This window comes from Paenibacillus macerans (genome assembly GCF_050565405.1).
In the GTDB taxonomy this organism is placed as follows: Bacteria; Bacillota; Bacilli; order Paenibacillales; family Paenibacillaceae; genus Fontibacillus; species Fontibacillus macerans_B.
On sequence record NZ_JBNYYG010000002.1, the window covers coordinates 170,318 to 227,988 of the forward strand.

At 51.5% G+C, this 57,671-nt stretch carries 57 protein-coding genes (2 of these 57 running past the window's edge); 5 read left to right on the forward strand and 52 right to left on the reverse strand.

Annotation, left to right across the window (positions count from 1 at the left end):
- The 13 genes from spoIIIAG to ACQ4N8_RS02740 form a co-directional block, all read right to left on the reverse strand.
- Positions 1-168, reverse strand: the 5' end (the start) of a protein-coding gene (gene spoIIIAG / locus ACQ4N8_RS02680; protein WP_430702769.1) for a stage III sporulation protein AG. 480 nt of this gene lie to the left of the window's left edge; 168 of the gene's 648 nt are visible here — the first part of the coding sequence; it begins with the start codon at positions 166-168; its stop codon lies off the left edge, out of view.
- A gap of 22 nt (positions 169-190) precedes the next feature.
- Positions 191-1,021 (reverse strand): stage III sporulation protein AF, encoded by an 831-nt coding sequence (gene spoIIIAF, locus ACQ4N8_RS02685; protein WP_430702770.1) that lies wholly within the window; start codon positions 1,019-1,021, stop codon positions 191-193.
- Between the two features lie 43 nt (positions 1,022-1,064).
- Positions 1,065-2,261, reverse strand: coding sequence for a stage III sporulation protein AE (gene spoIIIAE, locus ACQ4N8_RS02690; protein WP_430702771.1), 1,197 nt, complete (start codon positions 2,259-2,261; stop codon positions 1,065-1,067).
- A gap of 29 nt (positions 2,262-2,290) precedes the next feature.
- Positions 2,291-2,680, reverse strand: a complete 390-nt coding sequence (spoIIIAD, locus tag ACQ4N8_RS02695; RefSeq protein WP_430702772.1) for a stage III sporulation protein AD — start codon at positions 2,678-2,680, stop codon at positions 2,291-2,293.
- An 11-nt stretch (positions 2,681-2,691) separates the two neighbouring features.
- Positions 2,692-2,895 (reverse strand): stage III sporulation protein AC, encoded by a 204-nt coding sequence (gene spoIIIAC / locus ACQ4N8_RS02700; RefSeq protein ID WP_009225775.1) that lies wholly within the window; start codon positions 2,893-2,895, stop codon positions 2,692-2,694.
- 60 nt (positions 2,896-2,955) lie between these two features.
- Positions 2,956-3,474 (reverse strand): stage III sporulation protein SpoIIIAB, encoded by a 519-nt coding sequence (spoIIIAB, locus tag ACQ4N8_RS02705; RefSeq protein ID WP_430702773.1) that lies wholly within the window; start codon positions 3,472-3,474, stop codon positions 2,956-2,958.
- Positions 3,467-4,465, reverse strand: a complete 999-nt coding sequence (gene spoIIIAA, locus ACQ4N8_RS02710; protein WP_430702774.1) for a stage III sporulation protein AA — start codon at positions 4,463-4,465, stop codon at positions 3,467-3,469. Before spoIIIAA ends, spoIIIAB begins: the two co-directional genes overlap by 8 nt.
- Positions 4,466-4,769: 304 nt before the next feature.
- Positions 4,770-5,036 carry a YqhV family protein gene (locus ACQ4N8_RS02715; protein WP_430702775.1) on the reverse strand — a complete coding sequence of 89 codons (267 nt, stop codon included), beginning with the start codon at positions 5,034-5,036 and terminating at the stop codon, positions 4,770-4,772.
- A gap of 201 nt (positions 5,037-5,237) precedes the next feature.
- The gene (locus tag ACQ4N8_RS02720; protein WP_430702776.1) at positions 5,238-6,491 is read right to left on the reverse strand and encodes an aspartate kinase; all 1,254 of its coding nucleotides are present in this window, start codon (positions 6,489-6,491) and stop codon (positions 5,238-5,240) included.
- Between the two features lie 217 nt (positions 6,492-6,708).
- Positions 6,709-7,266: an elongation factor P gene (efp, locus tag ACQ4N8_RS02725; RefSeq protein WP_430702777.1), complete on the reverse strand. Its 558-nt coding sequence runs from the start codon at positions 7,264-7,266 to the stop codon at positions 6,709-6,711.
- 163 nt (positions 7,267-7,429) lie between these two features.
- Positions 7,430-8,503, reverse strand: coding sequence for a M24 family metallopeptidase (locus ACQ4N8_RS02730; protein ID WP_430702778.1), 1,074 nt, complete (start codon positions 8,501-8,503; stop codon positions 7,430-7,432).
- 363 nt (positions 8,504-8,866) lie between these two features.
- Positions 8,867-9,307 (reverse strand): type II 3-dehydroquinate dehydratase, encoded by a 441-nt coding sequence (gene aroQ / locus ACQ4N8_RS02735; protein ID WP_430702779.1) that lies wholly within the window; start codon positions 9,305-9,307, stop codon positions 8,867-8,869.
- Between the two features lie 77 nt (positions 9,308-9,384).
- Complete coding sequence (locus tag ACQ4N8_RS02740; protein WP_430702780.1) at positions 9,385-9,924, reverse strand: YqhR family membrane protein; 540 nt, start codon at positions 9,922-9,924, stop codon at positions 9,385-9,387.
- A gap of 182 nt (positions 9,925-10,106) precedes the next feature.
- On the opposite strand from ACQ4N8_RS02740, the gene ACQ4N8_RS02745 reads away from it, so the two are divergent.
- Together ACQ4N8_RS02745 and ACQ4N8_RS02750 are read left to right on the forward strand one after the other, a co-directional pair.
- Positions 10,107-11,105 (forward strand): DUF1385 domain-containing protein, encoded by a 999-nt coding sequence (locus ACQ4N8_RS02745; protein WP_430702781.1) that lies wholly within the window; start codon positions 10,107-10,109, stop codon positions 11,103-11,105.
- Positions 11,106-11,112: 7 nt separating this feature from the next.
- The gene (locus ACQ4N8_RS02750; protein WP_430702782.1) at positions 11,113-11,436 is read left to right on the forward strand and encodes a hypothetical protein; all 324 of its coding nucleotides are present in this window, start codon (positions 11,113-11,115) and stop codon (positions 11,434-11,436) included.
- A 53-nt stretch (positions 11,437-11,489) separates the two neighbouring features.
- On the opposite strand, the gene ACQ4N8_RS02755 is transcribed toward ACQ4N8_RS02750, so the two are convergent.
- From ACQ4N8_RS02755 to adhE, 22 genes are all read right to left on the reverse strand, one after another.
- Entirely contained in the window at positions 11,490-12,467 is a 978-nt protein-coding gene (locus ACQ4N8_RS02755; protein WP_430702783.1) for a patatin-like phospholipase family protein, read from the reverse strand.
- Between the two features lie 88 nt (positions 12,468-12,555).
- Entirely contained in the window at positions 12,556-14,199 is a 1,644-nt protein-coding gene (locus ACQ4N8_RS02760; RefSeq protein ID WP_430702784.1) for a family 10 glycosylhydrolase, read from the reverse strand.
- A 137-nt stretch (positions 14,200-14,336) separates the two neighbouring features.
- Positions 14,337-14,762, reverse strand: coding sequence for a transcriptional regulator MntR (gene mntR / locus ACQ4N8_RS02765; protein ID WP_430702785.1), 426 nt, complete (start codon positions 14,760-14,762; stop codon positions 14,337-14,339).
- 128 nt (positions 14,763-14,890) lie between these two features.
- A complete protein-coding gene (locus ACQ4N8_RS02770; RefSeq protein WP_430702786.1) occupies positions 14,891-15,604 on the reverse strand; it encodes a cytochrome c biogenesis CcdA family protein in 714 nt (237 codons plus the stop codon).
- Between the two features lie 24 nt (positions 15,605-15,628).
- The gene (locus tag ACQ4N8_RS02775) at positions 15,629-16,432 is read right to left on the reverse strand and encodes a metal ABC transporter permease (protein WP_430702787.1); all 804 of its coding nucleotides are present in this window, start codon (positions 16,430-16,432) and stop codon (positions 15,629-15,631) included.
- Positions 16,433-16,499: 67 nt separating this feature from the next.
- On the reverse strand, positions 16,500-17,261 hold the full coding sequence (locus ACQ4N8_RS02780) for a metal ABC transporter ATP-binding protein (protein WP_430702788.1): 762 nt from the start codon (positions 17,259-17,261) through the stop codon (positions 16,500-16,502).
- A gap of 35 nt (positions 17,262-17,296) precedes the next feature.
- Positions 17,297-18,298: a metal ABC transporter solute-binding protein, Zn/Mn family gene (locus ACQ4N8_RS02785; RefSeq protein WP_430702789.1), complete on the reverse strand. Its 1,002-nt coding sequence runs from the start codon at positions 18,296-18,298 to the stop codon at positions 17,297-17,299.
- Positions 18,299-18,760: 462 nt separating this feature from the next.
- On the reverse strand, positions 18,761-20,779 hold the full coding sequence (metG, locus tag ACQ4N8_RS02790; RefSeq protein WP_430702790.1) for a methionine--tRNA ligase: 2,019 nt from the start codon (positions 20,777-20,779) through the stop codon (positions 18,761-18,763).
- Positions 20,780-21,269: 490 nt separating this feature from the next.
- Positions 21,270-21,557 carry a membrane protein insertion efficiency factor YidD gene (gene yidD, locus ACQ4N8_RS02795; protein ID WP_430702791.1) on the reverse strand — a complete coding sequence of 96 codons (288 nt, stop codon included), beginning with the start codon at positions 21,555-21,557 and terminating at the stop codon, positions 21,270-21,272.
- A gap of 1 nt (position 21,558) precedes the next feature.
- A complete protein-coding gene (locus ACQ4N8_RS02800; protein ID WP_430702792.1) occupies positions 21,559-22,023 on the reverse strand; it encodes a Fur family transcriptional regulator in 465 nt (154 codons plus the stop codon).
- 229 nt (positions 22,024-22,252) lie between these two features.
- The gene (locus ACQ4N8_RS02805) at positions 22,253-22,699 is read right to left on the reverse strand and encodes a copper amine oxidase N-terminal domain-containing protein (RefSeq protein WP_430702793.1); all 447 of its coding nucleotides are present in this window, start codon (positions 22,697-22,699) and stop codon (positions 22,253-22,255) included.
- A 136-nt stretch (positions 22,700-22,835) separates the two neighbouring features.
- Positions 22,836-23,897: a YrpD family protein gene (locus ACQ4N8_RS02810; RefSeq protein WP_430702794.1), complete on the reverse strand. Its 1,062-nt coding sequence runs from the start codon at positions 23,895-23,897 to the stop codon at positions 22,836-22,838.
- A gap of 297 nt (positions 23,898-24,194) precedes the next feature.
- Positions 24,195-26,411, reverse strand: coding sequence for a copper amine oxidase N-terminal domain-containing protein (locus tag ACQ4N8_RS02815; RefSeq protein ID WP_430702795.1), 2,217 nt, complete (start codon positions 26,409-26,411; stop codon positions 24,195-24,197).
- 233 nt (positions 26,412-26,644) lie between these two features.
- Positions 26,645-28,237, reverse strand: a complete 1,593-nt coding sequence (nagZ, locus tag ACQ4N8_RS02820) for a beta-N-acetylhexosaminidase (RefSeq protein WP_430702796.1) — start codon at positions 28,235-28,237, stop codon at positions 26,645-26,647.
- Positions 28,238-28,482: 245 nt separating this feature from the next.
- Positions 28,483-30,090: a response regulator transcription factor gene (locus ACQ4N8_RS02825; protein ID WP_430702797.1), complete on the reverse strand. Its 1,608-nt coding sequence runs from the start codon at positions 30,088-30,090 to the stop codon at positions 28,483-28,485.
- Positions 30,065-31,909 (reverse strand): cache domain-containing sensor histidine kinase, encoded by a 1,845-nt coding sequence (locus ACQ4N8_RS02830; protein ID WP_430702798.1) that lies wholly within the window; start codon positions 31,907-31,909, stop codon positions 30,065-30,067. The genes ACQ4N8_RS02825 and ACQ4N8_RS02830 overlap by 26 nt, the downstream gene beginning before the upstream one ends.
- 83 nt (positions 31,910-31,992) lie before the next feature.
- Positions 31,993-32,820 carry a carbohydrate ABC transporter permease gene (locus ACQ4N8_RS02835; protein ID WP_430702799.1) on the reverse strand — a complete coding sequence of 276 codons (828 nt, stop codon included), beginning with the start codon at positions 32,818-32,820 and terminating at the stop codon, positions 31,993-31,995.
- Positions 32,820-33,704, reverse strand: coding sequence for a carbohydrate ABC transporter permease (locus ACQ4N8_RS02840; RefSeq protein ID WP_430702800.1), 885 nt, complete (start codon positions 33,702-33,704; stop codon positions 32,820-32,822). The genes ACQ4N8_RS02835 and ACQ4N8_RS02840 overlap by 1 nt, the downstream gene beginning before the upstream one ends.
- An 89-nt stretch (positions 33,705-33,793) precedes the next feature.
- Positions 33,794-35,185 carry an ABC transporter substrate-binding protein gene (locus tag ACQ4N8_RS02845; RefSeq protein WP_430702801.1) on the reverse strand — a complete coding sequence of 464 codons (1,392 nt, stop codon included), beginning with the start codon at positions 35,183-35,185 and terminating at the stop codon, positions 33,794-33,796.
- A gap of 210 nt (positions 35,186-35,395) precedes the next feature.
- Complete coding sequence (gene pflA / locus ACQ4N8_RS02850; protein WP_430702802.1) at positions 35,396-36,136, reverse strand: pyruvate formate-lyase-activating protein; 741 nt, start codon at positions 36,134-36,136, stop codon at positions 35,396-35,398.
- Between the two features lie 121 nt (positions 36,137-36,257).
- Complete coding sequence (pflB, locus tag ACQ4N8_RS02855) at positions 36,258-38,519, reverse strand: formate C-acetyltransferase (RefSeq protein WP_430702803.1); 2,262 nt, start codon at positions 38,517-38,519, stop codon at positions 36,258-36,260.
- A 248-nt stretch (positions 38,520-38,767) separates the two neighbouring features.
- Positions 38,768-41,383: a bifunctional acetaldehyde-CoA/alcohol dehydrogenase gene (gene adhE / locus ACQ4N8_RS02860; protein WP_430702804.1), complete on the reverse strand. Its 2,616-nt coding sequence runs from the start codon at positions 41,381-41,383 to the stop codon at positions 38,768-38,770.
- A gap of 420 nt (positions 41,384-41,803) precedes the next feature.
- Here adhE and ACQ4N8_RS02865 point away from each other — a divergent pair, with 420 nt between their 5' ends.
- Entirely contained in the window at positions 41,804-42,520 is a 717-nt protein-coding gene (locus tag ACQ4N8_RS02865; protein WP_059043666.1) for a Crp/Fnr family transcriptional regulator, read from the forward strand.
- A 160-nt stretch (positions 42,521-42,680) separates the two neighbouring features.
- Here the strand turns inward: ACQ4N8_RS02865 and ACQ4N8_RS02870 are convergent, their stop codons facing one another.
- The 9 genes from ACQ4N8_RS02870 to ACQ4N8_RS02910 all read right to left on the reverse strand — a co-directional run bounded on the left by ACQ4N8_RS02870 (position 42,681) and on the right by ACQ4N8_RS02910 (position 51,190).
- Entirely contained in the window at positions 42,681-43,463 is a 783-nt protein-coding gene (locus ACQ4N8_RS02870; protein ID WP_430702805.1) for a formate/nitrite transporter family protein, read from the reverse strand.
- Positions 43,464-43,546: 83 nt separating this feature from the next.
- On the reverse strand, positions 43,547-43,894 hold the full coding sequence (gene nirD / locus ACQ4N8_RS02875; RefSeq protein WP_430702806.1) for a nitrite reductase small subunit NirD: 348 nt from the start codon (positions 43,892-43,894) through the stop codon (positions 43,547-43,549).
- A gap of 34 nt (positions 43,895-43,928) precedes the next feature.
- Entirely contained in the window at positions 43,929-46,364 is a 2,436-nt protein-coding gene (nirB, locus tag ACQ4N8_RS02880; protein WP_430702807.1) for a nitrite reductase large subunit NirB, read from the reverse strand.
- A 239-nt stretch (positions 46,365-46,603) separates the two neighbouring features.
- The gene (locus tag ACQ4N8_RS02885; protein WP_430702808.1) at positions 46,604-47,317 is read right to left on the reverse strand and encodes a DUF4430 domain-containing protein; all 714 of its coding nucleotides are present in this window, start codon (positions 47,315-47,317) and stop codon (positions 46,604-46,606) included.
- Positions 47,318-47,484: 167 nt separating this feature from the next.
- Positions 47,485-48,192 (reverse strand): iron-sulfur cluster repair di-iron protein, encoded by a 708-nt coding sequence (gene ric / locus ACQ4N8_RS02890; protein ID WP_430702809.1) that lies wholly within the window; start codon positions 48,190-48,192, stop codon positions 47,485-47,487.
- A gap of 399 nt (positions 48,193-48,591) precedes the next feature.
- Positions 48,592-48,753 carry a hypothetical protein gene (locus tag ACQ4N8_RS02895; protein WP_430702810.1) on the reverse strand — a complete coding sequence of 54 codons (162 nt, stop codon included), beginning with the start codon at positions 48,751-48,753 and terminating at the stop codon, positions 48,592-48,594.
- Between the two features lie 8 nt (positions 48,754-48,761).
- Positions 48,762-49,115 carry a YolD-like family protein gene (locus ACQ4N8_RS02900; RefSeq protein ID WP_430702811.1) on the reverse strand — a complete coding sequence of 118 codons (354 nt, stop codon included), beginning with the start codon at positions 49,113-49,115 and terminating at the stop codon, positions 48,762-48,764.
- A complete protein-coding gene (locus ACQ4N8_RS02905) occupies positions 49,112-50,383 on the reverse strand; it encodes a DNA polymerase IV (protein ID WP_430702812.1) in 1,272 nt (423 codons plus the stop codon). The genes ACQ4N8_RS02900 and ACQ4N8_RS02905 overlap by 4 nt, the downstream gene beginning before the upstream one ends.
- Before the next feature lie 240 nt (positions 50,384-50,623).
- Positions 50,624-51,190: a hypothetical protein gene (locus tag ACQ4N8_RS02910; RefSeq protein ID WP_430702813.1), complete on the reverse strand. Its 567-nt coding sequence runs from the start codon at positions 51,188-51,190 to the stop codon at positions 50,624-50,626.
- 240 nt (positions 51,191-51,430) lie between these two features.
- Here ACQ4N8_RS02910 and ACQ4N8_RS02915 point away from each other — a divergent pair, with 240 nt between their 5' ends.
- Together ACQ4N8_RS02915 and ACQ4N8_RS02920 are read left to right on the forward strand one after the other, a co-directional pair.
- Entirely contained in the window at positions 51,431-51,853 is a 423-nt protein-coding gene (locus ACQ4N8_RS02915; RefSeq protein ID WP_430702814.1) for a hypothetical protein, read from the forward strand.
- Positions 51,854-52,320: 467 nt separating this feature from the next.
- Complete coding sequence (locus tag ACQ4N8_RS02920) at positions 52,321-52,800, forward strand: hypothetical protein (RefSeq protein WP_430702916.1); 480 nt, start codon at positions 52,321-52,323, stop codon at positions 52,798-52,800.
- A gap of 97 nt (positions 52,801-52,897) precedes the next feature.
- Here the strand turns inward: ACQ4N8_RS02920 and ACQ4N8_RS02925 are convergent, their stop codons facing one another.
- From ACQ4N8_RS02925 to ACQ4N8_RS02960, 8 genes are all read right to left on the reverse strand, one after another.
- On the reverse strand, positions 52,898-53,770 hold the full coding sequence (locus ACQ4N8_RS02925) for a DUF3037 domain-containing protein (RefSeq protein ID WP_430702815.1): 873 nt from the start codon (positions 53,768-53,770) through the stop codon (positions 52,898-52,900).
- Positions 53,740-54,687 carry a HipA family kinase gene (locus ACQ4N8_RS02930; RefSeq protein ID WP_430702917.1) on the reverse strand — a complete coding sequence of 316 codons (948 nt, stop codon included), beginning with the start codon at positions 54,685-54,687 and terminating at the stop codon, positions 53,740-53,742. Before ACQ4N8_RS02930 ends, ACQ4N8_RS02925 begins: the two co-directional genes overlap by 31 nt.
- 235 nt (positions 54,688-54,922) lie before the next feature.
- Positions 54,923-55,144: a phage holin gene (locus tag ACQ4N8_RS02935; protein ID WP_430702816.1), complete on the reverse strand. Its 222-nt coding sequence runs from the start codon at positions 55,142-55,144 to the stop codon at positions 54,923-54,925.
- Between the two features lie 18 nt (positions 55,145-55,162).
- Positions 55,163-56,074, reverse strand: a complete 912-nt coding sequence (locus tag ACQ4N8_RS02940) for a peptidoglycan recognition protein family protein (RefSeq protein ID WP_430702817.1) — start codon at positions 56,072-56,074, stop codon at positions 55,163-55,165.
- 15 nt (positions 56,075-56,089) lie between these two features.
- Complete coding sequence (locus ACQ4N8_RS02945; RefSeq protein ID WP_430702818.1) at positions 56,090-56,416, reverse strand: hemolysin XhlA family protein; 327 nt, start codon at positions 56,414-56,416, stop codon at positions 56,090-56,092.
- On the reverse strand, positions 56,322-56,630 hold the full coding sequence (locus ACQ4N8_RS02950) for a hypothetical protein (protein WP_430702819.1): 309 nt from the start codon (positions 56,628-56,630) through the stop codon (positions 56,322-56,324). Before ACQ4N8_RS02950 ends, ACQ4N8_RS02945 begins: the two co-directional genes overlap by 95 nt.
- 90 nt (positions 56,631-56,720) lie before the next feature.
- Positions 56,721-57,149, reverse strand: coding sequence for a hypothetical protein (locus ACQ4N8_RS02955; RefSeq protein ID WP_430702820.1), 429 nt, complete (start codon positions 57,147-57,149; stop codon positions 56,721-56,723).
- Positions 57,150-57,155: 6 nt separating this feature from the next.
- On the reverse strand, positions 57,156-57,671 hold the 3' portion of the coding sequence (locus ACQ4N8_RS02960; protein WP_430702821.1) for a stalk domain-containing protein. 33 nt of this gene lie beyond the right edge of the window; the window shows 516 of its 549 coding nt (coding positions 34-549); its start codon lies beyond the right edge, outside the window; the stop codon is at positions 57,156-57,158.

Here is a 57,671-nt window from a genome sequence, read left to right on the forward strand (position 1 = left end):
GCCATCGCCCTCCGTGTCGACCTGCTTGACATGGACAAACGAATTGAACAGCATGATGGCGATCCCGACCAATCCGAGAATCAACAATAATCGGAACGTGTTTACGCTTTTTTTGCCCTCCGATCCTCGCCCTAACCATTGTTCAAGCTTCTTCAGCCATCCCGGCACGACCCTCACCTCCTATCTTTCGTTACCCCTGCGGGTGGACAATCGTCACCGCATCCTTGCCCACGCCCCAGTTTTGTTCGAGCAAGCCTTCGATCTGCGCGGCCAGGCGCTGCTGATTTTGCTCTTTCTCCCCCGACAACGAATCCCCGGTTTCCCCCTCAGGTACGGTTCCGGCCGACGCTTCGTCATCGGAGCCGGCCATCGCCGCGCTGGATACCGCCTGGTCATGGCCGGCTGTCTTTGCGGGCTTGCCGGAAGCTTCTTCGGCGCTCACGCTGATCTGTATTTTCTCCACCGGTGTTACCGATATCTCCGGCCCCCGTCCGGATGCACCGTGTTCAGCGCCGCCTTCCTCCGGCATGGCCTGCGCCATGACCACCTCCACCGAGGAGATGGCCGGCTCCGCTGCAAGCGGATTGGCACCGTTATTTCCGGCCTTCGATGTTGCCGGCTTGTTCACCAGTTTCACGGACACGCGTTCCACCGGTTGTCCCGTTTCCCGCTCGATTTGCTCCTTCATCTGCCTTGCCGCCTCCTCGCCCGCCCATTGCAGCGCCTCGGTTTCCTGCTTTTGGCGAAGCTCTTCGCCTTGCTGCAGTATGGCTTCCGTACTCCGGTTCACGCTCTCATCCCCCAGACCTTCAAAGCTATTCGAAAAGGCCGCTTCCAACCGCTCTTTCGCATCCGGCGAGAACAGCTTCATCACCGGGGAAAGCAGCGTCAGCAGGATCAGCAGACTGACGACGAACCTGACGTAGCGCTCCATCGCCCGATTGGGCAGCAGCAATTCGATGAATACCGCAATCAGCACGACAGCAATAATTTCCTTCAGCCATTCCGCCAGCCAGTCCACCGTTTCATCACCACCCCGTGTTTGTTCGCGAACCCGCTTCAGTTCACCTCATCATGACTGTGATGTTGCCCGCGGTCAGCATGATCGTGATCGCCAGAAAAAACATCATGCCGACCGCAGCCAGCGCGGCGAAGACGTAAATCATGCTTTTGCCGATCGTTTCCAGACAAGTCACCACCGGCGAGTCGCCCAGAGGCTGCATCACCGCGGCCGCCAGGTTAAAGATGAGCGCGAGCGTGATGATTTTGATCGCCGGGAACGCGCAGAGGAACAGCAAAATGATTACGCCGACCAGACCGATCGAGTTTTTGACGAGCAGCGAAGCGGATATGACCGTGTCCGTGGCGTCGGCGAATACTTTGCCGACCACCGGCACGAAATTGCCGGTCAGGTATTTGGCCGCCCGCAGCGTAACGCCGTCCGCCACCGAGCCGGTAATGCCTTTGACGGAAATGACGCCGAGAAAGACGGTCAGCAGAATTCCCAGCAGAGCCATGCTGACGGTGCGGAGCAGATTGGCCAGTTGCGTTAATTTATATTTGTCGGACAAGGAGCTGACGATGTGCAGGATCGCCGAGAAAAACAGCAACGGGAACACCACCATGTGCACGGCCGTACCTACCGCATGAACCATAAACACGACCAGCGGATGCGTTACGGTCACGGTCACCGCATTGCCCATGGAAGCCAGCAGCGTGAACAGCAGCGGCACCATCGCCATCATAAAGTCGATCATGCCGCTGATCGCATTCGTGGCATATTGGATCGCGACATGGAAGCTGTTGATCGCGAGTACCAGAATCACCATGTAGCAAATCGCATAGGCGACTTTACTGACTTGCTTGCGTTCAAATGCCGTCTGCAATGTTTCAAGGATCAAGCTGAAAATCGAAAGCAGCACGATGGTCACCAGGATGTGTCCGTTATACAGCACTTCATGCCACATATATCGCATCAGACCCGTTAATCCCGACTTCAAGCTGAAGCTTTGGTCCTGCTGGAGAAGCATCTCCATAAAAGAAGGGACTTTCTGATCCGGAAAAAAACCGCCGTAATCTTTCATCAGCTGCTGCCAATACGATTCTACCTGGTCGGTCGGGAGCTCTTCGGCCTGGCGCTGGATCCAGTTGTCATCCGCCCCTTCGGCGGAGGAAACCATCGGCATGTACCAGAACAGCAAAACCCCGATAAAGATCAAAACCAGCGTTTTGCCGCGCCAACGTTCGTTCGTAGCGATCATCTTCCTTCTCCCCATTCTGATGCAACCTTTTACGCCGGCAGCAGCTTGATCACGGTCTCGATGATGATGCTGATAATCGGGATGGCGAGCACCATGATGAGAATTTTCCCCGCCATTTCGATCTTGCTCGCGATGCTCTCTTGCCCGGCATCCCGCACGATTTGCGCCCCGAATTCGGCAATGTAGGCGATCCCGATAATCTTGAGGATCGTTTTGAGATAAATCATCTGAACCCCGGATTTCTCGGCCAAATCCTCCAGCACCTCGATGATGCCGCCGATTTTGCCGATCAAATAAAGGAAGATCAGGATACCCGTGCTGGCGGCGATCAGGAAGGCGAACATCGGCTTTTGCTCTTTAATGACCAGGATCAGCACTGTTGCGATCAGTCCGAGCCCTACGATTTGGATGATTTCCACTGGGAGCTCACCTACTGGAATAAGAAGATCGATTTGATTTCCTGAAACAGACTGTCAAGCAGCCGGATGACCATGAACAATACGACGACGAATCCGATCAGCGTAACCCAATGCGCCATGTCCTCTTTTCCCATCTGTTTCAGCACCGTGTGGATCATGGCGATAATGATGCCGATGCCTGCGATCTGAAAAATGGCGTTCACTTCTATGTTCATTGATTTGGCACCTCACTAACGATTTCACAGGCGACAATCAGCCGTGGAGGGAAATGATATTCAGTAGAACAAAATGACGATGAACGCTCCGCACAATAGACCCAGGCTTCGATACATTTTTTCATAGCGGGCTTGTTCTTCCCGTGCCGTGGATTCTTCGCCTTCCAGCTGCCGGACCGCCGTGGCCAGATGACCGAGCTGGTCCTTCCGGTCGCTTGTCCCGAGCGTATAGCTCAGCTGCCGGATCACTTCCTGCTCGGGCGCTTTCATGGCGGTATATTTCCACAGCTTCACTGCGGCTTGCTCCAGGCTTTCTTGGGCTGTCCATTGGTTTGCTGAACTCATATTGTCCGCAGCCGACACGAACACGGCCCGAATCGGTTCCTGGCTTTGCTCGCCGATCCGGCGCAAGGCATCCGGCAGCGGCGTAAAGCCGTACATAATTTCCGTCTCCAGCCGCTTCAAAGCAAGAATCAGCCGGCGGATCTGGTTCGGGCGGTTGGCGTATTGCCTGGCCTGCAGCCAGCCCGCCAGCGTGGCGGTTAAGAGGACGAGCGCGGCCCCGAACATTTTAAGCATGTTCTTCCCTGCCTTTCCATTCCGTGCCGGGCGACTGCATCCCCCGCCGCTTGCCGTCCCACAATTTGAAAGCCAGTCCCTTTTCCGTCCGCGCAAGCACGGCGTACATTTGGAAAAAGGAGGTCTCCGACAGCTTGGACAGCGCCGGTCGCGAAGCTAAATCGTTCACGCCGGATCCATGTGCCGTCGCGATAACCCTGACTCCGGCATGCAACGCTTCGGCGAGCGCTTCGGCGTCCTCAGGCCGGCCGATCTCATCGACAATCAGCACGTCCGGCGACATGGAACGAATCATCATCATGATCCCCTCCGCCTTCGGACAGCCGTCCATCACGTCGGTTCGCGGCCCGACATCAAAGCCCGGGACCCCGCGTTTGCTGCCGGCAATTTCCGAGCGCTCGTCGATGACCGCTACCTTGAGTCCCGGCCACATGGCTTCCGGATGCCCCCAGGTCCCGCTGCTGATCTGCCGCGCCAAGTCGCGGATCAAGGTGGTTTTTCCATGCTGCGGCGGCGAGAGGATCAGCGTGTGATACACCGTTTTGTGCTTGAAATCCAGCAGCTTCGGCAGGATCGGATCGGCGATGCCTTTGATTTCCCTTGCAATCCGTAAGTTAAAGCCGCTGATATCGCGCAGATGCTCGACTTTCCCCCCGCTCAGCAAGGCCCTGCCGGCCAGTCCGATGCGATGGCCGCCCGCAATCGTAATGAATCCTTTGCGAAGCTCTTCTTCCATCGTATACAGTGAATGATTGGTGATCAGATCCAGCAGGCGGTTGCCGTCCTGTTTGACCGGCTTGTACGCGGCGTCGGGATTCCTCGTCATGTCTCCGTCCGGCGACAGGAAGTAGTAGCGGCCGCTCGCGTTGATCTCGAGCGGACGTCCCTCGCGGATGCGAACCTCTTCCAAAACCGGAAAGATAGAAGGCGGCAGCTTAAGCAGCAAAGCCCGGATGTTGTCGGGAAATACGGTTAACCAACTCGGGTTCATAGGCGTACCCCCAAAACTCTTACTCTTAGCGGATGTTCAAAAAGTCATCTATTGATCACGAAGCGGATCAAGAAGTGGATTCGGCGTCGAATCTTGAATTCAGCCGGGCCTTCCGTTGCTCACGTAGGCTCACCTACGCTCCGCTACTCATGCCCTAGCTTCATCCAACCTTCTCGGTGCTAAATACCTGACTTTTTGAACTCTTACTCTTAGCGGATGTTACTTTTAGAGACTGTTTACCTCTTAGTGCTTTTGCTATATCACATGTGTATGCCTGTACTTTGTCTTTATGCTAGGGAATCTATCATTTCTTCAAAATCCCGATTAAGAGGCACGCTACCCCGCACCCGATCCAAACCATCTTTCCCCAGGACAGTTTGTCGGCCATGCCGGCAAGCCCGATGGATGTCGTCACCAATAATACGGTCGGTCCGACAAATGCCAGCGCGGAATTAACGGCCAGCGCTTTGTCGACCCTGCCCAGTTTGAGCATAAGCAGCGCCGCCAAGATCTCTATCGTTCCCGAGAAGATTCGTAAGCTTGCCATGCCGGTTACAAATTTATCGAGCATAATAACCTCCTTCTTGTCCCCATCCACTCTCTTAACGATATGCCTGAATATCTCTTTTTATTAAAAAAGAAGGTTTGTTTTCTCTTAAAACGTTGAAATCAACTTGAGGCTGACGTGAGACGACACGTTTGCACGACAAAAAAATCCCCCCAAGCTCTCGCTTGAGGGGATTTCCGTGATGACAATAGGCTGCCGCCGGGTTTATCGGCGATCTTTGGGACCGCCGACGAAGGCTTGGCTTTCCGTATCCAGGCCATAGGCGGTATGCAGCGCCGTGACGACCTCGTTCAATTTGCTGCCGTCGATGACGCAGGATACTTTGATTTCCGAAGTGCTGACCATTTTGATGTTCACGCCTTCCTTGGAAATCACGTCGAACATTTGCGCGGCTACGCCCGGATGGCTGACCATGCCGGCCCCTACGATCGATACCTTAACCAGGCCTTCCTCCGAGGTCACCTCTTCATAAGGCAGTTCGCCGCGAATATCCTGCAGGACCCTAAGCGCTTTATCGCAGTCGGACAAAGCTACGGTAAAGGAAAAATCCGCCTTGCCATCCTGTACGCCGCTTTGCACGATGATGTCGACGTCGATTTTCTCGTTGGCCAACGAGCCGAATACCTTCGCCAGTACGCCAGGGATGTGCGATGCGCCCAAGATGCTGATACGGGCCACGTTTTTATCATAAGCAATACCGCTGACTACCACACCTTGTTCCATTTTAGCTTCCTCCTTCACAACCGTACCTTCATTATAGTTAAAGCTGGAGCGGACAACGAGCCGAACTTGATGATGCTTCGCGTATTCCACCGCGCGGGGATGGAGCACCGCGGCCCCCAGGTTGGCCAGTTCCAGCATTTCGTCGTAGGAGATTTCATCCAGCTTGCGCGCGTTTTTGACGATTCGCGGGTCGGTGGAGTATATGCCGTCGACGTCCGTGTAAATCTCGCAATAATCGGCCGAAGTCGCTGCGGCCAAAGCCACTGCCGTCGTATCCGAGCCGCCGCGGCCGAACGTCGTGATTTCGCCGTCCTCGGTCATGCCCTGGAACCCGGCGACCACCACGATGCAGCCTTCTTCCAGCGATTTCAGCACCCGCTCGGGACGGATATCGGTAATCCGCGCTTTCCCGTGTACGGCTTCCGTACGGAAGCCGGCCTGCCAACCCGTATAAGAAACGGCTTTTGCCCCCAGCGCATCGATGGCAATCGCCAACAGCGCGATGGAGATTTGCTCGCCGGTCGTCATCAGCATATCCATTTCCCGCAAAGGCGGTTCTTTGCCGAGCAGTTTTGCCTGGTCGATGAGGTCATCCGTGGTGTCTCCCATCGCGGAGACGACTACCATGACCTGGTGCCCTTCCTTCTGCTTCTCCACAACGCGCCGTGCAACGCGCTGCATCCGCTCCGTATCGCCCACGGAACTGCCACCAAATTTCATCACGTATAAAGCCAAGTCAGACCCTCCCTAATGGTGCTCCATCGTCGGAGCATTCAACCGTTTGAACCAGTAACGCTTTAAACCAGTATAATACGAAAGACCCGAATGTCGTCAATGCTTTTGCCGACATTAATAAAAATTCCTCCACCCGGATGAGGTGGAGGAGGCTGCCGTTATGCCAGGAACCCCGCACCAGACGGAGTCTATGGCCGCTAAAACCTTGCGGCGGCGCTTATGCCCGCGAAATGTACTTGCCTTCGCGCGTATCGATCAACAGGACGTCATCTTCATTAATAAACAGCGGGACTTGAACGTTAAGGCCTGTCTCAACCTTGGCGTTTTTGGTAGCGCCGGTTGCCGTATTGCCTTTGATGCCCGGCTCGGTTTCGATGACTTTCAGCTCAACGCTGTTCGGCAGGTTGATCCCTAGAATTTCGCCTTGATAACTAACGATCTTCACGTTCATGTTTTCTCTCAGGAAGTTCAGTTCCCATTTCAACTGATCCGACGTCAACGTGAATTGGTCGTAAGTTTCGTTGTCCATGAACGTATGCTCCTGGCCGCTGGCATACAAATATTGCACGTCGCGGTTTTCGATCAAGGCACGTCCGATCGTTTCGCCGGCACGGAACGTTTTCTCCACTGTGTTGCCGTTGCGCAAATTTTTCAGCTTGGAGCGGACAAATGCCGCGCCTTTGCCCGGTTTAACGTGCTGGAAATCCAACACGGTGTAAATATCGCCGTCTACCTCGACGGTCAAGCCTGTTTTAAAATCGTTTACTGAAATCACGAAAGTACCTCCTCAAGTGGGTTAACACCATTTATTAAAATTGTGAATGAAAAATACCCGAAATTCAAGTTGCCTGCGTCAGCTGCTGTTACCCCGCACTCAGGGAGCACTGCCAAAATACGTAAAATCAGGCTTCCCGCCTTCGGCCGAAGCCGCCGGCAATTTAACCGAGGGATATGAAGTCCTTCGTCGACTCGGTCAATCGGCGCATGCCGGTCTCCGTGATGACGACGTCGTCCTCGATGCGAACGCCCCCGATGCCCGGCAAATAAATGCCCGGCTCCACGGTAACGACCATCCCCGGTTTAAGGATCGTGTCGCTGGCCTTCGATACGCGGGGAGCTTCGTGAACCTCCATGCCAAGGCCATGCCCGGTGCTGTGCCCGAACTGGTCGCCGTAGCCGTAGCGCGTGATTACGTCGCGGGCCAAGGCATCCGCTTCGCGTCCGGTCATGCCCGGGCGGAGAAACTCCAGCGCGTGCAATTGGGCTTCCAGCACGATATCGTAAATTTCCCGCAGCTTGGCGCTTGGCGTACCCAGGGCAACCGTCCGCGTGATGTCGGAGCAGTACCCGTTCATGAGCGCGCCGAAATCCATCGTCACCAGTTCGCCCGTTTGCATGATCCGTTCGCTTGCCCGGCCATGCGGCAAAGCCGAACGTTCTCCGGAAGCCATGATCGTATCGAACGAGGTTCCCGTGGCACCGTTCTTGCGCATGAAGGTTTCCAGCTCAAGCGCGGCATCCCATTCGCTCACGCCCGGTTTAAGCACATCCAGCATATGTACGAAGGTCCGGTCGGCCAAATCCGCAGCTTCTTTCATAAAAGCCAGCTCTGCGTCGTCCTTGAACATCCGCAGTTCTTCCACCAGCCCGCTCAACGGCACCATCGTCACCGGGCTTAACTCGCTTTCGTAAGTACGGTACGCGGCATACACGAGATTGTCTTCCTCGAAGCCCAGCCGTTTGAGTTGTTCCTGATCCAGCAAGGACTTGATCGTCCCCGTCACCGATGCCCCGTGATCGACGATCTCAAAATCCGGGGCTTGCTCGGCCGCTTGCGTTAAATAACGGAAGTCCGTTAAAAGCCAGGCCTTTTGCAAAGTAACCAAAACGTAGCCGGAACTGCCCGTAAAGCCCGTCAAATAGCGGCGGTTCACTTCTCCGGTAGTCAGCACGGCTTCGATGTTTCGCGCATTCATCGCTTCGCGAAGCCGGGTAACACGAGTGCTCGCCATAATTAACTCTCCCTTTGTAGAGTAGTTCAAAAAGTCATCTTTTGATCACGAAGCTTTTACATGGTAGTGGACTCGACGTCGAATCTTGAATTCAGCCGGGCCTTCCGTTGCTCACGTAGATCTGTCTACGCTCCGCTACTCCGTCCCTAGCTTCATCCCACCTTCTCGGTGCTCCAAACCTGACTTTTTGAACTTTCATTGGAACGGTAGTTCAAAAAGTCATCTTTGGATCACAAAGTTTATCATGAAGCTTAATCGACATCGAATCTTGAATTCAACCTTTTTGGTGCTGAAAACCTGACTTTTTGAACACGCACTTGAAATTAAGTTTTAGCGTCTGATCCGTAACCCGTCCGAAAGCCACTACGCACGATCCAAATGGCGTATCAGCGCCAACAGTCCCAAATCATAGCCGTACGGCCCGAAACCGGCCAGCTGTCCCACCGCGATCGGCGCGATCACCGAGGTATGCCGAAAAGCTTCCCGGGCGTGAATGTTGGACAAATGCACCTCCACGACAGGGATATTGACCGATGTCAGGGCGTCCTTAAGGGCGTAGCTGTAGTGCGTCAATGCGCCCGGATTGAGCAGAATGCCGTCCGTATTCCCATACGCGGCATGAATCCGGTCGATCAGTTCGCCTTCATGGTTCGATTGAAAAAACGAAAGCTCCAGCCCGTTGGCCGCGGCCAGCTGCTCCAGATGCTGTTCAATGTCGCTAAGTTTCTCGGATCCGTAAACGCCGGGCTCGCGAACGCCGAGCAGATTCAAATTCGGTCCGTTCATCACCAGGATGCGGTACATTGCTGCTCCCCCTTCCTGAAAAATAACCAAAAGTAATTTTAACATAGAAGAGAGTCGCTTGAGAAGCTTTTTTGTCCTTACTGAAGCGCGTTATTCGGGGTTTTCTTCGGCTCGCGCTGCCGCTCGTCCGTATATTCCTCCGCCGCGGTATAGCCGATAAACAGGCCCCACAGCAAATATAAGCAAAACTCGCTGATCACCGTGATCGGTCTGAGCTCCGGCAGTGGACGGGTCATTTGAAACAACGGCCCCAGCACGGCAAAGATCAGAAACCACCATACCATCCCGTACAGGATGCCCGGTCCCGGCCCCTTCAGCTTCCGGAACACCACCGTATACAGCATGGTTGCCAAGATCGAAAAGACGATGAAGGACAACCATCCGACGTAATAACCGAACCGGCTGTGCAGGAACGAGTTTTTGAAGAAGGGTTCCACCAAGTAGCCCGGCAGTATCGTCGTAAACCGCATGTAATAAAACAGGCCCTTGACTCCTCCCCATATCAGCCCCGCAAATAACCCGATTTCCAAAGAAAACAGCCAAATATTAGTATGTTCGCGGCGCTGCTGCCGCCAAGGCTGGGCAAAAACGTTGGATCTCCGCGCTTTTTGCTTCATACGTTCCCTTCCTTCCATAGAAATATTTTCTTTTGATTTTTGAAGGTTAGTATGCGCATTTCCAAAAAGACTAAACCAACTAGAATTTGCCCGTAAAGTCCGTTACAATGGAATCATTACTAAATATGATGTCCGCCGCTTCAGTCACACAAAACTTATATCATTGTAGGAAGGTGAAATTTTTGCCTGAGCAATCTGCACCCGCGATTTACGGCGGTCAAGCCGTTATTGAAGGCGTTATGTTCGGCGGAAAACATGTCAATGTGACAGCCGTTCGCCGCAAAACCGGAGAAATTACTTTTTTGGAGGTGCCGAAGCAGGACAAGGATTGGGTCAAACGGCTGCGCAAAATTCCGCTGATCCGCGGACTTGTCAGCATTATCGATTCCAGCGCCAAAGGCTCCAAGCACCTGAATTATTCCGCGGAAGCGATGGCGGATGACGAAATGGAACCGGAAGAACGCGCCAAACAAAAGGAAAAAGAAGAGTCCGGCTTCTCGCTCACGATGCTGGTGGGCGTGGCCATCGCCGGGGTCCTTTCTTTTATAGTAGGCAAACTTATTTTTACGTTGGTTCCCGCGCTGCTTGAACAATATTTGTTCCAGCATGCTTTTGCCAATCAGACGCTGCATACCCTGATCGAAGGCGTTATCAAAATCGTCCTTCTGCTCACTTATTTATGGATTTTCTCGCAAACGCCGGTCATCAAACGCCTGTTCCAGTACCATGGCGCGGAGCATAAAGTGATATCCGCTTATGAAGCCGGCGAGGAACTGACCCCGGCCAACGTACAGAAGTACAGCCGCCTTCATTACCGTTGCGGCAGCAGCTTCATTATTCTGACCGTGATCGTGGGCGTCGTCATTTATTCGCTGCCGATATTTAGCTGGGATAACGTTTGGGAACGGATGTACATCCGCGTCCTGTTGCTTCCGCTGGTCATCGGCATCTCGTTCGAGCTGCTGCGGTTTACCAACGCCGTACGCGACATTCCGCTGCTGCGCTTCCTGGGGTACCCGGGGCTTTGGCTGCAGCTGCTGACGACGAAGGAGCCGAACGACGAACAAGTCGAGGTTTCAATCGCTTCGTTTAACCGGATGCGCGAGCTGGATGCCCGCCTGGAAGAAGTCAATGTGATGGAGACGCCGGTTAGTTCCGCTTTGGATCCCTTGAAAGGATGATGAATGCATGAAAAAACAAGGCATCATGTTCTGGGTCATCGTTTTCTTGGTTGCTTTCGGCATCGTTGACGGGCTGTTTATCCGGCACACGATCGCTTGGGGCGGCGTCATTGTTCCCGTTGCCGTTGTCGGCATCGTATTCCTGCTGTATAAGTTTCCCCCGCGGAAGTACCGGAAACCGCAGCCCAAAATCAAGCCTTCCGCCCGCACAATGGCCAAAGTGAACGCGGAACGCCGTCCGGCGGCAGGCGAGAAACGCAAGGCTTATCCTTTTCAGGTCATTGAAGGCCAGAAGGGCAAAAACGACGACGATTTGCCGAAATATCATTAATCCGGTAGGCAAAAAGGACGGAGTCCGGGATTTCCCGACTCCGTCCTTTTTGCTTATTTTTGTGCGGCGGCATGCGCCTGCTGGTATTTTTTGAACTGCTCCTCGTAGTACTGCGCATTCCAACTTCCGAAGAACCGATCCCCGGCCAGAAATCCCGACTCGAACAAAAGCAGGCTTTCCTCCTGGCTGATGTCGAATTGGGTCGTTCCGATGCCCAGCGTCGGGATCTTGACCGTCCGGTAACGGTTCGACTGCTCGATATACCGCTCGTCATGGGCGGATAACATCGTTTCAACGATCGCCTGCAGCATCGAGAACGGGCCATAAATGCCGTGCGGCTTATTGCCGTTCTTCCCCACCATTTGAAAGCCGACGGTCGGAATCCGCTTCTCTCCTCCCCTTGGCTCTTCCCGGTCAAACAGCCACAAGGGGAAATTGCTGAGCAGCCCGCCATCGACGATATGCAGGAACTGATCGGGAAAAGGCTTCCCTTTCGCCAGCTTGGGCGGCAAACGCAGCAGCACCGGATCGAAGAAATAAGGAATGCTGCAGCTCATCCGGACGGCCCTGGCGACCTCAAACGCTCCGGGACTGATGCCGATTTTCTCCAAATCGTCCGGCAGCACCAAAATTTTGCCGCTTGTAATGTCCGAAGCGATAATGGTCAACTTGCCTTGTTCCAGATCGCTAAACGTCCGAACGCCCTTCGCCAGCAAAATCTGCCTGATCCAGTCCTCCAGCGCCTCGCCGGCATACAATCCCTTCTTCAGCAGCACCCGGAGTGCCGGACCGATCAGCGCCATATTGAAGATCGGCGCCCGCTTGAGAAATTGGGTAAACGACGTGGAAATAATAATATCCTTCATTTCATCCGCGTTATATCCCGCGGCGACCATCGAAGCTACGATCGAACCTGACGAGGTTCCGGCCACGCGGTGGAACTTGCCGCCATACTTCTCGGCTGCCCTCACCGCGCCGGCCAAGGAAATCCCCTTCACCCCGCCGCCTTCAAATACTCCGTTCATCAGCATCAGGCGCGTTCACCCCATCCCTGCAGCATACATAGGCCTACTGCTTATGTATGTCGGCAAGGGCTGTTCGTATGACTAAGACCAATGCTTATAGCCCGTAATAGGATTGCAGCAATGGAATCAGGCCAAGCGGATTCTTGCGCAGGTCCTTCGCGCTGAAGAAAATGCTCCCGCCGATCTCGGGAACTTGCCGGTTATATTCCAGTTGATCGATGATCTCCTGGGCGGTGGACCAACCGATCTCCGGTGTTCCCAGCTTATACGGCGCGTGGCCGATATACAGCTTAACGTCCGTCCCTCTGACTTCGCCGGCCCACCAATCGGCCAGCAGGTCATACCGCACTTCTTTTCGCGTCATGCTCCAGTAGATTTGCGGGGCTACATAATCGACCCATTCGTTTTTGATCCAGGCGCGAACGTCGGCATAGGTGCTGTCATAAGCCGTGACGCTAGCCCTCGTATCGGAACCGGTCAGATCGGTCGCCTTGTTCCGCCAAACTCCGTAAGGGCTGATGCCGAAGGAAACCTCAGGCTTAACCTGATCGATGTTGTGCCCCAAGGTCTGCACGAACTGGTTGATGTTATCGCGTCGCCAGTCCCCTTTGCTCGCGATGTTCTTGGCATTGTAGGCTTTGTAGGTCGCATCGTCGCCGAATTTCTTGCTTGACGTTTCTCCCGTCGGATAAAAATAATCATCCAGATGAACGCCATCGATATCGTAGCCGTCAACGACTTCCATAATGGCGTTGATCACGTGCTCGCGGGCCTCCGGAATCCCCGGATTGATATACAGCTTGCCGTCGAATTTCACGATCCACTCCGGATGTTGACCCGCGACATGGTTTGCCGGAAGCTTGCTCGCGTCTCCCCCCGTGCTGGCGCGGAAGGGATTAAACCAGGCGTGAAATTCCATGCCCCGACGGTGCGTTTCCTCGATCAGGAATTGAAGCGGATCGTACCCCGGATCTTTGCCGGCGGTCCCCGTCAAATATGAGGACCACGGCACCAGATTGGAAGGATAAATCGCGTCTGCCGAAGGGCGCACCTGGACGAACACCGCGTTCATCCCCATCGCCTGCACTTCATCGAGGAGTTTCACGTATTCCGCTTTTTGCGCTTCGGCTTGGCCGTAGGAGCTTTTGCTCGGCCAATCCAGATTGGATACGGTGGACACCCAGACCCCGCGCAAGTCGTTGTCGGTGCCGCCTGAGGCCGGCGGCTGCTGCGGCACGCCGCTTTGCGGATCGTCCGCGCCCGAACCCGGCTCGCCCGGCGTCTCTGCGGACCCGCCTTGGCCGGAAGTCAGCGTAATCGTCCGGGCTTGTTGGTTCCAGTCGACGCCGATGCCCAGCTGTTCGCTGACGAACCGCAGCGGCACCATCGTGCGCCCCTTGCTGTTTTCCACGGAAGCGTCCAGGTTGATCAAGCTCCCGTTGACTTCTGCCGTGGGCGACCCTATTTTCAAGACCAGTGTGTTGCCGTCCTTTTGAATCGTTGCCGACTTATCGGCTTGCGACCAGGCCACCTGTGCCCCCAAGCCTTCGCTGATGACGCGAAGCGGAACCATGGTGACGTTCACTTTCGGTTTGATGTAAGGAGAGGTATCGGTAGACAAAACCGACCCGTCGAGAATAATTTGAATGTCGGACGCGGCTGCCGCCTGCGCTTTGCCGACGTTCGGCCATAACAGCACCAGAATCAACAGAGGAATAAACCAAGTGCGAAATTTCATCAGTAACCTCCAAACGATAATATGTACGGACAAACCGCTTGCTTCTATTTTAACGTTCCGGGTCACGCAAGAGTTGCGCTCCGATCCCTAAAAACAGAAAAAAAGCATCTGCCTTGGCCGAAAGACAGATGCTTCTTCTATGATTCGTTCAACAGTTCCTGATGCACACCTTCCAAATCGCGGATGCGGGAGCTGTCGCGTTTGAAATATTCCACGAGCGTGGCAATGCGGGTAATGGAGTCCCAGCTTAAATGGTGTTCGATGCCTTCGACATCTTTATAGATGTTCTCGTGCTCGACCCCGATCATGCCGAGAAACTCCTCCAGCAGCTGATGCCGGTCCACAAGCCGTTTGCCGATTTTTTTTCCTTTACTGGTCAGGACAAGGCCCCGGTATTTCTCATAAATCAAATATTCATCCTTGTCCAATTTTTGAATCATTTTCGTTACGGAGGAAGGATGAACCTCCAAACCTTCCGCGATATCGGATACGCGGGCGTATCCCTTCTCGTCGATCAGCTTGTAAATACGCTCCAAATAATCCTCCATACTGGGCGTTGGCATCTGATGATTCCCTCTTTTCCATGAGTTGACGCGAACATCAATGTACGCAGGTAACATTACTCTGTTAATGATACATGTTATGATTGTCCGTTGGCAAGTGCACGTCCGCACACTTTCTTTCGCCCCTCCTAGAACTTCAGCCACTCGGGCGTGATCTGTTGCAGCCAGATCGTAATTTGCGCCATCCGGTTGGTGAACAGCAGCACGCCCATCAACAGCATGAGCGCTCCGCCGATTTTCATGATCGCCGCAGAGTACTTGAGAATCCATTTCGTCGATCCGATAAAAAACGCCAGAATGAAAAACGGCAGCGCGAATCCAAGCGTATATGCGGTAATCAGCCCGATCCAGGTTCCCGGTTCTGTAACGGCCATGGCGATGATCGCCGCCAGGATCGGACCGACGCAGGGCGACCAGCCCGCCGAGAAGCCGATGCCGAAAATAAACGAGCCGACGTACCCGGCCGGCTTGAATTTCAAGTTCATCTTCCGTTCTTTGAGCAAAAACCGCGGCTGGAAAATGCCCATCAGGAACAACCCCATCAGGATGATTAAAATCGCCGATAATTGCCGGATCAAACCGCGGTATTGATTAAAAAATTCCCCGAACAAGCCGGCCCCGAACCCCAGCGTGTAGAATACGACGGAAAAGCCGAGAATGAACGCCAGCGTATGCGTCATTGTCCGGAAGCGTACGTCACGGTTGCTTTGCTCCGTCTTAAGCTGCTGTACGGACATCCCCGTGATATACGATAAATAAGAAGGATATAAAGGCAGGCAGCATGGCGATATAAAGGAAGCCACGCCCGCGCCGAATGCAATCCCGAGATGGATATCGGCCATCTGAACCTCCTATGTACATTCCCGCTAGGCGGAAAAGCCGCGCTTGCCCAGCAGGGTTAAAATCAACATGCAGATCAGCAGCAGAACGATCGTGGCGCTAGGCGCTAAATTCCAAATCCCAGCGGTCATAAGGCCTATCACAACAGCTATTTCCGCAATAGTAACGGATAAGATAACCGAGTTTTTGAAGCTTCTGGCTATCAGCAGACTACATGCGACCGGAATTGTCAGAAGCGCGGAAATCAACAACGCGCCTACGAATTTAATAGCAGTACTGATTACCAAAGCCGTCAATACCGTCAGCAACAGATTCAGCAGCTTGACCGGTAACCCGCTGACGGCGGCGGCATCCTCCTCAAATGTCAAAAGGAAAAACTCCTTAAACAACAAAAACACGACTAAAGCGACGGCAACGGTTACGGATAGCGCCACATACAAATCCTTTGGTTCGAGCGTGAATATGCTGCCGAATAGATAACTGGTTACATCCGTATTGTATCCCATGCCCATCGTAAAAAACAGGGAAGCCAGCGCCACGCCTCCGGACATAATGATGGCTATCGATAGCTCGGCGTAGCCTTTATAAGCCTTCCGCAGTTTTTCGATGGCAAATGAGGCCACAACCGCAAACGCTAAACCAACGCCAACCGGATAAACACCTAGCAAAAAACCTAAAGCCACTCCGGCAATCGTTACGTGGGCCAACGTATCCCCAATCATGGACAGGCGGCGCAGCACCAAAAAGATCCCGATCAGCGGCGTGGTTATGCCGATCATCAGGCCACCGGCCAGCGCTCGTTGAAAAAAATCAGCGGTAAATATTTCCAAGGTTCACAACTCCTAAAACATTTTGCAAAGCCAAGCTTGCTTCGAAAGCCTGCGCATGCTTGGCTTATTAAACGAGCGAATGCTGCAGGTCCGGGATCGCACAGTCCTGCTCATGCGAATGGCGCACATAAAACTTGATCGCCCCGCAACGATCGCGGGGTTCGCTGCCCAATTGCCCTTCGATCATCCCGATATCATGCGACACCATAAGGAACGTCATATGGTGATGAGCATGCATATGGAATATCAATTCGAAAAAGTCGGCCTGCGTTTGCGCATCGATGCCGACGGTCGGTTCGTCCAAGATCAGCAAATCCGGCTTGTTGACCAAAGCCCTGGCCAGGAAAACGCGCTGCTGCTGGCCTCCCGACAGCTGGCCGATCCGTTTGTCCTGGATGTCGCCGATCCGCATAACCTCCAGCGCGTCGTCGCATTTGCGCTGCTCCTCGCGGCCGATCCGGCGAAACAGCTTTTTGTTGTTGTACAAGCCGGAAAGCACCACCTCGCGAACCGTCGCCGGAAAAAGCGGGTTGAAGGCGTTTTTCTGCGGGACGTAGCCAATGCGCTCCCAATCGCGGAAACGGCGGATCGGCTCGCCGAACAAGCGGATTTGCCCCTCCGTCGGCGCAAGCAAGCCGACCATCATCCGCAGCAACGTCGTTTTCCCCGCCCCGTTGGAGCCGATCACCCCGACGAAGTCGCGCTCCCGGATCACGAAGCTGAAATCGGAGATCACTTTTTGCTCCTGATAAGCGAAAGAGACCCGGTCCAGCTCGATGATATTGTCATGACAAACGGCCGCAGGGGCCGTAATAAGGTCGGATTTCATAAATTAGCGTCCTTCCGGTACGAGTAGTCTTCTTCCTATTGTAGAGCCAGAATCAGATTTTGCAAATTTTTCTCCATCAAAGTGAAGTAATTATCCCCGGCTTTCGCCTGGGCCTCCGTCAGCCCTTCCACCGGATTCAGGACAAGCGTCTCCACGCTGGCTTCGGAAGCGAGCGTCTTGGCCAGTTTATCGGATACCAGCTCTTCGAAGAAAATATAGCGGATCCCCTCATCCTTCACCACTTGGGATAACGCGACCAGATCCTGGGCCCGCGGTTCCGCTTCCGGCGAGAGCCCCATAATCGCATGTTGGGTCAGGCCGTAGTCTCGGCACAAATACCCAAAAGCCTGGTGCGACACGACGATCTCTTTGTTCGGCAAGGCCGCCAGCTCCTCGGTAAATTTGGCATCCAGCGCTTGCAGTTGGCCGATCAGCGTTTCAAAACGCGCTTCATAATCCGCTTGATGCTCCGGGTCCACCTCGATGTAGCTGTTTTTGATATTTTCCGCCATCACCATGGCCGATTTCGGGCTTACCCAGGTATGCGGGTCAAGATGATGGTCATCGGCGGACTCGGCGTTACCCTCGGCATGAGCCTCTTCATTGGCCTCCGCCCCCTCGCCATGCCCGTGGCCGTCGTCGCCTTCGGCTTCGATCAGCGATATGCCTTGGCTGACCTCCACGGTTTTGACGGCAGCTCCGTCCCCCAAACCCTTCAAAAAGTTCGGAACCCATCCTTCCAAGCCGGCCCCGTTATACAGAAAGAGCTGCGCCTTGGACGTATTCAGAATATCCTGGCTGCGCGGCGTCCAATCATGCGGCTCCACGCCGGTCGGCAGCAGGTTGATGACATTGGCGTCCTCGCCGCCGATCGCCTTGGAAAATTCATATATCGGATAAAAGCTGGTCACGACGTTCACTTTGCCCTCCACGATGTTCCCGCCCGCGCTTTTGCCACATCCCGGCAAAAGAAGCAGCAGGATCGTAAGCAGCAGAGCCCCGGTCATGATTCCCCGTCGTTTTCTAAGAAGATGCATCTATTTTCTCCCTCTCTTAATCGTAATGATTACCAAAAGGATTATAGGTCCTTCCCCAACGGTTGTCAACCTCTAAATCACAACCGGTCTCGTTATCTCTGTAATAGGGCAAGAAGCAATACCCTTGCCAACAGACTGGGGAGTGCGTAACGGACCGTATAGACGTTAATCGGCCATTTCCCGGCTATTTCCCGCTGTAGCGGACACCGGCGACGTTATTATGCCTCAATTGAGGCTATAGGGGCTAATTTGCGGGAAATAAGGTCTGTCCAGTCCGTTACAATTTTCCGCTCCCTTTTTTCGGGCAATTAACGCCTCTGAAGTCCATTAGCGTTCGGAAGCAACGGAGCTTCTAAATGCTATGTACTATCCGCTTGGGGACGCCAAGCAACAAAACCGCCGGGAGCGAATGAACGCTCCCGGCGGTTGAATCGCGGCCAATAGCCGCAGTCTGTTCGAATGCTATTTCACGATCGCGCCGTTCGGCATCGAATCCGGCACGGTGGCCAGCGTCAGCTGGTCGCCGTGCGAGGCGGCCAGAATCATGCCCTGGGACATCTCGCCGCGCAGCTTCACCGGCTTGAGGTTGGTCACGCAAATCACTTTGCGGCCGACCAGTTCCTCCGGCTTGTAAAACTTGGCAATGCCGGACACGACCTGGCGCTGCTCAAAGCCGAGATCCAGCTGCAGCTTCAGCAGCTTGTCGGCTTTCTCTACCTGCTCGCACGCCAGCACCTGCGCCACGCGCAGCTCCACCTTGGCGAAATCGTCGATGCCGATTTCGTCCTTCAGCTCCGGCTGCTCTACGGCGGCCGAAGCCGTCGAAGCCGCGGCGGCCGGGGCCGCTACCTCTGCCGCCGGCGCCCCGCCCGTCATCGAGTTCGCGATGAACTCGATTTCCTGCTCCGCGTCGAGCCGCGGGAAGATCGGCTCGCCTTTGACGAGCTTCGTTCCGGCCGGAATCAGGCCGAACGTCTTCGAGCTCTCCCAGCTCGTCAGCTCGCCGGGTGCCAGCCCAAGCTGCGCCCAAATCTTCGCCGGCGCCTGCGTCAGGAACGGCTGCAGCAGGATCGAGGCGATGCGCAGCGACTCGTCCAAATGCACCATGACCGAAGCGAGCTCGCCTTGCTTCGCTTCGTCCTTCGCCAGCACCCATGGCTGCGTCTCGTCGATGTATTTGTTCGTGCGGCTAATGAATGCTCCGATATGGGTCAGCGCCACGGAGAACTCCATCTTCTCCATCACTTCTTCAACCTTGCGCACGGTTTCTTCCGCCGTTTTCACCAGCTCCGCATCGTACGTGGTGACGTTCGGTTGATACGTCGGTACCTTGCCGCCGAAGTATTTGTCGACCATCGCTACCGTGCGGTTCAACAAGTTGCCGAGATCGTTGGCCAGGTCGGAATTGACCCGCTGCACGAAGCTTTCCGGCGTAAACGAACCGTCCGAGCCGAACGGCACCTCGCGCAGCAAATAATAGCGGGTCGCGTCGAGGCCGTACCGGTCGATCAACACGTTCGGGTCTACCACGTTGCCTTTCGATTTGGACATTTTGCCGCCCTTCATCAACAGCCATCCGTGACCGAACACCTTTTTCGGCAGCGGAAGCCCCAGCGCCATCAGCATGATCGGCCAGTAAATCGTATGGAACCGTACGATCTCTTTGCCGACCAAATGCACGTCCGCCGGCCAATACCGTTCATACAGCTCCTGATTATCCGTGCCGTAGCCCAGCGCGGTAATGTAGTTGGACAAGGCATCGATCCACACGTACACAACGTGCTTCGGATCGCCTTTCACCTTAACCCCCCAGTCGAACGTCGTCCGCGACACGGCCAGATCCTCCAGCCCCGGCTTGATGAAGTTGTTGATCATCTCGTTTTTGCGCGATTCGGGCTGAATGAACTCGGGGTTCTCCTCATAATACTTGAGCAGGCGATCCACATAATGGCTCATCCGGAAGAAATAGCAGTCTTCTTTCACCAGTTCTACGGCATGGCCGCTTTCCGGGCTTTTGCCGCCGATGACCTCGCCCTTATCGTTGCGGACAACGTCAACGAGCTGCGATTCGGTGTAGTATGTCTCGTCGGGAATGCTGTACCAGCCTTCGTATTCGCCTTTGTAAATGTCGCCTTGCTTCAGCAAGCGGTCGAAGATCTCCTCCACGACCTGCTTGTGCCGCGGTTCCGTCGTGCGGATAAAATCATCGTAGGAAATGTCCAGCTTCTCCCACAGCTGTTTGATCCCCGCCACGATCCCGTCCACGAACTGCTGCGGGGTTTGGCCCTTCTCCCGGGCTTTTTGCTCGATCTTCTGCCCATGCTCATCCGTCCCGGTCAAGTAACGGACGTCGAAGCCGCGCAGGCGCTTATAACGGGCCATCGCATCCCCGGCTACCGTCGTATAGGCATGCCCGATATGCAGCTTGTCGCTGGGATAATAAATCGGCGTCGTAAGATAAAACGTTGGTTTTCCTGACATGATACATCCATCTCCTTTAAGAGGTAGTTCAAAAGTCATCATTAATAAAATGACAACAAAAAAACTCCCGCCCCAATGGGACGAGAGAGTTCTCACGTGTTACCACCCAAATTCCCCGCGCCTTTGCAGACGACGGGCTCCGTTGGTCGATGACGACCTTCCGTTAACGCCGGACTACACGCCGCCCCCTTACTTCAAACGCATGTCCCGCAGCGTTTCAAGCTCGAAAGCGGTTCCTCCCGGACCATATTCCAAAGACGCTCCAGACCGGTTTGCAGCTGCCCCGGCTCTCTGTGGCTGGAATGTTCCTTGTACTCATCCGTTCGCTGGAAGTATATAAGAGGTTGTTCAAAAAGTCGTCTTTTGATCACGAAGTAAACCTATGAAGCATACTCGACATCGAAAACCCGACTTTTTGAACTCTCACTATAAGTTTCTTTTATATTAAAAAAAGTTGCATGCCATGTCAAGCCGCTCAGCCCAGGGCGTGCTATTGTCCGGCCTGTCCCCCGCTTAAAGGAGGCGTGCCGGGTTCTCCACCGCGTTTCTTCTCCGCTTTGGGCGGTACAAGGTCAATGCCTCCGGGATGAAACGGATGGCATTTTACGATCCGTTTGGCCGCCAGCCACGAGCCCTTGACCGGACCATGCACCTCGATGGCCTCCAGGGCATAAGCCGAGCAAGTCGGATAAAACCGGCAGGTAGGCGGTTTGAGCGGCGAAATGAATTTGCGGTATACATGAATCGGCGCTTGAAACGTTTTGCGTACCACGCCCATCTCAGGACACTCCGTTCTGCTCCGGTAACGGCTGCGTCTGCGCTTTGCCGTCCGGACGGCAGTTTTTACAATACCCGAAAACCTCGAATTTATGTTTCACGACCTGAAACTGCTCCGGCGCGTCGGTTAACGGCATCGGGCAAAAATGAATCGGGTACGTCTTCTCGCATTGCAGGCAAATCATATGATGATGGTGATGGCCTTCGCTGCTGCAGCCGGCTCTGAACTTCAGCCCGTCCTCGAACATGACCTGTTCCAGTACGCCCAGCTCCTCCATGACCCGAAGATTCCGGTACACGGTATCGAAGCTAAGTCCGCTATACTGTTTGCCCATATAGTCATAGACATCCTTCGGGGTCAAATAACCGTCCCGCTCGGCGAACAGCTTGGCCAAGCTTTTTCGCTGGTCGGTAATCCGCAGCCCCCGGCTGGACATCACCTTGATAATTTCCTCCGTCGACAGCATGTGACATTCCTCCCGTCTGAACCTTACCTCCATGCGTCTTCTCTAATAATGCCCCAAATCGTATGCTCCGTCAATGCGGCGGGGGATTTTATAACATCACAATTGGGCATATAAAAACTCCAAATCATCTCAATGAGCAACCAAACGAAGGAAAAGAAAAAAGCGGACAGAAATCCGCTTCTTACGATACTATTGACTATATTGATCATGAATTTCGAATCCTATCTGTTCAAGCTTCGGTATCGATAGTAGCCACCTTGTTAATATTATCCCAACTTACAGTGGCTCCTGCAGCTTCACTTATAAATCTAAGATTTACGTAAAATATACCTTCCGGGGTAACAAAAGGAGTCTGAGTAAGTGTATATTCTTTATCGTTGACACTTGCTTTAAAGTTGTCAGGAGTCATCTTAATTGCAAGATCAGCTTTTGTAGCTGTGACTGTTTTAGTTTCATTGTTCCATTCAACACCCATTCCCATTGCCTCAAATATTTGACGAAAAGGAACCATGGTATTTCCGTTCAACACAATCGGCTTTGCTTCAAAGTTAAGTGTTTCTCCATTTACAACAACTGAGCCATATACAGGCGTTACTGCTGCATTTACATTCGATATCGAAGACAATGCGACCAAAACCAAAAGAGCAGCACTGATAAATAATGTTTTAATTTTCAAATTGTATCCCTCCTGTGATAATGATGTCTATTAATATTGACGTTCATTTTATTATTTTGTTGCATGTTTTTCCAAAATTAATTAATAAATACAGTTTAAAGGCTACCCACTTGGATAGCCCTTTTTTTCACTAATCTTAGAGAGGATATTTTGATGAATCCACATCAATTGTAACAGTATTGCTGCTATCTCGAGTTATATAAGCATGATCTTGTTGTGGTGTTCCAAATGAACTACTAGGGACAGCAGTACCATTAATTTTGATATTGCTAAAAATAGCTTTATTTTTTCCGGTGTTGTTACTAGATACAACTGTGGATAAAAGTTTCCAATTTGAAATAGAGCTTAATCCGCTTGAACCAATTACTCCCGATTCAAATACCGAAGTAAGAGAGGTATTTGCAGAATTAGTACAAGCATTATCTGCACAGGTGGCCGTTCCATCAACCTTAAGTCGAGCCTTTCCACTATAATTATACCAAGTATACAAAACTACAGTTGAATTAGAAAGATAAGCATTTTTATTCCACATTTGATTATATGGAGAAACAGGGTTCATTGTTACTTTACTTCCGTTGATTTTGAGGGTAACAGCAACTCTCCATCCCTTTTCAGTAGAATTCGGGCCAGCAGTAGTTACATATACTGTTCCAAAATCAGATTCAACGTTAGAAGCAGTAAACCCAATATAGTTATAGGCTGCAGTATTAGGGATAACTTCGCTATCAGCTGGTAATTTTAAAGATGTGCTCAAATATGAGCTTGAAGACCCTGAAGGAGTTATATATATTCTTCCTCCAACACCATCAGATATAAAATCTGTCTGATCCGTCGGTAGTGAATTTGGGGTATAAGAGTCAGTTCCAATATTTGAATCCAAAAGCGTTAACTGAGGAGCTCCGCCTAAAGGTTCCTCATAAACATAACTAATTTCGCTTGGATCTGTAGGAAGATAAATATACTGGTATGATCGGTCAATGCTTTGCAAAGACAATGTATTTTCCGATTTTACTTCATTCAAGACTTCTTTAGCATGTTCAATCATATTCTGTAATTGATCGTCAGGTAAAAACGAACTGCTTAAATTAGATATTTGTATTTCTTTTCGGGTATCCGTCGTATCTTGATAAGTTGGAGGCGAAGCCGAAACACTTGAAACAGACATAAGTAACACTGTGGTTAATAGCAACCCTGTCACAGTTTTTTTTCATTTCACACTCTCCTTTGGTATTTTAACTAATAGTTTTTTTTAACAGAAAATTCTATATATTTTCCCTATTGATTAAATAAATTTATTTTTCTTTAATTAAATCTTCTGGTTATCTATTTGAGCAGCCTGCTCCCTTACGGGTAGAAGCACTATACCATGCTGGCCATGATTGCCCTCTTTGGGATCGTTTTATCTGCATGAATTTACTTAGAGCGTGGAATCACCGCGGCAATTATTCCGAATAAAAAAGGCACGGCGAACAGTCGCCGTGCCTTTTTTATTCGCTTAGTTTCTCTTCTCCGGCATCTGCTGGAACAGCAGGTTCACGGACAAGTTGCTGCCCGGGGCCGCTGTGAACAGCAGCTCCACGGTTTGCTCGCGCTCGCCGGTACGGAACAGGACGGCGTTCTCGTTTGGTGCGCCTAGTCCTCCGTTGTTCGGCAAATACACGATATTGCCGTTAACCATGACCGCTCCCGAGTAATTCCCGCCGCGCGGATTAAACGTAATCAACGTATTCGGCGCGACGCGGTACAGCTTGATCCGGTACAGCACGCCGAAGTTGCCGGCGTTCATGCGGTAGTCTCCTTTAATGCCATCCGCACCGATCAGGAACGGGTCGCTGGAGTTATCGCCGATCAGCAGCCGGGACGGCGTATTGCCGATCAGGTCGGTATATTCGATGTTGCGGTTCGCTTCCATATACGTGCCGCGGTTATGAATGTCAGGTTCAAGAGCACTCAGGTAAGGAAGGGTTTTGAACGGATCCTGCTCCTGATCGACCATGATGACCGTGTAATTCAACGTATGATCGCTGTATAAGTCCGCAAACAACGAGATCACGTCGCCTTGTTTCATCGCCGTGGCGCTCAGCTCGTTCAGGATGATCTTGCTTTCCCCCGGAGCAAACCACGTATCTTTGTATTTGCTGCCGGTTTGCATCGATTCGTAATAACGCTGCACCGAAGCTTTGCCCGCCGCAGTTGCGTACGCACTTGGCCCCCCGAAGCCCAGGTTGCTTTGGGATAGGCGCGTCGTTTCGGAGTTGTTGTTCGTCGCGATCACATACATTTTCACGGTTTTCCCCGTAGAGTTGGCGTGGTGGATCATGAACCGCGTGTTCCCGATCGCCGATTCCTTATATAAAATCCCTTTGGAATATACGGTTTCCGGGCTGTTGCTGCGAATCAGCGTCACCGCTTCGGATTGGAACGCATATTTCAGCCGTTCCCAGCTTGGAACCTGCGTCCCGTCGAACGTGTATTTTTCCCCGACCGGCATGAATAACTTGTTGAACTCATCTTGCGTATACAACGTTTCGTTCGTGATCGTAATCGTCTTTTCGACCGTCGAGTACAGGCCGAATTTATTCACGACCTTGAGTCGGATCGTCATCGTTCCCGGCGTAAAGAACGCCAATTGTTTGTTTTCCCAAATGCGCTCCGTAATGCCGACCTCGTCCGTACTAAGATCGGTATACGTAATCAGCTCACCCATTTTATAGGTGTCTTTATCCGTCGTAAAATTCGCTACCGGCGGCGTGTGCGGCTTGACGACGTTGATCGTCAGCGTATACGGATTGCTCCATTGGCCACTCGAATCCTGCACCCGGTATGTAACGGTATAGCTGCCCGGCGTCATGAAGACGTCCTGCCGTCCGATCCATTCCTCGTTGACGATATCCAGCCCGATCGGAGAGGAAGCGCTGGTAATATACTGGACCTGAGTTTCCCCGGCCACGACTTCCTTGTTGCCGATCGTAAACGAAGCTTCCGGCAAGGTGGACAAATTGACGATCACCCGCTTGCCTACGGCATCATAGGAATAAGTTATGTTTAAGGCCTTGGTGATTGCCGTTAACGGCACCATAAAGTTGTTATTCACGGAGTAAGATTTGCCCCGCATCGTTTGGGTAACCCCGTTGACTTTGTACGAGGTCGTATTCATTTTAAAGCGAAGCTCGTCGTTGCCTCGTTTAATGATCGTCTCTTTGGTACTGTTGTCAAAAGAGAGCTGAAAACCGGCCCGTTCTACAATGGCGCGAATCGATACGTACGAAACCCCGTCCTTGACCTCCATCGGATGTGCCGCGAGGTATTCATTGCCGTTTTGGTACATCTTCTTGCTGTTCGTCATCAGGATCAACTGGCCCGAGTTCGAGGCATTCTGGATCCCTTGGTTGACCGGAGGCGTAACCGGATTGACCGGCGGAACCTGCTCCTCCCCGTTCTCACGGCCTTCCTGCCCCTCCTCGCCCGTTACCGCTCCCCCATCGGTCCCGTCCGTTCCCTGCTCCACGCTCGAATCGTCAGGCTGAATTGTGCCGGCATTCCCGTCCTGCGTCACAGTGGAATCGGGCGTTGTCTCCGAGTTCGCCGACTGGTCCGTTACGATCGTCGTATCCGGGTTTCCTGGCACAAGTTCCTCGGCGCTCGCCGGAAGAACCATGGCGATTTGCGATGCCGCCAAAATCGTGGTGATCAACATTCTCTTAAAATTCATGCCTTAACTCCCTTTACTCTCCCATTTTGTTTAACTCTCTCATTATCTCACATTTTATTAAACGCAGGTAAAGTCGAAAAGTTGCTGGTCGTGGCGACAACAAATTGGCATAAGCGGGAGACGGCTTCCGCATCTCTTCGTAGTTTCTGCCGTCCAGCCGCAAAAAAACGCCCGGAAATCGCTTCCGGGCTTCTTGAAAAATTTATTTCTTCCGTTTCCGGCCACGCCGTCGATCACGGAAGCAGGTTGACCGGCAGCGCGCCCCGCGCCCGCAACCTTCCGGTTAACGCCTTGGCCAGCGCATCCAGTGCGAACTGACGATTTTCATATAGGCATAAATACGTACCGATCTCCGGAAAAGCCCGCAGATCGTAAGGATTGCGGGTGGAGACGACGATCAGCCGATTGCCTTCGATTTGCTGCAAGCGCTGCACCAATCGTTTCTGGCCTTCGGGAATTTCCCCCTCCGCCGTATAGGTAGCCACGACGATCTGGCCGAACCGTTCGCTTTGCGCAGTCACCGCCGAGATCTCTTCCTCGGTTGGCCGCGTGCCGATAACCGAAACCGTAACTTGATCGTGCAGCGGTTCCAAAGCATCCGCCAGCGTATACTGATGCACCGCCGGCTCATCCACCTCGGTACGATGGCGCAGCTCCGGCCAGACGACCAGCACCGGCTGGTCCGTCTGCAGCGGCAGATTGCCGGTGTCGCGCACCAGCGTGACGCTGGCTTCGGCCGCTCGCCGCAGCAGCGCTTCGCTCACCGCCACAGGCGTTAGCGGATTCGACGCGTTCGACGCTCCCGCCGCATCTCCCATCCGCTTCGCTTTCATCGCCAGAATGCGCCGGACCGAGCCGTCGATCCGCGCCTCGCTAATCCGGCCGCTCCGTACCGCTTCGCACACCCGCTCGATCGCGGCAATCTGATCCGCTAACGTGTGGCTCACGAGCACGAGATCCGTGCCAGCTTCGATCGCGCGAACCGCCCCCTCGGCGATGCCGTAGTGGTTGGCGATAGCCTGCATCTCCAGGCAATCGGTCACGATCAGCCCCCGGTACCCCAGTTCGTCTCGAAGCAAATCGGTTAACACCCGGCGCGATAAGGTAGCCGGAATTTCCTCCGGTTCGAATGCCGGAAAAATCACGTGCGCAGTCATAATCGCATCTACATCCGCGGCAATAGCTTGGCGGAACGGGAGCAGTTCCACCTGTTGCAGGCGTTCCTTACCGTGCGGTACGCTGGCCAAACCCAGGTGGGAATCGACCGCCGTATCGCCATGCCCCGGAAAATGCTTGGCCGTTGCGATCACACCCTGGCTCTGGTAGCCCCGGATCGCTGCGGCCCCGTGAACGGCGACCTGCTGCGGATTCTCCCCGAAAGACCGCACGCCGATCACCGGGTTGGACGGATTGTTGTTCACGTCCACGCACGGCGCGAAATTAAAGTTGATGCCGAGCTGAAGCATTTCCCGCGCGGCGAGGACCGCTACCTCTTCCGTCAAGGCCGGATCGCCGGCCGCCCCTAACGCCATATTTCCCGGAATGCGGCTCATCCCTTCATGATCCAGCCTGGCGACCATGCCGCCTTCCTGGTCGATCGAGATGAACAACGGAACCTCCGGACGGCTGCGAGACAGCGCCTGCAAGCCTCGCGACAAAGCCGCCAACTGCTCGATCGATCCGATATTGCGCCGGAAATAAACCACCCCGCCGACATGATAGCGCTGCGTCAACGTTTGAATCTGCTCGTCGACCGTCAGGCTGTGAAAGCCGCAAATAAACAGCTGCCCGATCTTTTCCTCTAAAGTCCATGCCGCCAAGTCCACTTGCCGTCCCCCTCTTCTTTAAATAGGAAGTTCAAAAAGTCATCTTTTAATCACGAAGCTGGTCAAGAAGCTCAATCGACGTCGAATCTTGAATTCAGCCGGGCCTTCCGTTGCTCACGTAGATCCATCTACGCTCCGCCCGCTACTCATGCCCTAGCTTCATCCAACCTTCTCGGTGCTTAAAACCTGTCTTTTTGAACCTTTATTGAAACGGTCGTTCAAAAAGTCATCTTTTGATCGCTCTATTACGATACGTTCGATTCCTTCAGCCGAAAATCCGACGGAGTCATCCCGGTGTATTTCTGAAACACCTTGGTAAAATAGCGCCGCTCTTGATAGCCGATGGAAGTGCCGATTTGGGCGATGGAGCGCTCGCTGCTGCGCAGCAGGCATTTCGCCATTTCCATGCGTTGCTTGGTAAGATACTCCACGAACGTTTCGCCGAAATGATTTTTGAAGAGCAAACAGAAATAGCTGCTGCTTATGCCGAGATAATCGGCGATGTCCTCGATCCCGAAATCGCGCCCAAGATGATTCTGGATATAATTCTGCGCGGACATCATCAACAGCTCCGAGGATTTCTTCGCCGACAGGCAGCTCCGCGACTGCTCGATCATGGAAACGATCAGGGACAACAGCTCCTTGATGCTCATCGACTGCCGCAGCTTATGCCATAAAGCCTCTTCCTGTTCCCTCGGCAGCATTTGCAGCTCGCGCATTTCGCGCAGCAAATGAATCAAAAGATAGTGCAGTAGCTTCTCCGTAGCGCCTATCCGGTTCTCATCCAAATGCCCGATATACGCTTTCAGCTCCGCGACAATATGCTCCAGAGTCTCCTGGCTGCCGTTGCGCAAGCCGGTTCCGAGCTGCTCGATCCAGCCCCACTGCAGTTCCATGCCGTCCGGATCCGATCCTGAGAAATGCGCAGGCGCCGCGTCCGCCTCCGCGAACCATTCCTGCGTCGAGTTCAAGATCAGTCTATGCTGCAGGCGATGGTACAAGATCGCCAGTTCCTGCAAGCGATGCGGCTGCTGATCCAAACACATCCGGACCGGCAGCTCCTCCTTGCTCTGGATTAATTGCCGGAGACGTTCAAAACCCGGAAGCAGCGCTTCTTCGGCCACAGGCTTATCGGCAGCCGGGGCCGGAAACACGAGGCACCATTCGCCCTCGCGGATCTGCAGTACCGTCAGACCGGCCAATGTCTCGGCGAACATGTCTTTCAGCGCATGTTTGATATGCAAATTCCAGGCCTTTCGTTCATGGACGGTCCACACGATAGAGCGGTGGGAATACCCTTCCAAATCGAGCAGCAGCATGGCGTATCGGCGTTCCTCCGCCGTCCCCTCCTCCTCGTCCCAGAGCAGCCCTTCCTGCTCCGTCTCCTGTCCGAGCAGAGAGTGCAGCAGGAAGTTCTCGTTCGCCAAATCGACCACCTGATTCAGCCGCCGCTCTTTGTTGAGGCTTTTTCGCTTATCGCGGATTTGTCTTGCGATGCCCCGGACGGTCTCCTCAAGCTCGACGTAATTGATCGGCTTGCAGATGTAATCCTTCACGCCGTAACGGATTGCCGTTCTGGCGTATTCGAACTCCTGATATCCGGTCAGCAGCAGGATTTCGCAAGGGATCTCCCGCTCCCGGAGGTGTTGCAGCAGCATGATGCCGTCCATTACCGGCATGCGGATATCGCTCAAGATCAAATCGGGACGATGCTCGGAAGCCGCTTCCAGCGCATCCTTGCCGTTCCTCGCCAAACCAACGATTTCAAACCCCATCTCTTCCCAAGGCAGCACCTTGGATAAGTTCGTGAGGATATGAATCTCATCGTCAACCAGCAGCGCTTTTAATCTCATCGTTACCACCCGCCCCATAGTTAGGTATCACGCACTGAATCGTCGTTCCGCGTCCGGGCTGCGAACAGATAAACAGCCCGTATTTGCCCCCGTATTGAAACCTCAGCCGGTCATAAACGCTGCGAAGCCCCAACCCCCGGCGTTCATGATTCGGATAAGGCGCCGGCGACCGGTAAGCCGGATCTTCCAAATCGGCATATTGGACCTTCGCCAGCTGCTCGTTCGTCATCCCGATTCCGTTATCCTCGATCCGCAGCAGAATCCGGTCTTTTTCCAATCTCCCCGTGACCGAGATTCTGCCTTTGTAGGAGATCCCCTCAAAACCGTGCTGTATGCAGTTCTCCACCAACGGTTGAAGGGTCAATTTCAGCAGCAGGCAATTCATCATTTCGTCCGGTATGGCGATGTCATAATCAAACAGATCGTCGAACCGGAACTTCTGTATCTCCAAATAGCTGCGCAAATGCTCGATTTCCAGGTTCAGCTTGATCTCTTCCTTGTCCTGGATGCTGATGCGCAGGATGCTGGCAAGGCGGAGCACCATTTCGCTCACTTTCCGTCCTTCGTTCTGAACGGCCAGCACGTTGATCGATTCCAAGGTATTGAACAGGAAATGCGGCTTGATTTGCGCCTGCAGCACCCGCAGCTCGGCGTTGGCTTTCTGCAGCTGCTCGCGTTTGACTTGCTCGAACAACTCGTTGATTTTATCCATCTGGTTGTTGAAGCCCTTTTGCAGCAGCAACAGCTCGTCGTCGCCCTTCTCGTCTACCCGGGCGTTCAAGTCGCCGCTTTCCACCTTGCGCATGAACCGCACGATTACCCCGATCGTGCCGGTGATCCGGTTCATGAAGATCAGGTTGAACAACATCGCGGTCAGCACGCAAACGCAAATGATCGCTACGAACCATTTGGCGAACGTCGTTACCTCCTGCGACAAATAACTCCAGGACGTCACCGAGACGAGGCTCCAGGGATAATCCTGCAGCTTGTAGATGGAAACCACGCTTTCTTCGCCGTCGAACTTGCCCTTAAAACTCTGATAGCCTTCGCCGAACCGCCATTCCTTCGGAAGATACGCCCCGATGCTCTGACCGTCCAGCTCCGCCTGATAATCGTACAAAATCAAGCCTTTGTCATTGACCAGCATGAACCGGGTATCCCGCATATTGCTGCCTAATTTCAGGTTCTGGAATATCTTCTCGAACTCCCAGTTTTTGATCTGCACGACCAGCACCCCGACCCGCTTCAGATCGCTGAGCTCCTTAATCAGGCGAATTTGCGTGAACACGTTGTCCGATCCGGTCAATTCCGGATACTCGTGCGGAGCGATCCATTTAGGCTGGCCGTTTAGGGCCATCACTTCGTCGTATAAGGGATGCTCCTTGAATTTTTCGTAGGGCAACGTCTCGAAATTCTCCTTGTTAAAGATGGGAATGACGTTCGAGTCCCTGCCCCCGTGGATATTGTACAAAAAAGCGTAGTCGATCGCCGGATGGCTGTACAAAAGCGAGCGGAAATTCCGCTGATTGGCATTGAGCTCCAGCTGGGTCGTGGCGGTCAAATCCTGCGAATTCGGATCCTTGGCCGACAACGCGGACTGAAACACCCCTTTGGCAATACCATTGTCGGTGACATTGTCCATTTCCTGAAAAGCGCTCTTAATGCTATAGCCTATCGCTTTCAGCGAGTATTCCGCCTGCTGGCTGTATTTCTTCTCGATAGAATTAAACGTAACCAAAAACGTAATGATGCCGAGTACAAACAAAGGGATGATGACAAGCCCCAAAAAAGCGGTGAACAGTTTAATGCGCAGGTTCATCGGCGGCAGCTCCCAATAGGTAAACTAGGTAGTCATGATTTGGAACGATCGGTTAAGATATCCCCATTTTACCACGATGCCGCCTATCCTTTAACGCTGCCGGCCGTAACGCCTTCAATAATTTTTTCCTGCAGCACCGCATAGATGATCATGACCGGCAATACGCTGAACACGATGCCGGCCGACATTTGCGCATAGTTCGTATTGTAGGCGTCTCGGAATCCGACCATGCCCACCGGCAGCGTGCGCAGTTCGTCGCTGGACAAGAAATAATTGGCCAGCAAAAACTCGTTCCAGTTGCCCAGGAAATTGATGATAAACACCGTGACGATCGCCGGCACCGTCAGCGGGATCATGATTTTGACGAACATACGCGCAGAGCCAAGCCCATCCATGACCGCGGCTTCTTCGATTTCACCGGGAATGGAGCGCATGAACGCCGCCAGGATAATGACCGAAAACGGAATCGCGTTGGCTACGTAAGGCAATATCAGCGCCATATGCGTGTCGAGCACGTCAAGCTTGCGCATGATCCCGTAGATCGGCAGCAGCAGGGAGTTGTTCGGAATCAGCATCCCCAGCAGGATGAGCTGGAACACGATGGCGCTGATCCGGCCATAGCGCATCCGCGTGACCGCAAACGCCAGCATGGCGGCAAACAAAATGGATAAGCAAGCCGACAATACGCCGATATATAAGCTGTTAAAAAAATAAGTGCTGATTTTGGCGTTCACCCACGCGTTCACGTAGTTATCGAAAATGACCGACGACGGCAAGCCGAACGGATTGGACGCGATCGCCTGATTGTCCGTTTTCACCGAGGAGAACAATACGAACAGAAAAGGATACAGAATGACGAGCAGATAAGCCATCAGGAAAATATGCGGGATCGTCTTTTTCAGTACTCTCATCAGTATTCAATCCTTTCTGTGCGTCTGGCCACGAGCAGCTGATACAGGGCGGTGATGATGATCGTGAAGACGAAGATGAGCACCGCGATGGAATTGCCGAAGCCATGGCGGAAGCTGGTGATGGCGTACCTTATCATGTACGTCGCCATGACATCCGTCGAACCGGCCGGTCCGCCTTTGGTCATGACCAGCACGATATCCGCCGCCTTCATCGCCCCGGCGACCGACAGCATCACCACGACCGAAATGATCGGCATGATCAGCGGGATCGTGATTTTGAAGGCACGCTGGATGCCGTTGGCTCCGTCGATCGCCGCCGCTTCGTCGAGCTCCCGCGGAATCGAAAGGATGGCGGCCAGCACCATGACGATATAGAAACCGGTCCATTGCCAGGCATTCGTAATCAGGATGGCGATCATCGCCCAGCTTTTATCGGATAGCCAGTACACCGGAGGAACGCCGAACACGCCCAGCAATTCGTTCATCAAGCCAAAGTCGGGGTTGTAAATGAACCCCCACAAAATGCCGATGACGGCGGTGGACATGATGGACGGCATAAAGACGGCCGTCTTGTACAAGCCCTTTAGCTTTTTGACGTTGGCGATCAGCAGCGAGAAGATGATGATGATCGGCACCTGGATCAGGCAGGAGAACACAATGAAATAAACGTTGTTGCGCACCGATTTCCAGAAAGCCTGATCCTCGAATGCCATCACGTAGTTATCCAGGCCGATGTAGGCCATGTTTTTGGAGATGCCGTTCCAGCTGGTAAAGCTGTTGTTGATGGCCGTAAAAATCGGATAGATAAAAAAAGCGAGAAATAAAATGAATGCAGGGAGTACAAACAAACCATAGATCAGAGGGTTTCTGAGCGCTTTGTTCATGCCTATAACCTCCGTAGTTGGAAGCAAGGGCGTCCCCGCGTCGTATGAGGCGGGTGACGCCCTTGCTTCGAATCATCGTAAAAGTTGCATTATTCCGCTGCCGCGTTGGCTGCGTCTTGCGCCGCCTGCACGTTCTCCAGCATCTTCGCCGCCTCGATTTCGCCGCCGATGATTTGCTGGATGCCCATGCTGAGCGCCGTGTTGACTTCGGCCTGCACCAGTGCGTCAAACGCCGGGAAGGAGGTGCCGATTTCGCTGACGCCTTTGAAAATATCCTGCATGAGCGGGTCGTCTGACGCCGTCTTCATTTGCTCCAGGTCCATTTTCATGGCCGGCAGCACGCCGTCTTCCTTCAGGCCGCGCAGCTGCATTTCCTCCGTCCACATATTCTTGATGAACTCTTTGACCGCCTGCAACTTCCGCGGATCTTCCGCCACGGCGCTGGAGAAGCCGTAGCCGTTATTGGCGTCCTGCATCACGACTACGGAATCGCCTTCGTTCACCGGCGGCATGTTGAAATAGCCGATTTTGCCGACCATGTCGCCAGCTTGGGCCGGATCGCGGAAGACCGAGTTGGCCCAGGATCCGTCCATCATCATGATCGCTTCGCCCGTAATGATCTGGTTTCTCATGTCGGCGTATTCGAAACCGAGCTCGCCTTTTTTGTAATATCCTTTTTGCACCCATTCCTGATGTTTGGCGACGGCCTTAACCATGCTCTCGTCGGTCCACTTCGTTGCGCCCGTTTTGAAGCCGTACGTAATTTCCGATCCGGCATAATACGACCACAGGTTGTTCGTCGTCATCAACGGAATCCAGGCATCCTTGGACGATTGGGCAAACGGGATTTTGCCGTCGGCCTTGATTGTCTCGGCGATTTGTTCCAGCTCGCCCAGCGTTTTCGGCACGGTCAACCCTTTTTGCTCGAAATATTCTTTATTGTAGAAGAAGCCTTCGATCGATCCGCCGATCGGGAGGCCGTACACTTTACCGTCAAGCGTAAACGGATCGAGGGTCGTAAATTTATCCTTGATCCCCAGCTCTTCAATGATTGGGGTCAAATCGAGCATCAAACCTTCTTTGGCGTAAAGCGCGGCGTCCGGACTACCAAAGACGTCGAACACTTCCGGCGGTTTCCCCGCGGCCATTTCGCCCCGCAGCTTTTCCTTCCGGTTCACTTCGGAATCCACCGCGTCCAGCTTGATGGTTAAGCCGGGTACGGCCGCTTGCGTTTGCTTCACGACATCTTCCAGCATCGCCAAACGGAACTTCTTGGATTCGCCGACTTGCGTATGCCGGATCGTGATTTCGAACGGATCGTCGTTCGTCTTCGTTTCGGTCGCAGCCCCGCTATTGGTCGTTGTTCCTTGACCTTCGTTCGCAGGAGCGTTATTCCCGTTGTTTCCGGAATTGCCGCAGCCCGCCAATAGGGCGGACGCCATGAAAACGAGAGATACCAGCAGCACCAAACTTTTCCTCATGTTTTATAGACCCTCCTCAAAAACGGTATATTGTGATACACCCTCATTATAGAAAGCGCCACCACCTTTGATAAGGAGGACATTTTTCTATTATGGGGATAATATCATCTAAAATGCAAAATGAAAACGGTTAAACCTGACATGAGAATGTAGGTTTAACCGTTTTCGTCATTGAAATGCCTTATTGTGTTATTTTTTCTAACATGATATTCACTTATTGGCGACTACCTGCTGCTCTCCTTCATGAATGAGACGGTAAGCCCGTTCGATTTCTTCATCCGTCGGGGAAGGTACCCCTTCAAGCGGATAATCCCATCCAAGTTCCTGCCATTTGTAAATGCCCATCTGGTGATACGGCAGGATTTCGAACTTCTCGACGCCCTGCAAGCTGCCGATGAACCGGCCAAGCTCCAGCAAATCATGTTCGTCGTCATGGATGCCGGGTACGTATACGTGACGAATCCACATTTTTCGGTCATGGTCGGACAACCAGCGGGCGATCCGCAGCATCCGGTCGTTCGGTTTGCCGGTCAGCTTGATGTGCTTCTCGTTGTCGATATGCTTCAAATCCAGCAGCACCAGATCGGTCACGTCCAGCAAATCGCGAATTTTATCCCCGTCATTGTAGCCGTTCGTATCCAGCGTTGTATGCAGGTTCCAGCGTTTCTTCGCTTCCCGGAACAATTCGGTTACAAACGGGGCTTGAAGCGTAGCTTCCCCGCCGGATACCGTAAGCCCCCCGCCTGACGTACGGTAGTAGCTCAAGTACGGCTCGATTTCGGCCAGCACTTCTTCTACGGTCATTTCCTTGCCTTCCGTCAGGCTCCAGGTGTCCGGGTTATGGCAATATTGGCACTGCAGCAGGCAGCCCTGCATAAAGAGTACGAAACGAATTCCCGGTCCATCTACCGTTCCGAAAGTCTCCAAAGAATGTATGCGACCTTTTAGCATCTTCCGTCACCCTTTCCATAGTAGGCCAAGCGATAAAGGAATGAGGAGAAAGGCGGTTAGGCCTTAACTCCCCATTCGTTCGTTCAGCTTCAATTGTTGCTGCCTGTTTGCAGGTAGGTTATTACATTTTGCCGTGGAATGTCCGGTTAATGACATCCAGCTGTTGTTCGCGGGTCAACTTGATGAAGTTAACCGCATAGCCCGATACGCGGATCGTCAGCTGCGGATAGTTCTCCGGATGTTCCATCGCGTCCAGCAGTTGTTCGCGGTCGAATACGTTGACGTTCAGGTGATGCGCATGGCTGCCGAAGTATCCGCCCATCATCGATACAAGGTTCGATTTCCGGGTTTCTTCGTCTTTACCGAGCGCCTTAGGCACGATCGAGAAGGTGTTGGAAATGCCGTCCAAGCTATGTTCGTACGGCAGTTTCGCTACTGAACTCAGGGAAGCAAGGGCACCTTTCTTATCACGGCCGTGCATCGGGTTCGCACCAGGAGCAAACGGTTCGCCCGCTTTACGTCCGTCCGGCGTAGTCCCTGTTTTCTTACCATATACAACGTTCGAGGTGATTGTCAAGATCGATTGCGTTGGCAATGCGTTCCGGTACGTTTGGTGTTTGCGAATCATGCCCATGAACTGTTCTACCAAGCTAACGGCGATTTGGTCAACGCGGTCATCGTTGTTACCGTAGCAAGGGTATTCGCCTTCCGTTACAAAGTCAACGGCAATGCCGTTTTCGTTACGGATCGGTTTCACTTTAGCATATTTAATTGCGCTCAGGGAATCGGCTACGACCGACAGACCGGCGATGCCGCAAGCCATCGTACGCAGGATGTCACGGTCATGAAGCGCCATTTCGATCCGTTCGTAAGCGTATTTGTCATGCATGAAGTGGATGACGTTCAGTGTATTCACATACAATTTAGCCAGCCATTCCATCATTGGAACGAAACGTTTCATGACTTCTTCGTAATCCAGGTATTCGGAAGTGATAGCCGGATATTCCGGAGCTACTTGCGAGCCGTATCTTTCGTCTTTACCGCCATTGATCGCGTACAGCAAGCATTTTGCCAGGTTGGCGCGAGCGCCGAAGAATTGCATTTGTTTCCCGATTCTCATCGCGGATACGCAGCAGGCGATGCCGTAGTCGTCGCCGTAGATCGGACGCATCAGATCGTCGTTTTCGTATTGGATCGAACTGGTTTCGATCGATACTTTTGCGCAGTATTTCTTGAAGGCTTCTGGCAGTTGTTCCGACCAGAGCACGGTCAAGTTCGGTTCCGGAGCTGCGCCCAGGTTGTGGAGCGTATGCAGGAAGCGGAAGCTGTTCTTCGTAACGCGCGTTACGCCTTGTACGGACATCCCGCCGATCGATTCGGTTACCCAGGTAGGGTCGCCGCTGTACAGTTCGTTATATTCCGGTGTTCTCAGGAACTTCACGATCCGCAGCTTCATAACGAAATGGTCAACCAGCTCTTGCGCGGTTTCTTCGTTCAAAGTGCCTTCAGCCAGGTCGCGTTCGATGTAAGCATCCAGGAACGAAGATACACGTCCGAGGGACATTGCTGCGCCGTCTTGTTCTTTAACGGCGGCCAAATATCCGAAATACAGCCATTGGAAGGCTTCTTTCGCATTGTTTGCCGGTCTTGCGATATCGAAGCCGTACATTTGGCCCAGTTGCTTCAACTCGCCCAATGCGCGGATTTGTTCGGACAATTCTTCGCGAAGGCGAATGATATCTTCGCTCATCACATCCACATCAAGCTCGTTCAGCTCTTGTTTCTTTTGGTTGATCAGGAAGTCCACGCCGTACAAAGCTACGCGGCGGTAGTCTCCGATGATGCGGCCGCGGCCGTATGCGTCGGGCAAGCCTGTGATGATCCCGGTATGGCGGGCGTTTCTCATATCTGCTGTATAGGCATCAAATACGCCTTGGTTATGTGTTTTGCGAACATTGGTATAGAGATCCACGATATCTTCCGGAAGCTCGAAGCCGTAAGCTTTACATGCGGTAATGACCATCCGGATGCCGCCGTTAGGACGGATCGTGCGTTGGAAAGGCGCGGAGCCTTGTACGCCAACGATTTGTTCTTTGTCTTTGTCAAGGTATCCAGGAGCATGGGAAGTAATGGTCGAAGGCGTGTTTACGTCTACATCCAATACGCCGCCAGCATCTCTTTCTTTCTTGGACAAGCTCGATACGATCTCCCACAACGCTTTGGTGTTAGCCGTTGCGCCTTTCAGGAAAGATTCGTTACCATGATACGGGTTGATGTTCGTATCGATGAAATCCTTGGTGTTAACCTCATTCATCCACTTGCCAGCTTTGAAGCCTCTCCATGCGGTTTGCACTTCTTGCACTTCTTTTTCAATCACCGACATCTTTATTCCCTCCATTTATATAGTGGTCGCGGTTTGAAGGATTTATCCCGCGCCTCATGATCCCTTAAAATTTGTGATACTTTTCACAACTTAGACAACAATTGTGCCCGGCTATCATTCCGGGTCCACTCCATCATAAATCTATGAGGGATCATTTATACTGTAATCATAGCTTAACCCATATAAAAAGATTGTGACAAATATCACACAAGGTGATATTTGTCACGTTTTCATGGAGCGTTGTTCACTTATTCTTCAAATCTTCCGTAGAAAGCGTCGCGGTATACGTCAGCCAGCTCGGTTACGAGCGGCAGCTTCGGATTCGCGGTCGTGCATTGGTCTTCGAAAGCGCGGTCCGCCAAGTAGTCGACGCGCGATTCAAAGTCCTTCGCATCGAAACCAAGCTCTTGGAACGTTTCCGGAATGCCCAGCTTTTTGTTCAGCTCGCGGATCGCTTTGATCAAGCTCTTCACGCCTTCTTCCGTCGTGCGGGCAGGCAGACCCAGAATGCGGGCGATTTCCGCGTAACGCTCGTCGGCTACGAAGTTCGTATATTTCGGCCATGCGGCGAATTTCGTCGGTTTCTTCGCATTGTAGCGGATGACGTGCGGCATCAGGATCGCATTGGTGCGTCCATGGGCCGTATGGTATTGGCCGCCCCATTTATGCGCCAAACTGTGGTTGATGCCGAGGAACGCATTGGCGAACGCCATACCGGCAAGCGTCGAAGCATTGTGCATTTTTTCGCGGGCCAGCTTGTCGCCGGTCAACGCGGATTTCTCCAGCCATTCAAATACCAGTTGAATCGCTTTGATCGCCAGGCCGTCGGTGAAGTCGTTAGCCATAACCGATACGTAAGCTTCGATCGCATGGGTCAACACGTCCATGCCGGTATCGGCTACAGCAACTTTCGGCAAGCTGTAGACGAATTCAGGGTCGATGATCGCGACGTCCGGAGTCAACTCGTAATCCGCCAAAGGATATTTCGTGTTGCCGTTGACTTTGTCGGTAATGACTGCAAACGAAGTAACTTCGGAACCGGTACCCGACGTCGTCGGAATCGCCACGAATTTCGCTTTTTGGCCCAGGCGCGGATATTTGTAGATCCGTTTGCGGATATCCATGAATTTTTGCTTCAGGTTATGGAAATCGGTATCCGGATATTCGTAGAACAGCCACATGCCTTTCGCGGCATCCATCGGCGATCCGCCGCCAAGGGCGATGATGCAGTCCGGCTGGAATTTGGCCATCAGTTCGGTACCGCGTTCTACGGTCGTCGTCGATGGATCCGGCTCAACATCCGAGAACACTTCGATTGCTACAGGCGTTTGGCGTTGGCGCAGATAGTGCTCGACTCTTTCCACATAACCGAGCTTCACCATCATCGGGTCGGTGACGATCAGCACGCGGGAGATGTCCGGCATCTTGGCCAAGTATTGCGTCGAGTTTTTCTCGAAGTAGATTTTATTAGGCACTTTAAACCATTGCATATTCACGGTACGACGATTCACCCTTTTCACGTTGATCAGATTGACGGCCGTCACGTTCGACGAAGTCGAGTTGCGTCCGTACGATCCGCAGCCGAGCGTCAGCGATGGCAGGTTCGTGTTGTAAATGTCGCCGATGCCGCCTTGCGAAGAAGGCTGATTCACCAGAATCCGGCAGGTCGGCATCCGGTCGGAGAAGCTTTGGATGACTTCCTCGTTGTTCGAGTGGATGACCGAAGAGTGGCCCATGCCGCCGAATTGCACGACTTCCAGAGCGCGTTCGATGCCTTGTTCCGCATTCTTCACTTTGTAGCAAGCGAGCACGGGGCTCAGTTTTTCCGCGGACAGCGGGAATTTAGGTCCTACGCCTTCGATCTCGGCTACGAGGATTTTCGTTCCGGCCGGCACGTCGATACCGCACATTTCCGCGATCTTCACGGCAGGTTGGCCGACGATCGAAGGATTTACCGCGCATTTATCGGCGATGATGGCGCCGGCGGTCAATTTTGCCGCTTCGTCTTTATTGACGAAATAGCAGCCGTTGGCGATCATTTTTTTCTTCACTTGGTCGAACACCGGTTCTTCGATGATGACGGCTTGTTCGGAAGCGCAGATCATGCCGTTGTCGAAGGTTTTGGAAAGAATCAGGTCGTTCACCGCTTGGTCCAAATCGGCGCTTTTCTCGATGAAGCAAGGCACGTTACCAGGGCCTACGCCGAGAGCCGGTTTGCCGCAGCTATATGCAGCCTTAACCATTGCGGAACCGCCGGTTGCCAGGATGCAGGCGATGTCGGGGTGGTTCATCAGCGCATTCGTGCGATCCATGGACGGATTTTCGATCCATTGGATGCAGTCGGCTGGCGCGCCGTGTTTTACAGCGGCTTCAAGCAATATTTTTGCGGCTTCCGTACTGCAGGCTTGAGCGGATGGATGGAAGCCGAAAATAATCGGGTTACGGGTTTTGATGGCGATCAGAGATTTGAAGATGGTGGTCGACGTCGGATTCGTTACCGGAGTGATCCCCATGATGATCCCGACCGGCTCGGCGATTTTTTGGAAGTTGTCATAAGAGCTGTCTTCGATCACGCCTACCGTCTTGTCGTACTTGATGCTGTGGTAAATGTACTCGGTCGCAAACATGTTCTTGATGATTTTGTCTTCGTACACACCGCGGCCCGTTTCTTCGATCGCCAGCTTCGCGAGATGCATGTGTTTGTCGAGCCCCGCCAACGCCATGGCTTGCACGATGTTGTCGATCTGCTCCTGATCCATGCTCATGAAAGCTTCGGAAGCTTTTTTCGCTTTGTCGATCAAAGTTTGGGTGTAGTCCTGTGCAGTAGGCTGCGCTTTTGGTGCCACTTCGTTTTTAACGGCCATCTCTCTCATCCTCCTAAGTTTGGGTAAAGGATCCGCCTGCAGTTACGGTCGATATTGTATCGTGAAATATTTCACTTGCAGGTTTTCCCTTACGAAGCTTGTGTGCTTCTCTTTATGATTTGATCATAGCACAGGAGGTTTGGATTGTATAGTGAATTTTTTCACATACTTTAAAAAAGTTGAAAGTTTTTCACTTGTCATGATTTTATTTTCATATATACTTTACATAGTGAGAAAGAATTACGAGGGATTCGCCCCCTTTTTAATAGCTCATTTTTATCGCCTGATAAAGTGAATTTTCTCACAATGTTGAAATTTCGACACTTTTTCGGGCTTTACGAGCCCCAAAAACGAAAAAAAACGTTATATAATTAATTTAAAATTTTCAGAAAAATTTGGAGTACAAAGGGGAAATCAATGATGAGTGAAATCGTAAATGCCACCCTGCCCCGCGGCAACACCAGCTGTTTTACAGAGCAAAACTTCAACCGCCTTCTCGTTACGATGAAAGATAAAGCTTATCCCGAGGGGACGCATTTGTTCTGGGAAGGTGATTTTTCCGATAAACTGTTCTACATCAAACGCGGTCGCGTGAAATTGACCAAATCAACCGATGAAGGCAAGGAATTGATCCTGTACATGTATGGGCGCGGCGACATGGTTGGTCAGGCCGACCCGTTCTTCAGCTCCAAGCACAGCTTCACCGCCGAAGTCATCGAGGATTGCGAAATCGGCGTGATCGAGCAAAAGGATCTGGAAATCATGATCTGCCAGCACTGCGACTTTGCCATTGACTTCATGAAATGGATGGGCATTCACCACCGCCTGACGCAGACCAAATTCCGCGATTTGATGATGTACGGCAAGCCGGGCGCCCTCTGCTCGACGTTGATCCGTCTCAGCAATACGTACGGCGAACAGCATGGGGATACGATTTTGATCAATAAGAAAATCACCCACACCGACTTGTCCAACATGATCGGAGCAACCCGCGAAAGCGTCAACCGCATGCTGAGCGACCTGCGCAAAAAAGATGCGCTCGAATACGAAAACGGCATGATCGTCATCAAGGACTTGGTGATGCTTCAAGATATTTGTCACTGCGAATTGTGCCCGAACGAGATTTGCCGCATCTGACCCCGGATCGATCCGTCATCTTTGCGGCTTTATCTCTATTCAAACCGTCCCCTTGTATGTTGGGCGGTTTTTTTGCTTTTTTCGCCATTGGAGGCCAAAAAAAATCCCCCCCAAGCCCAACCTCCGCCGGAGGGACTTGAAGGGATTTATCGCGCACCCGCTACGCTTTTTTGCGTACGGGAGATATAAACCAGTATGCCATGCCCACGAACACGACACCGCCAACCATATTGCCGAGCGTGACCGGCACCATGTTGTGCAGCCAGCCGGCCAGCGTGACCGTATCCGGGTGGTTCGGCAGCAGCAGCGACAAGCTCAACAGCGTCATATTCGCCACGCTATGCTCGTATCCGCTCGCAATAAACGCATAGAGGCACCACCAGATCAGCACCAGCTTGGCGATATCCTCCTTGGCCCGGTTCGCCATCCATAGCGCCAGACATACGAGCCAATTACATAATATGCCGCGAAAAAACAGCTCCATCACCGGGGCGCCCATTTTTTTGGCGGAAGCCGCAAAGATCAAATGCTCCGGCGCCGCGGTCTTGAACAGGCCGCTGCCCACGATGAGCAAGCAAAGCACGAGCGCCCCCGCCAGATTACCCAGGAAGACGAGGCTCCAGTTTTTTGCCGTATCTCCTACGGTCGTCCGCTTTGCCAGCGTACTGGCCGTAAAAAACATGTTGTTGCCGGTAAAAAGCTCCGAGCCGGCGAATACGACCAGCGTCAGCGCCAGGCCGAAGGACATCCCCATCAGCATGGTTTGATACGGCGATTTTGCCGCCGCCAGCGGTGCTCCGATGCTAAAAATCAGAATAATGCCCAATCCGACGTAAGCGCCGGCCATCATCGCCGAAACGAAATATCTCGGCAGGCTCTCATTCATTTTCTCCTTTTTCTTGACTGCGGCTTCCACAAGCGCCTCTACATTTGGCGTAAACATCGTCGTTCCTCCCCCATTTTCCTCTGCCTATTTTTAAGAAAAGCGCGGCGACCTTCCGATCGCCGCGCTTCAATTGATCTCCCCTATGCCTGCTGCAGCGTGGCTGCGGCAATCCAAACCTGCCCATCCTCCACCTTGACGGGGAACATCGACACCTGTCCGGTATCCGGGGCTTGAACGAGCCCCGTGGTCAGGTCGATTTTCCAGTCGTACAGCGGGTCGTACAGATAATGCCCCGACACGATGCCCTCAGCCAGCGGGCCGCCTTTCGGATGCGGATTCCGGTTCAGAGCGGCAAAGACGCGGCCGTCGGACGTCCGGAACACGGCGACCTGCCGCCCGTCCAGCTCTATCACGCGCCCGATCTGCGGCAGGAAATCCGCCAGGGCGCCGACAGGGTAAAAATGTTCGCTGCTCATATCCTTATTCATGCTAGAAGTCCCCTTTCGCCTTTTGCTTTGGCCATTACAGCTGATTGCTCATTTCCAGGCTGTGAAACAGCTTGCCGCGATTCTCATCGTCGTTCAGCATTTTCTTCCACGGATCCGTTACCTGCTTCAAGGCAAACTCGATCCGATCCATTAGCGCCTTGCGATTCTCCACGTCGTCAACGACGACGGCCCGAATATGCTCAAGGCCCATCCGTTCCACCCATTCCGACGTTCTCTCCAGATAATTGCCGGTTTCGCGATAGTACTGCATAATGGCGCCGCACAGCTCGATCAGCTCTTCGTCGGTCTTCACTTTGCACAGCGAATCCGCAAGCCGCGCTTTGATCCCGCCGTTGCCGCCGATAAAGATTTCCCAGCCGCCGTCGTTGCCGACGATGCCGATGTCCTTCGTACACGATTCCGCGCAGTTCCTCGGGCAGCCGTTGACGGCCATTTTGAATTTGGCCGGGAAATCGAGGCGCTCGAATTTACGTTCAAGCAATGCGCCCATGCCCATCGAATCTTGCGTGCCGAACCGGCAGAATTGCGAACCGACGCAGGTCTTGACCGTCCGCAGCGATTTGGCGTAGGCATAACCGGACGGCATATCCAGCTCCTCCCAAACCTTCGGTACGTCTTCTTTTTTCACGCCGATCAAATCCAGGCGCTGCCCGCCGGTGACTTTGACGACCTTCACGTCATATTTCAGCGAGACGTCGGCGATCTTCTTCAGATCTTCCGGCGTCGTCACGCCGCCATACATCCGCGGAACGACCGTATACGTACCGTCCTTTTGAATGTTGGCGCTCATCCGTTCGTTGACGAAACGCGATGCCTTTTCGTCCTCGTGCGTATCCGGGTAAATCATCCCCAGGTAGTAGTTGATGGCCGGACGGCATTTCGAGCAGCCCTCCGGCTGGGTCCAGCCCAGCACGTTCATGACTTCCTTGGTCGTCTGCAGCCCCTTCTCCTTAATTTCCGCGACGATCTCGTCACGGCTCAGCGTGGTACATCCGCAGATGCCTTGCTTGGCCGACTGCGTAAATCCGTCGCCCAGCACGTATTGCAGAATTTGCTCCACGACCGGTTTGCAGCCGCCGCACGAACGGGTGGCCCCGGTGCAGGCTTTGATCTCATCCACCGTCGTCAAGCCTTGATTCGTAATGACGTCAACGATCGTGCCTTTGGTGACCCCGTTGCAACCGCAGACGATTTCATCGTTTGCCATCGTCTCGACCGAGGCGGTTTTCTTGCCTCCCTCGCCGCAGCAACCGGTTCCCATCAGCGACGCGTACAGTTCGTCGGTCATTTCCGCACCCTGCTTGATGAGCTTTTGAAGCTCGGCCGAATCCGAAATATCGCCGAAGAGCACCGCGCCCGCCAACTTGCCCTCCTTCAGCAGGATTTTCTTGTACGTGCGCTTCCAGTCGTCCTTGTTGGCAATGACCGTATGTTCCGGTCCATCGATGAATTCGCCGGTCGAGAAAACGTCGACACCGGAAATTTTCAGCTTGGTCGATACGACCGATCCGGCATACGGTGCGGTTTCCACGCCGCTGATATGCTTGGCCATAACGATCCCCTGTTCGAATAGCGGAGCGACCAGACCGTAGCAAATGCCCCGGTGCTCGGTACATTCGCCGACCGAGTATACGCCTTCCAGCGAGGTTTGCATGAAATCGTCGACCACGATCCCGCGGTTGACTTCCAAGCCGCTCGCTTTGGCGACGGCAACGTTGGGTTTGATCCCTACGGCCATCACGACGAACTCCGCCTCCAGCTCCGTTCCGTCGGCAAAACGCAGTCCGGCTACGCGGTTGCCTCCGACCAACTCGGTCGTTTGCGCGCCCATCTTAAATTTGATGCCCTGACGCTCCAGCTCCGCTTTGAGCATGCTTGCCGCCTGGTGATCGAGCTGGCGCTCCATCAGATCCTCCATCAAATGCACGACCGTCACATCCATGCCCAGTTGCACGAGCCCTTTGGCCGCCTCTAAACCTAGCAGACCGCCACCGATTACGGCCGCCTTCTTGCAGGTTTTTGCCGCCTGCAGCATTTGCTCGCAGTCCGCTATGTCGCGGAAGCCGACCACGCCTTCTTTATCGCTGCCCGGAATCGGCAAAATGAACGAAGTCGAACCGGTAGCGATCAGTACCTTATCGTAAGGCAAGCGCTGCCCGCTTTCGGCTACAACCTCTTTCGCATCCCCATCGATCCGGGCCACCGTCGTCCCCATATGAAGCGAAATCCCGTTGTCCTTGTACCAGTTCAGATCGTTCAGGACGATGTCGTCCATCGTTTTGCTGCCTTCCAATACGTACGAGAGCATAATCCGGTTATAGTTGGGATGCGGTTCGCTCCCGAAAACCGTGATATCGAATTTCGAAGTTAATTTTAATATTTGCTCCACGGCGCTGATGCCCGCCATTCCGTTGCCGATCACGACCAGTTTCTCTCTGTCTGTACCCATGATTGATTTGCCTCCTCCAGATAGGACTGATTATTCCAGTAACGCTTTCCTGAATATCGAAATGGAACCTATGATGGAAGTATATATTTAAAATTGCAAGTAACTTGTGATTGCATTCACATTAATTGTGAATCCTATCACAATCAATTGTCATAATTTTTTTTGCCTTCCTATTGAAAAAATCCGCAAACCCGTGTATACACACGGGAATGCGGATTCTCGCAACCTGCCCCATCGGCCTATTTATGCGTCAGGATGATTTCCACGCTGTCCTGCGGTTTCAGCCTCATATCGAGCCCGGTATCCAGCAGTCTCTTGCCGTTCACCTTCAGTACCCAAAGTTCATTCTCCTGGGGCGTGTAGCCGCCGACGGATACAACATATTTGTTATTGGCATTGAATTGCACGATGCCGCTGCGCTTCAACAAATCCCTGACGGTAGTGTTTTCGTCGTATTTGTTCACGAAATACTTCTTCTGGCTGCCTCCGTCGACGGTCAGCAAAAGCGAGGCTTGCTCCGGAATCGTGGAGTAGCTGCCCACCGTCTTGACGTAAACGAGAATCCTGTCTCCGATCTGAAGCTCTATGTCCCAGCCCGTGGAAGGCAGCTCCTTCTCATTCAGCTGCACGCCCCATTCCAACGTAGAGTCCAGCGAGACCTCGCCGACTGATTGAATCACCGACTGATCCTCCGTAAACCGGACGATTCCGCTGCTTTCCAAGGCATGCCGCACGGTAAGCCCCTCCATGTAGTCGAAGTGAAGGCTGCGCGTTACGTCGGGAATAAACGTGCTGCCGTCGATATTTAACGTAATGTCGTGCGGTTGCTCCTTCTCGGCCTTCATCGTTTCCGGAGGAGCCGGTTTTTCGATCGTCCGGCCATCGGCGCAAGCCGCTGCGATGAACGCCAACCCAGCCATTAATCCAATCAGCCATCCTATCCTCATCCGCATTGCTGCCCCCGCCTTTCTCTACTCATTGTCCCTTACCCGGCTTGGGAATATTCCGTATCTTTAGCATACCGGACAATCTTCGAGTTCTCAAATCGGGCCGGAAAGGAAGGACGGTCGGATTGAAGCAAATCGGCTTCCCCCAGGGAAGCCGATCCGATGATTAAGAGCTACAGCGCATATCGTGGAAACAAGATGTTGTTCTCGAGGTGCACATGCGTAAAGGTCATGCCTTCGAGCTCCTCGAGCCGCGAATAAGTTAACCGGTACGTAGTGCAGGCATGGGCCGGAGGCGCGAAATCGCTGGTCAGTTCGCGCAGCCGCTTCAGAATCTGCCCTGCCCCGTCATGCTCGGATTCCAGTTCGGCTATATTCGTTTGCAATTTCCCGAGCACCTCGGACTCGCGGCCGCTTTCCCAATTCAACATTTTCGGAAATACTTCCGCTTCCTCTTTATCGGTATGCTCCAGCAGCTCGCGGCGAAGTTCGCCGAACAAGCGGGCCACCTCCAGCAAATGAGGATCGTGTTCCCCATGCACGCGCGACACCTTCGTCACGTATTTCTGGATTTCCGGCAGCTCGTCGCGCAAATAACGATGGTGTTTGCCTACGATATGTTCAATCAGGTCGGCGGATTCCGCATTTGGCCAATGCTGCTCTTCCCCCGTTTGCGGATGCTCGGCCATCATGCAGTTCAGCTCGGCCAGCAGCTCTTCCGCCGAAACGCCGCTTTCGTCTGCCGCCTCCGTGATCGGACGGTTCCCTCCGCAGCAAAAATCGATTTTCCGGCTGCGGAAGTAATCCGCGGATTTGGGAAAACGGAGTACGATATCTCTAACTTTATCTGTCATTTGAAAAGGATCTTGGATCGAATTCATCATCAATAGCCTCCCGAAAAATGGTCTCTGCCTTACGCCTTAACCTTACTTTACGGGCCGGTCACGGTTTGTGATTGCGCTCACTTCGCCGCATTCTCTTTCTTGGCGCCAAAATATAAAGAGGCCTCCGCCATGCGGGAGACCTCCATAAAACGTATCATAATTCAACGTTTTCGTTGTTACTTAAGTACGTCATGATCCACGTAAAATAACATCTGTTCTATGTGACATTTAGACGAACACTAGTGCGTAAAATCGCTATTTTCGCGGGAACTTCTGTTCTATTTTTGAATTGGTTGAACCTCTTTTCACAGCATTGCGTTACCCATTTGTTACCCCCCCCAAGAATATGGAACCCAATAAAAGATCACAGAGTTTTCATTCCTCTGTGATCTTTCCTCAGTCAAAATCAAGGGGGTTCTTTTGTTTCTTTTCTTTTGCCTCAAGTTCCATTTGTTTTTCCTCTTCCTGCTGCCTCTCCTCAATTAGTATTCTCATCCCTTTTGCTATCAATGTTAAAAATTGACGCTCATACGGTTCGCGTTTAGGTAAATCGTCCATTGTTACACTCACCTTTCTCGTTTCTGAACCACACTTGCCGATAAAATATCTTCAATCTTAATCCACTGCCATTCACCCTTGCCTGTCGTTAGCTTAATCTCACGCCGATACGTCTGGACAGTCGCCACTCCGCCAGATAGTTCCGTGTCCTCGTACTCTCCCCAAATACGGAGCGTTAAAAGTTTGTGTTCCCGGAAAGCTTCCGCTATGGCTCGCTCAATCTGCTCGATCTCCTGGGCGTCCAGGATCGGCCGCACCTTCCGATTCTCCTCGAGCTGCCGACGGATGATCGTCTCCTTATGCTCCGGGAGCATCATTCGGCTTGACTCCCACAAGCCGTTACCCTCCAGCTTTTTTGTCATTTAAGATGACCTCCAATCAGTTGCGATCTTCGCCGCGCTTGGCCCGCCGTCGTAAGCGAAGATGCCCGCAGTATCGCCGAGTCTCCGAAACGACGCTTAATATCGTCGGTGGCTCTTTCAAGAGCCTGGTATTTCGGCCGATCGTCGAATAATGTGATCTGGTACTCTTCGGCCCCCACCAATCCAGAAAGAGAGACGCCAACCTTACGGACCGGCTCGCCGTTCCAGTGGCGGCGGAACAACGTCATAACCCCGTCGAAAACCTGCTTAGTAACGTTGGTTAGGTCCGGCATCTTCATCTGCCGGGAGAAGCCGGTGGGACGGTCGAAATCTGCTCCCATGCAACCAACGTTAACGACCCCACCCATAAAACCTAGCTCGCGGCATCGCATGCAAACAAGCTCAGTTAGCTCAAGCAGGACCACTTTGACCTCGTCCAGCTTGTAGTAGTCGCGTGGTAAGGTCATCATGTGTCCTACTGACTTTGGAGGGACTTGGTGCGTCCCCGGCTTTACAGGGCTGTCATCAATTCCGTTCGCGATTCGCCAGTACAACTCCGCTTGAATGTCGGAGTTTTTACCAAACTTCCGCCGCATCATTTGTTTTAGCTTGCCAAGAGGCGTCTGAGCAACGTCACCAATCGTGTGCAGCCCCATTGACATAAAGTGACGGTGCATCCGGCTCCCGACCATAAACATGTCGTTGACAGGTCGCGTCCATAGGGTTTCGGGTAACATTTCTTTGGTCAGGGTGTATATGCCGGACGGATTTTTCTTGGCGTAATTATCACAGGCCGTCTTCGCGAGAATCTTGGTTTCAGCAATCCCGAACCGGGCATAGACGCCGGTCGCCAATTGAACATGGTTTTGAATTATGCGGGCAAGCTCTTCCGGTGTTTCCGAAAATAGATGCATTGACCCAGTAACATCAATAAATTGCTCGTCGATGCTGTACGGCTCGACCAGATCCGTATACGACTTATAGATATCCGTGATCTGCATTGAGACATTTATATACGTCTGCATCCGTGGCTTAATAACGACAAGATCTGGACATTTAGCCAATGCTGTTCCCAGCGTCTCCGCCGTCGTGACCCCATATGATTTAGCCAGCGGGCAGGCGGCCAAGATAATCCCAGATCGGCGCTCTGGATCACCAGCCACGACCAGCGGGCGATCCCGATATTGTGGGTTCTCTGCCTTCTCCACACTGGCATAAAATGATTGGCAATCCCCGAGCATGATAATACGTTTAGCCGATTTAACCATTATTCCACCCCATTGAATGCGAACGTTTGTTTGTATTATATGCGAATGTATGTTTGGTATGCAACATAAAAAAAGACCACTGAGGCTTAAACCTAAATGGTCGTGATTTTTTAGAGGAAGTCAATGGTTATCTCTTACCGATTGCATTTATTCCTAAAGAAATTTATTAATATTAACAATTCAGTTTTATTTAAAAAATGAATGCCCTGCTGATCAAAGTGTTCAGCAAGGCATTCAAATTTATATAGTTACATCCGCCGAATATAAAGTAACAACATGACCTCCGGAGCCATCTTCATCAATAAATCTAATTTGACCAGTTAAGTGTAATCTATAATGCCCTTCCCCTTCAGATGGAGTCCATGTATGCTGATTGTTTTCATGATCTGATAAACTTCCTGAGTACCAAAAAGAATATGAGTCCACGTCATCCCAAGTCAAATTATACCAATGTTTTTTGTACTGAAGCGTCATTTTTAATTCTACATCAGTAACAATTTTTCCTGGAGATTTATAGGACCAGTTGCCTTCAAGATTACCACTCCCAAGCACATCAATCCATAAGTCAAATGGATTTGTTGCTTGTATATTGATCGACTCATCAGTAGTTGATGTTTCTGTAGTCGGAGATGTAGTAGAAGCATCAATACTTCTACTTTCTATAGAATCACGAAACTCATAAACTGATGATTCCTGACTTGCCGTTGTCTGTCCTCCCAAATCTTGGGCATTAACTTTAGATCCAGTGAAAGAAACCATGGATACTAATAAAGTTAGTGCTAGTAGTATAGTACCAAGCCTTTTCATTCTATCAATCTCCTCTTCTGTTATATATTTCCTTTAGATATCAAATAGTACTATTGGATATGTATTTATTCAATGGGTATATTTGACTATTTATCCTTTCTTTATGGATACGAACTGCTAAGTATGTCGACAACAATAAATTTGATGACTTTGACTTTATAGTTTTTGTTCTGTAATATGAAAGTTATATATATTATGTAAAAAGTTTACACAAAGTAAAGTCAGGGAGGACTTACAAAAGTGGATCTGATTAAGATTTACAAACAAATGCGTGCTTGGGAAGAGGTTCGAGAAAGAGAGAAGAAAATGCTAAATGGAGTTATTGAATTAGACCCCCGTATTCTTAAAATATGCAAAGAGCAACAAGAAACTATAAAGGAGAAATTACTTCAATTTGATGTGGATGTAGAGTATATTTTAACAAGTATTTTTCCGTATTTAAAAAAGGAAGCTTGGATACTCGATCACGGAATTAAATTAAATAAAATTGAAAATGGTTGTTACGAATACGAATTGTATAAAGCACCGTTAAATGGAGATGCGAAGCCGCTTAAATTATTTTCCACACTAGAAGAAGCTGTAACTGAAATTCTTTCATATTATCCTGAAATAGCACGTATTAAAACAGTAGAGCAAGTTATTTCTGAATTAGAGTTCAAATAACTACGCCAAAGTAATCAATAAGAACCATCCAAATGCAGGAGGAGACTTTATACCGGCGCTACCGGATTGCACAACGTTATCATATTAGAACTCGAATCCAAACAATTACCGCCTCTATTCCGAGGTACCAACAAGTATAATCGGGATAAAGGTTTTCTATGTTTATATCCCGATATTAACAACCCTCCCGGTCCATTCAGCGACTCGCACTACATATTCGAACCAAAAGTCGACGGCCACCTCTATATATTTTCGAAGCAGGACAGCACCGTCCACTTGTATACGCGCCACAATAACGACTGCACCTGGCAATACCCGGAACTGCAGCTGCCGTTTGGTTATGACGTGATCCTGGACGGCGAGGTCGCATGATGCGTAGATCCAGTGGCCGGCGTTTTCGACTTTGAAGCGGTCATGTCGCGGTTCAAGCACGTCGGGCGGATAAGATCACGCAGCTAACCGGGGAACTGCCAGCCTATTTTGCCATATTTGACATCCAAATGCATAATGGTCGGGACCTCCGCCGTTTGCCCCTCACGGAGCGTAAGGAGATCCTCGCGACCCTGCAACTACCGAACTCCAATTTTGGAATCGTGCCGCACATCGTCGGCGCCGGTGAAGATCTTTTTGAGGAGATCAAAGCTCGCGGGATGGAAGGGGTTGTGGGAAAGCGCGGAGACAGCGTTTATGAGACAGGCCGCCGCTCCGACAACTGGCGGAAGGTGATCAACTGGACGCATGCCGACGTCTATATCACCGGGTACAGAAAGGCTGAATTCGGCTGGCAGGTGTTGAGGATGAACGCGGGAGAGTGCGCCCGGCGGGCATTAACGAGTTTGGCGCTGGGCCTACCGAACGAAAGACGTTTTACGGGGTTACTCAGCAGCTTATCACTGGGGAGGATCGGGACTTTGTATTCGTGGAGCCACGGATACCAGCGCGTGTGAAAATGAGGAATTGGACAAAATCTGGGTTGTTAAAAAATTTATTTTCGAATAAACATAGAAAAAATACCATCCCGCTAGTAAACGGAATGGTATTTTTTCAACAAATGGTTTCTAACAAGTGAGCTTCTTTCTCAATTTTATCACACAAAATCAATACATTTCTTGAATCGTCCATATCCATCCCAACTACACGTTCATTTGAATATCCAAAGTAATTAATCAAATTAATTGTTTCAGTTTTTTCATGAAGTACCGACTTCCTGTAAAGTAAATAAACCTTTGCTTCCTCTTCCTTAATAGAATCAATTAGGAATTTTGTTTTGGCGAACCATTCTGTACCCTTAGTTGTATTTTTTATACTTGGTGTAGTTTGAAGATAATTCCAAACACCATTTTTAAAACCGAAATCTACATTTAATTTAATCGGTAGATTCGGCAATGGCTCTATAGCTATATCTTGCTTAACTTTAATGTTCAAGAAGTTCTTATCTTCAAAAACTTTTCTGACTAAGTTTTTGACGTTCTGTTCTTTGTCAATGCCATGTGGGTAATATTTTAATCCTACGTAAGATGAAAAAAGACTCTTGAATAACCCCTCGGTATCCCTGCTTAATGAAAAGGTTGGCTCTGAAAGATACATCTTTTTGTCTTTAAAGAATTCTTGTAAAGCCATTAGATAATGCTCATTATGAATAGAAGATATCCCAATTTCACCAACCAAACCGGTCAAACTTTTATTGCTTTCAACCAAGTAATACTCAATTATATCCTTATATGATTTATAGGTGCTCTCCTCAATTTTCGAACTTAAAATATTTTTTATTTTAGGAGAGGATTCATCTAAGATATAAAATCTTGAAACAATTTCAGACTGAACAGAATGCAATATGATGCCTACATTAATGATTTCTCCCGAAATTTCATCTGGAGAGTAACGGACTACACTGTACCAGTATGCTTTTCTATCCATTCTAATTCTCCTCCCCTAAAATTTGAGAAAGCTCCTCGATTTGCCATAGCCTGAATTAGATATCTTACCATATCCTTTTGTTGCAATAAATACTGTTTATAATATCCGATTTGATTCTTTTTGTCTTTAAACCAGACATCCGGAACTTCTGAAAACCATTCATCAACTATGGGTTCATTAATAGATTCTATATTATGGACAATCATTTGAAAAGAATGATTGGTAATTTTGTCAAGTTCAATATTTCTTTCTATAGCCCTAAATACTTCTCCAAGTCCTCCCATATAACCTGCTTTTGGTGAAAGCATCAGGTAATTATTCACATATAAATCGTAATATTCATCATTCAATCCTACAGATCTTAGGTTTCCCACTTTTACAGTATTCCAAACGGGTCCAAAGAATGCATGTCCATGATCTATTGTAACAACTTTCCGTTTTCCAAAATCGTTGTGTATAAGTAGATTTCCTGAATTGTTATATCTATCAAAATTTGCGATGAATAGATCAAAAGCAATTATTTTGGCAACGTCTTGTGGGTTGCTAATGTCTTCAAAAAACTTATTCCAGGATCTAGTTATGTACGGCTTTTTCATCTGCATGAGAATAGCGTAGTTTTCTTCAAGATTAGCTTCAACATTAGGTACCTCTTTTGAAGCAAAATGAACTCCATCAGTAAACTTATGAACGAATCGAAGGGATGGACCATTTTCAAGAATTCTTTTATCCAGTTCTGCTATAGCAAATTCTGGAGTTGGAACTCCAAGGTGTAGTGCAATTTGTCCAGAAATAAATTCATTTAAAAACATGCAGTCATATTCTTCCTGCGGTGAAACTTTCTGATTTTTCAATATATACCTTTCATTATCATCACCAAGGATAAGAAGAGGTTCGGATCGGAAGTACCTAATCCTAATTTTTTCAGGAAAGTACTCACTTGGATTCTCTTAACCATCATGGCCCCTCCAAGCATGTTAGATGGTATAATCTTATTCCATATTATTGAAATAATCAATCTCACATATGCAAAAAGTCCTAATAAATATAGTATCCCATCAACTCTTCGTCGATGGGATACTATATACCGGTTCTACCGGATTACATATCTTTAAAGGAATATGCTTAATACATTATATACCATAAATTAGGAGATTACAAGTTATACCCACCACTATCCGGCTTGGTTGGATTACTGATAATCCCTAACGTAGCCAGCAACCCAAGCGCAACATCAACGACCGTCAGGATGTCTTGTTTCATTACATCGGTCAAAGCAAACGCACCCGTCAAGTGCCCAATGAGCTGCACGAGCAGCAAACCTTGCGATACGATACTAATCCACAATGCGTAGTTCCGCCATCTTTTCTTATTCATCTTGCATTCTCTCCTTTCTTATTCCGTTGGGATGCCAGCGGCGCACCGCAGGTAATTGGCCAAATTGTTGAAGTGCGTCATCGCTGTCTTATCCCCGTCCACCTTGGCTTTAAACCATGCCGGAGAGAGCCAGCGGAAGATGATCTCCTGGGCGTTGCTCTTTGGCAGCTTTGTCAGTGGCGCGGCGGCCTCCCCGGGAGTCAGCGGTATACCAGAAGCGAGGCGTAGGTTGTTCGCCAAGTTGTGGAAGTGCATCATGCCGATCTGGTCTCCCTCCTTTTGCTCAGCAAACCATGCAGGCGAAATGTAATTATCGATCAGTGCCTGAGCCACGCCAGCTGGGATCGGGGTGAAGTCCGGAGGAATGACCGGCGAAGTCAGCTCGGCGGCGACGTCGTTGATCAGATCCTTCAGGGTCTTTCCGCCTGCCTTCAGCGCCTGCTCACAATCGGCTTTGCGGGCCGGGTCCAGCTGCTTGTGGCTGGCAATATGCGTCGATGGATTCTTGCTCCACTTGTCGCAGCAGTAGGCGAGATACCAAACGAAACGCTTGTACGCCTCCGAGAAGGTGATCCGGCCGCCGTAGCACAATTCGATACCCAGGGCCGCATCGTTCGCATCATAGCCGAATTGATCATTGTCGGTCGTCACATTGTAGAGCACGTGCCATGCCTTTTCCGCCGGGTCCGTCCCGGTGCCGGTCGGGATGATCTCCAGGATCTTCGTGTCGTCGATAAAGACATGGGCCGAGGCAGATCGGTCCGTAAGGTTGTTAAAATACGTGTAATGATTGTCCGCCGTCGCTCCTGGATTGCCGGTATCATGGGCAACAAAAAAGGCCGGCGTCCCGGTTTTGAGCCGGGTGCCTGGCCGCGTATTGCTGCGCTTTGCGATGTAGCGCCGTTCAATCGAGTATTTTGTTTTGTCCAAGCCATTCCCCTCCATTTATGATCCGATTAACTTCCAGATAAGAGCGATTCCGCCGCCTATAACACCCGTTATGATAGCCCCGATGACCGCTCTCCAAAGCCAAGTAATATCACCTTTCACTTCCGATACTTCTTTCTTAACTTCGTCAATTCGGTGGTGCGCTGATCTAGCTCGTTGTTCTGCCTCGCGGGCGATATCATCGGATTTATCCATTTTTTCGATGAGTCGATTTATATTCGTAGCCATATCACCGATCGCTCTGGTGCTTGCTTCCTGCGCTCCCTCCAGCTTCCCGATTTGATTGTTTATCTTCGCCAGCATCTCCATTTCCGGATTGTTCAACTTCGCCGCCTCCCTTCCCCGGCAATGGGCTTTCTTCGTTTTCCTGTTTCAATCGTTGTGCGAGAGCATCCCCGATCCGGTTATCCAGCTCCATCAGGATCTCAACCTCTTTCTGAGGATGGTTATTCAGTACTGCAACAATTACCAGAACAAGTTCATCTACCGGTTTAGTGAGATCAAGTTGTATTCCAAGCATAGGTTTGATTTCAGCCAAGCGCTTCTCCTCCATTCTTTGACAACAAAAAGAACACCCCTAACGAGATGTTCTTTGTCAGTTATATTGTAGATTGTATTTGGTGCTTAGTTACTGCGAATTTTGCAATGACTTCAGTGCATTAAAAAACGTTTGGATAGCTTCGTTGGAGGATTCAATATCCTTCTTCTTTTTGCTGTCTTTGTTATCAATATAGAGCCTATACGAAGTGTCTAAAAGTACAACCTTAGTACAAATGGAGTTCTGTGCATCGCTCAATCTTGGATTGCCCAAATATTTGTCAAAATACCTTTCAATATATTCTTGGTCTTCATTGCTCAATATATCAAGAGAGTTGGATTTCGCCGAAAAGATTTTGATCGCCTTTTCGGTTTCCATATCAAAGTATTGAACGGTACCGGTCGGAACAGGAGCAGAGCGATGCTCTCTTTGGTATACAGTGTAAAAATAATCATACGTCAGAAATGCTACGGCAAGAAAAACGACTACGCTTGAGATGATTACAATTTTCTTCTTCATTTATTTTTAGTTTGCGTCGATCTTCGCCTGTAGCTCCGCGATTTCCGCATTAGCTGCGTCTATTTTTGCCTGCGTTTCAGCGATGGATGCTTTAGCTTTACGCAGTTTTTCTTCGACTCCTGACGTATCGATCTTCGTCAATTCGCTAGTCTTGGCGTTCAGCGCCTCCGCTTCCTTTATTGCGGTTTCGGCTTGCTTAACTTCCTCTTTGTACCCTTCGATTTCTGTCTCCAGCGTTACTATATTTTGCTGCAATACACTAATTCGCCATTTATTGTTTAGTGTCTCAGCTATTTTGTCATCACTAGAGAACATCTTCACCTTACCCCCTTCAATTGCAACGGAATATCCAGCTGCTTCAGAGAAACTGCGCGCTGGAACATAAGTCACCCCATTAATAATAACGGCATCCTTTACAGCTTTTCCGTTCACCTCAAATGAAACTACAGCCTGAACCTTTTTACCAATCAATGATACCGAGTCAGCACCAGCGCCTGTAGCTACCACAAGTCCAACTGTTAA

Bases quoted from the DNA above. Each gene is read 5' to 3' on its own strand.
- ACQ4N8_RS02935 (WP_430702816.1), bottom strand. From the start codon at position 55,144: ATGAATAAGAAAAGATGGCGGAACTACGCATTGTGGATTAGTATCGTA.
- yidD (WP_430702791.1), bottom strand. From the start codon at position 21,557: ATGGGCGTGGTACGCAAAACGTTTCAAGCGCCGATTCATGTATACCGC.
- ACQ4N8_RS02715 (WP_430702775.1), bottom strand. From the start codon at position 5,036: ATGCTCGATAAATTTGTAACCGGCATGGCAAGCTTACGAATCTTCTCG.
- ACQ4N8_RS02845 (WP_430702801.1), bottom strand. From the start codon at position 35,185: ATGAGGAAAAGTTTGGTGCTGCTGGTATCTCTCGTTTTCATGGCGTCC.
- pflB (WP_430702803.1), bottom strand. From the start codon at position 38,519: ATGTCGGTGATTGAAAAAGAAGTGCAAGAAGTGCAAACCGCATGGAGA.
- ACQ4N8_RS02900 (WP_430702811.1), bottom strand. From the start codon at position 49,115: ATGACAAAAAAGCTGGAGGGTAACGGCTTGTGGGAGTCAAGCCGAATG.
- ACQ4N8_RS02895 (WP_430702810.1), bottom strand. From the start codon at position 48,753: ATGGACGATTTACCTAAACGCGAACCGTATGAGCGTCAATTTTTAACA.
- ACQ4N8_RS02770 (WP_430702786.1), bottom strand. From the start codon at position 15,604: ATGGCCGATATCCATCTCGGGATTGCATTCGGCGCGGGCGTGGCTTCC.
- spoIIIAE (WP_430702771.1), bottom strand. From the start codon at position 2,261: ATGATCGCTACGAACGAACGTTGGCGCGGCAAAACGCTGGTTTTGATC.
- ACQ4N8_RS02830 (WP_430702798.1), bottom strand. From the start codon at position 31,909: ATGAACCTGCGCATTAAACTGTTCACCGCTTTTTTGGGGCTTGTCATC.
- ACQ4N8_RS02730 (WP_430702778.1), bottom strand. From the start codon at position 8,503: ATGGCGAGCACTCGTGTTACCCGGCTTCGCGAAGCGATGAATGCGCGA.
- spoIIIAC (WP_009225775.1), bottom strand. From the start codon at position 2,895: ATGAACATAGAAGTGAACGCCATTTTTCAGATCGCAGGCATCGGCATC.
- metG (WP_430702790.1), bottom strand. From the start codon at position 20,779: ATGTCAGGAAAACCAACGTTTTATCTTACGACGCCGATTTATTATCCC.
- pflA (WP_430702802.1), bottom strand. From the start codon at position 36,136: ATGCTAAAAGGTCGCATACATTCTTTGGAGACTTTCGGAACGGTAGAT.
- aroQ (WP_430702779.1), bottom strand. From the start codon at position 9,307: ATGTACCGCATCCTGGTGATGAACGGACCGAATTTGAATCTGCTCGGC.
- ACQ4N8_RS02750 (WP_430702782.1), top strand. From the start codon at position 11,113: ATGAAAAAACAAGGCATCATGTTCTGGGTCATCGTTTTCTTGGTTGCT.
- ric (WP_430702809.1), bottom strand. From the start codon at position 48,192: ATGAATTCGATCCAAGATCCTTTTCAAATGACAGATAAAGTTAGAGAT.
- nirB (WP_430702807.1), bottom strand. From the start codon at position 46,364: ATGGGTACAGACAGAGAGAAACTGGTCGTGATCGGCAACGGAATGGCG.
- ACQ4N8_RS02800 (WP_430702792.1), bottom strand. From the start codon at position 22,023: ATGCTGTCGACGGAGGAAATTATCAAGGTGATGTCCAGCCGGGGGCTG.
- ACQ4N8_RS02925 (WP_430702815.1), bottom strand. From the start codon at position 53,770: ATGGATAGAAAAGCATACTGGTACAGTGTAGTCCGTTACTCTCCAGAT.
- ACQ4N8_RS02755 (WP_430702783.1), bottom strand. From the start codon at position 12,467: ATGCTGATGAACGGAGTATTTGAAGGCGGCGGGGTGAAGGGGATTTCC.
- ACQ4N8_RS02910 (WP_430702813.1), bottom strand. From the start codon at position 51,190: ATGAAAAGGCTTGGTACTATACTACTAGCACTAACTTTATTAGTATCC.
- ACQ4N8_RS02865 (WP_059043666.1), top strand. From the start codon at position 41,804: ATGAGTGAAATCGTAAATGCCACCCTGCCCCGCGGCAACACCAGCTGT.
- ACQ4N8_RS02905 (WP_430702812.1), bottom strand. From the start codon at position 50,383: ATGGTTAAATCGGCTAAACGTATTATCATGCTCGGGGATTGCCAATCA.
- ACQ4N8_RS02760 (WP_430702784.1), bottom strand. From the start codon at position 14,199: ATGAAATTTCGCACTTGGTTTATTCCTCTGTTGATTCTGGTGCTGTTA.
- adhE (WP_430702804.1), bottom strand. From the start codon at position 41,383: ATGGCCGTTAAAAACGAAGTGGCACCAAAAGCGCAGCCTACTGCACAG.
- spoIIIAA (WP_430702774.1), bottom strand. From the start codon at position 4,465: ATGAACCCGAGTTGGTTAACCGTATTTCCCGACAACATCCGGGCTTTG.
- ACQ4N8_RS02785 (WP_430702789.1), bottom strand. From the start codon at position 18,298: ATGCATCTTCTTAGAAAACGACGGGGAATCATGACCGGGGCTCTGCTG.
- ACQ4N8_RS02885 (WP_430702808.1), bottom strand. From the start codon at position 47,317: ATGCGGATGAGGATAGGATGGCTGATTGGATTAATGGCTGGGTTGGCG.
- ACQ4N8_RS02955 (WP_430702820.1), bottom strand. From the start codon at position 57,149: ATGAAGAAGAAAATTGTAATCATCTCAAGCGTAGTCGTTTTTCTTGCC.
- ACQ4N8_RS02780 (WP_430702788.1), bottom strand. From the start codon at position 17,261: ATGAAATCCGACCTTATTACGGCCCCTGCGGCCGTTTGTCATGACAAT.
- mntR (WP_430702785.1), bottom strand. From the start codon at position 14,762: ATGCCAACGCCCAGTATGGAGGATTATTTGGAGCGTATTTACAAGCTG.
- ACQ4N8_RS02815 (WP_430702795.1), bottom strand. From the start codon at position 26,411: ATGAATTTTAAGAGAATGTTGATCACCACGATTTTGGCGGCATCGCAA.
- ACQ4N8_RS02835 (WP_430702799.1), bottom strand. From the start codon at position 32,820: ATGAGAGTACTGAAAAAGACGATCCCGCATATTTTCCTGATGGCTTAT.
- ACQ4N8_RS02840 (WP_430702800.1), bottom strand. From the start codon at position 33,704: ATGAACAAAGCGCTCAGAAACCCTCTGATCTATGGTTTGTTTGTACTC.
- nirD (WP_430702806.1), bottom strand. From the start codon at position 43,894: ATGAATAAGGATATGAGCAGCGAACATTTTTACCCTGTCGGCGCCCTG.
- ACQ4N8_RS02740 (WP_430702780.1), bottom strand. From the start codon at position 9,924: ATGAAGCAAAAAGCGCGGAGATCCAACGTTTTTGCCCAGCCTTGGCGG.
- ACQ4N8_RS02825 (WP_430702797.1), bottom strand. From the start codon at position 30,090: ATGAGATTAAAAGCGCTGCTGGTTGACGATGAGATTCATATCCTCACG.
- ACQ4N8_RS02870 (WP_430702805.1), bottom strand. From the start codon at position 43,463: ATGTTTACGCCAAATGTAGAGGCGCTTGTGGAAGCCGCAGTCAAGAAA.
- spoIIIAB (WP_430702773.1), bottom strand. From the start codon at position 3,474: ATGCTTAAAATGTTCGGGGCCGCGCTCGTCCTCTTAACCGCCACGCTG.